This is a genomic window from Streptomyces sp. NPDC058877 (genome assembly GCF_042742855.1).
In the GTDB taxonomy this organism is placed as follows: Bacteria; Actinomycetota; Actinomycetes; order Streptomycetales; family Streptomycetaceae; genus Streptomyces.
Window position 1 is genome coordinate 1 of sequence record NZ_JBHYMF010000046.1, and the last position, 45,931, is coordinate 45,931.

Here is a 45,931-nt window from a genome sequence, read left to right on the forward strand (position 1 = left end):
AGCGCCGCCCCGCATGGACCCGGCGGGCGGCTGCCCGCACGCGGACAACGCCCGACTGCTCGCCGGGGGCGCCGTGACCCCGGTGGTCCTTCCCGGAGAGATCGAGGGCATGGCGGTGCTCGGCCACGACGCCCTGCGCGACTTCCTCTCCCACCCCGCCGTCGCCAAGGGCCCCCAGCACTTCACGGCCCTCACCGAGCACCGCATCCCCGAAGGCTGGCCGCTGCTGACCTTCGCCACGGTGCCCGGCATGACCACCGCCGACGGGGCCGACCACCGTCGGCTGCGCACCCTGGTCAGCAGCGCCTTCACCGCCCGCCGGGTCGAGGAACTCCGCCCGCGGGTCGAAGCGGTCACCACGGGACTGCTTGACGGACTCGCAGAAGCCGCCCGTGCCGCCGACGGCGTCGCCGATCTGCGCCGCCACTACGCGCTGCCGCTGCCCCTCGGCGTCATCTGCGAACTCCTCGGCGTCGACCCGGTGCACCAGGGCAGACTGCACCACCTCTCCAGCCTGGTCGTCGCGACCGACACCGAACCCGAGCGGGTCGTCGCCGCCAACCGGGAGCTCGTCGAGCTGCTGGCCTCCATCGCCGCCGCCCGTGCAGCCGCCCCCGGCGAGGACCTCACCAGTGCCCTCATCGCGGCCCGGGACGAGGGCGGCGACCGGCTCAGCCAGTCCGAGCTCATCGGCACCCTGCTCCTGATGATCGTCGCGGGTCATGAAACCACCCTGAACCTGGTCACCAATGCGGTCCGGGCGCTCTGCGCCCACCGCGAGCAGCTCGCCCTGGTCATCGAGGGCCGTGCCGGCTGGGCCGACGTGGTGGAAGAGACGCTCCGCTGGGACAGCCCCGTCAGCTACTTCCCGTTCCGCTATCCCACCGAGGACCTCACCGTCGACGGCACCCTCATACCCCGGGGCACCCCGGTGCTCGCCGGATACTCCGCGGCGGGCCGCGACACGAAGGCCCACGGCCCGGACGCCGACCGCTTCGACATCAGCCGTCGCCCGTCGGTGAAGCACCTCTCGCTCGGTCACGGGCCCCACTACTGCCTGGGTGCCCCGCTCGCCCGGATGGAGGCCGCGATCGCCCTGGAGGCGCTCTTCACCCGCTTCCCCGATCTCGACCTGGCCGTCCCCGAGGCGGAGCTCACCCGCCACGCGGGCTTCGTCGGCAACAGCGTCCGGGCGCTCCCCGTGCGTCTCGGGGGCTGAACGCACCGACCGCGAAGCACTGACCGCGAAGCACCGGCCTTGACGACCGGACGGCGGGCCCGCAGCGCGCCGGGGCGATCCACGTCCGGCGGCCCCGCCGCCGCTTTCCGCCGGCCCCGTTCGGCGGAAACGGACCGACGCCCAGGCGAGGGCGACGGGACGCTCTGCCCGAAGGCCCGGACGAATGTGATGCTCCCCGTCGCAGTCATCCGGGTGCTCCCGCGTCGCCGACCTGGCGTGGAGAAGGCCGTCGTTACCGGGGTGCGGGTTCTTGCGGGTACACCGTGTCCAGGAGGTCGCGGACGAATCGGTCGAGGTCGTCCAACCCGGCTTGGGCCAGGGTGCGGGTACCTCCGGTGAGGAGGTGGGGGATGGCGGCGTGTAGCGCGAGGGTGACGGCGACGGCCCGCTGGGGGGTGACGGGCAGGCCCGCCGAGCGCTGGGCCCGTGCGAAACCGGTGAAGTCGGCGGCCGCGATCGGATCGAGGATGGTGGTCAGCCAGTCCCTGCGGGCCGCCTCGGCCTGTAGTTCCAGATAGGCCAACATGCGGGGGCGGCCGGGGCCGGCGACGTTCTGGAGCAGCCCGGCGAGCAGGTCCACCAGGGCCTCGCGGTCCGTGGGCTCGATGCCGGTGGGCATCAGCTCTGCGGCCGTCCGGCGGTACTGCTCCGCGCACCGCTCGGCTGCGGCGCGCAGCAGGGCGTCCCTGGTCGGGAAGTAGTTCTTCGTGGTGCCCAGGGGCACTGCGGCTGCGGTGTCGACGGCCCTGTGTGTCAGACCCCGTCCGCCTGCGGCGGCCAGGACCTGGATGGCGGCGTCGCCCAGCAGGTCTCGACGGTTCCCGTTCAGCGTTGCTTCTCCTCGTTCCTCGACGCATTGCCCACGATACCCCACCTGTGGTACCTCATTGGTGGTACCACAGATGAGGTGGTGTGGATCGATGCATGCGAGAGCGGGGGCGTGATGACGGGATCGGCCGTTGTGGTGGGGGCGGGAGTCGGCGGGCTGGCAGTGGCGATCGGGCTGCGCCGGGCGGGTTGGCGGGTGACGCTCCTGGAGCGTCGAACCGAACTGGAGCGCTACGGAACCGCGTTCGCCCTCCATCCGACCGCGCAGGACGCCCTCGACCGCCTCGGCGTCGGCGCGGCGGTACGTCGTCGTGCAGTGCCGTACCGCTGCGCGCAGGTCCGCACCCCCGACGGGCGGGTGCTGGCCCGACTTCCGTTGGAGCGCGTCGAACGCAAGGCGGGTCGGCCCGAACTGCTGATCTCCCGGCCCTACCTCATCGATGCGCTGGCGGACGAGTTGGATGCCCTGGGGGGCGTCACCGTCGCGTTCGGAGAGAACGTCGCCGACGTGGCCGCGCTCTCGGCCGAACACGACCTGCTCGTCGGCGCCGACGGCCTGCGGAGCGCCGTACGGGCAGCCCGGTTCGGAGCGGACAGCGGTCCCCGGAAGGTGGGCTCGACCGCCTGGATCGGCATCGCGGACTTCGCCAGCAGCGTCCACGGCGAGACCTGGGGCAAGGGCCGCTTCTTCGGCCTGACCCCGGTCGAGCCGGGTCGCACCAACTGGTACGCCGCCGTGCCCGAAGGCACCACCGCCGTGGAACTGCCCGACCTCTTCGAAGACTGGCACGACCCCATCCCCCGCATCCTCGCCGAGACCGACCCCACCTCCTGGCTCTGCTACGAGATGCGGCACCTGTCTCCGGCCCTGCCGACCTTCGTCCACGACGGACGGGGCGGCTCGGGCGGACACGGCGGAAGGGTCGCCCTGGTCGGTGATGCGGCCCACGCCATGACGCCCAACCTGGGGCAGGGTGCCTGTACGGCCGTCCTGGACGCAGAGGCTCTGGCCCGCGCCGTCGTCCAACACGGCCACACCGGCCTCCCGGACGCCCTGCGTGCGTACGATCGAGAACGGCGCCGCAGCGCCCAGCGGGTCGCCTTCGCCTCCCGCAGCCTCCACCGCTTCGTGTCCACCGAGCACACCCGGCTCCGCGACGCAGCGGCCCGCCTCCTGCCGGGCTGAGCGAAGCCGGCCCCGGGGCCGGTGGGCCCGCCCGCACGTTCAGGAGCTGCACATGCGCCGTAGCCGTCGGTCGATCGCCACCCCGTGTCAGTGCTCTGCGCCATGATGAGCAACGTGAACACCGAGATGTTGATAGACGTCTGGCAGCGGCTTCTCGTCGACCCCCACGCGTCATGGGTGCTGTTCGAGCACGGCACGTGCGTCGTGCTGACCGCTCCGGAAGAAGAGCTTGCCGAACAGGCCACCGACCTCATGAAGGAGTTCGGCCCGGCGCACGCGGGATCCTCGGCAGGAGACTTCGGGGTGATCGACCCCGAGCACGTCGAGGGGTGGGTCGTCACCGGGCACCACGACGACGTCCTCACCTATGTCGGTCCCGATGAGCCCGAGGCCCAGTCGCACATCGCCGTCGGGCTGTTCGGACGCTCCAAGCGACACCGGGACGGCACCGAACTCCACGTCGTCCACGTCGAGGACAGGCGAGGCTCAGCGGAGCCGGCGCAAGCGCCGTAGGCCCAAGCCGCGGCCGATACGGCCGGCGCGGACGACCGGGGCACCTCGATGGACTCCGCCACCGTCCGACCGACCGATGGTCGGTCGGACGGACTCCTATCCGGTGCGGTCCCGGGAGGTCGGAGGGGAGGCGCGCAGGGCGGAGACGAGCCGCAGCAGCCGTGCCTCGTTCCCGGCGAGTCCGGCGGCGCGCAGCGCACGGTCCGCCTCCGCCATGGGGCGGGTGAGCATCACCCCCGCGTACGGGGCGAGTCCGGGGTCGGTCAACACGGCCCGGGTGGATTCGAGCAGTCGCAGGTACGCCTGGGCCGCCGCGCGCTCATGGACGGTGATGGTGGTCATGCCGGCTCCCTCTCGACGGTATCGGCGCCCACCACCCTCTCGTGCGGGTCTGACAGTCGGGCTCAGGCCCGACCGCTGAGCCGCTCCGCCAGCCGCTCCAGGAAGACCCGCTGGCCGGACACGAGCAGCGGAGCGGCGGTTTCCGGGGTGAACCAGCCCACCCGGTCGATCTCGGGGAACTCCTCCAGCACCCCGGACCCGGGTGGCCACTCCATGGAGAAGGTGCCCGGCACGACGGCGCCGGGGTCGAGGTCCCCCTCGACGGCCCACACCGTGACCACCTTGCCGTTCCGCTGGCGCGCCTCCCCGAGGGAGAGCCACTCGCCCTCGGGCGCCGGCAAGCCCAGCTCCTCCCGGAACTCGCGCACGGCCGCGGCCTCGGGAGTCTCGCCGGCCGCGTACTCGCCTTTGGGGACGGACCAGGCCGCTTCCTGGCGGTTCGCCCAGAACGGTCCGCCCATGTGCCCGATGAGCACCTCGACGCCACCCGCTGCACGACGGAACAGGAGGAGACCCGCACTGCGCTTGTCCGACATGCGCCCAGTCTCGTCGATGCCTCCTGCCGCCGCAGCTTCCCGGGCGCGCTCCACCCGCTATTCCTCGGTGCCGACCGTCACCGGGCCGCCTGCCGGGTCCATCCGGCTCGTCCACCGGGGGCCGAGCCGCACCGAACGCCAGGGGGTCAGGGTGCCGCTCAGGCGCTCCCGCCGCAGCAGCACCCCGTCCTGCGCGACCGTCAGCACCGGATGCACGAGCCGTTGTTCGGACCGGACGAGCAGGGGCGCGGCTTCGGGGCCGAGCAGACCGGGAGAGACCCAGTGCAGCGGTCCCAGCGCCGTCACCGGTACGCCACCGGAGGGCCAGGGGCGGCCGTCGAGCAGCTCGTGCACCGCCCCCGCGACCGACCGCCCCTCGGCAGCGGCGACGAGTGCCGGTTCCACACCGCGCAGGAGGTTGCCGACGGCGAAGACGCCGCGGGCCGCGGTGCGGAACCCGCCGTCCGTCAGCGGGCCCCGGCTTCCCTCCGCGAGGGGAAGCCCACGGGACCGGACCAGCTCGTGGTCCGGGATCCAGTCGTCGGTGAAGACCACGGTGTCACAGCCCAGCACGCCCGTCCGCCCGCCGCCGCCCCGGATCGCGACCCCGGTCAGCCGGTCGCGTCCGAGCAGCTCCGTCACGGCCGTTCCGGCGAGGACCGGGACCGTCCGGAGCCCGGGTGCGGGGACGGGGAGTTCGGTGACGACCGCCGCCACCTCCAGCCCTGCCCGGCGCAGGGTCCGGACCGCACCACGGGCTCCCGGGCCGCCACCGACGACCACCGCCCGCCGGCCGACGGAGCCGTCTCGCCGGCCGAACCGCAGGACCGTTCGCTGCAGCTCGCCCGAGGTCAGCACGCCGGCCGGCCGCGTGCCCGGGACGAGTCGGGCGCTGCGGGGCCGCTCGCGGGCCCCGGTGGCCAGGACCACGGCGCGTGCCCGGATCCGTTCGAGACCGTCGGGGGAGGTGACGTCAAGGGTGAGGGGTCCGGCCCAGCCGGTGACCGAGGTACCGGTGCGCAGGACCGCTCCGGCCCGCAGTGCCGCCCGCACGGCACGCCGGGCGTACGCCGGGCCGTCCAGCGCGCGCCCCGATGCGTCGGCGCCGAACCCCGTGCGGAGGCAGTGACGGGGTGTCCCACCCGCCGCTGCCTCCCGTTCCAGGACCTCCACGTGACCCGCACCGGTGTCCGCGAGCCGGGCGGCAGCGGCAAGCCCGGCGGGCCCCGCGCCCACCACGAGGACGTCCACGGTCCGGTTCAACGCCGCTCCTCCCCGCACCGCCCCCGACGACGCCCGTCGATCGGCGACCCCTCGAACAGCGCCCGCACTTCCGCGCCGCAGTAGTGGCCCTGACAGCGTCCGCCGCGGGCCCGTGTCCTGCGCCGCAAGCCGTCGAGGTCCCCCGGAGGGATCGTCGAGGCGAGGGCGGCCCGGATCTCTCCCCGGGTGACCCGCTCGCAGTGACAGACGATGCTTCCGAACTCGCTTTCCTGAGCGATGCGTTCGGCATCGCGATAGGGGCGGGGGAAGGCCTCGCCGAGGTTCGGCATCCGGACCTCGGCGAGCGGACGCACCGGCCCCGGATCGAGACCGCAGTCCGCGAGGAGGCCGACGACGTGTTCGGCGATGGCGAGGGAGGCGGTGAGTCCGGTGGAGCGGATCCCGCCCACCGTCACGTACCGCAGCGCGGGATGGGCCGCGATCCGGTAGTCCTCCCGTCCGGTTGCGGCCCGCAGCCCCGCGTACACGGCCGTGACCTCCTCGTCGAGCAACGCGGGGAGCACCCGGCCGCCCTGCTCGCGCAGGCCGGCGAGTCCCTCCGCCGTCGTGCCGGTGGCGGTCTTGTCGTCGAGGTCCTCGGCGGTGGGGCCGAGCAGCACGTTCCCGTAGACCGTCGGAGCGATCAGCACGCCCTTGCCGCGCGGGCCGGGAACGGGCAGCAGGATGTGACGGACCAGCGTGCGGGCGAACTTGTCGAACACGATCAGCTGGCCTCGGCGGGGCGTGACGGCGAAGTCCTCCCGGCCGACGAGCGCGTCGAAGGCGTCGGCATGGAGGCCGCAGGCGTTGACGAGGTGACGCGCCCGCAGTACTCCGCGCCGGGTGACGAGCCGGTGGTACGGGGCATCGGTGCGCACCTTCTCCACACGGCAGTCGAGGTGCAGGTCCACCCCGGAACGGACGGCCTGGGTGGCGTAGGCGAGGGTCGTCGTCCACGGGCAGACCACCGATTCGCCCGGTACGTCGAGCGCGCCGAGGGCGCCCGGTCCGAGGTGCGGTTCGCGCGAAGCCAGCGCGGAGGGCGGGAGGAGGTGGGTGGTGCGGTGGCCGTTGCGCTCCGCCTTCTCCGCAAGGCGGGGGAGCGCCGCCCGCTGCTCCTCGTCCCAGGCGATGAGCAGGGCGCCCAGGGGTTCCACGGGGATCCCGGTCTCCCGCGCGTATCCGGTGAGGAGACGGTGCCCCTCGCGCACCAGCCGCGCCTCCAAGGTGCCGGGCCGGGCGTCGAAACCGGTGTGCAGGATGGCCGTGTTGGCCTTGGAGGTCCCGTCCCCGACGTCGTTCGCGGCTTCCACGAGCGCGATCCGCAGCGGGTGGCGGGCCAGGGCCCGGGCGATGGCCGAGCCCACCACGCCGGCGCCGACGACCACGACGTCGTACTCCGATGCCCCGCCGGAGGGCAGTGGACCGGTCCGGGTGACGGTCATGCAGAACCCTCCCGGCCGGCGGACGCGGTGCGGCCGGATCGGGTCGGCGTGCCGCTCGCACGGCCCCGCCCGGACGATCCCCCGCTCATGCCGCCCCACCGGTCGTGGTCCCGGCTCCGCCGCCCGGGCCCGTTTCGTCCCGGCCGCGGCCCGAGCGTTCCACTAGGGCCGCCACCTCGGCCCGGAAGCGGGTCAACCGCTCCTCCGCCTCGTCGCCCGAGATGCGGGGCTCGTACACGGCCGAGGGCTTCCACTCCGGCACGGCCTCGCGGAGGGCGAGCCCAGGCTGCCGGCCGAGCCGGGCGACCGCTCCCACCCCGAGCGCCGTGGCGTCGGGCAGCGAGGAGACCTCGACGGGACGCTGCAGCAGATCGGCCTGGGTCTGCATGAGGAGCGCCGACCGGGTCAGACCGCCGTCGGCGCGCAGCGCGGTCAGCGGTGCCTCCCGGTCCGATGCGGCGGCCGAGGAGAGTTCCACGACCTGGGCGGCGATGCCTTCGCACAGGGCGCGCACCAGATGGCCCGGTCCGGTGTCCAGGCCCAGACCGGTGACCGAGGCGCGGACGTCCCCCCGCCACCAGGGGGCGGCGAGCCCGGCGAACGCGGGGACGAAGGTGACGCCCCCGCTGTCGGCCACGCCGTTGCCGACCGCGTCGAGCTGCTCGGCCCCGGTGATCACTCCCAGGTCGGTGAGCCAGCGGACGGCCGACGCGACCGTGTACACCTGGCCGTCCAGGCAATGGGTGACGTGACCTCCGAGCTGCCAGGCCACACAGCTCACCAGGCCGGATGCGGTGCGCCGTGGAGCGGGGCCGGTCTGCGCGAGCAGGAAGGCGCCGGTGCCGTAGGTGCACTTGGCGGCGGCCGGGTCGTCCGCGCTCTGGGTGAGCAGGGCCGCCTGCTGGTCGACCAGGAGCCCGGTGAGCGGCAGGGCGGGGCCGAAGGCGGTCGTGGTGCCGACCTGCGCGTCACAGTCGACGATGCGGGGCAGCGCCTCGGTGCCGAGTCCGTACAGGTCCAGTGCGGTGTCCGACCAGGCGACGGCGTCGAGGTCGAGGAGACCGGTCCGGCCGGCGGTTGCCGCGTCCGTGACGAACGCGCCCGTGAGCCGGTGGACCAGCCAGGCGTCGCTGGTGGTGACCACGCCGGCGCCGGTGGCGTGGCGGCGGATCCAGGCCATCTTCGGGGCGGCGAAGTACGGGTCGACCGGAAGGCCGGTGAGCCGGCGCAACTCTTCGGCGTGGGCGTCCAGGCCGGCGCAGACGGAGGCCGCCCTGCGGTCCTGCCATACGAGTGCTTCGGTGAGCGGTTCACCGCTGACGGGGTCCCAGGCGAGGACGGTCTCGCCCTGGTTGGCGAGGCCCACCGCCACGACGGGTGCGCCGGCCTCGGCCAGTGCTGCCCGACCGGCCGTGACGACGGAGTCGTACAGCTCACGCGGGTCGACCTCGACGAGTCCACCGGGGAGGTGACGGGGCCTCACCGGGGCCGTTCCCGTGCCGATGACACCGCGTTCGGGGCAGAGCACGAGGGCCTTCGTGCCCGACGTGCCCTGGTCGACGGCGAGTACCGCTCCGCCCGCCACAGTCCTGCTCCCGTCCCTTGACCCCTTTCGGTGACCGTCCGATCACCGAAAGGGGTCAGGCTGCCCCCGTCCCGTGGTCCCCGTCAAGCCCCGGAGGTCAACCACGTCAGGTTCGCAGCCTTGGCTGATGAAGCGTCAAATTTAGCCGATGGCTTGATAGTTGTTGTCGAAAAAGAAAGTGGACCGGTCGCATCCAGAGGCCTCTATAGTGATCGCCGATCAACGGCCGGGACGCCAGCCGGGGGACTGACCACCCCCTTTCATCCACCGAGGACCCATGTCATCCACACCACGCCCCATCCCCTGATGGCCGGGCAAGGCTTCCGGCCCGTCTACCACCCCGCGGGCCATGACCACGCCCTGCGGAACGCCGTGCAGGACTTGCGCACCGGCCGCTGGGTCTCCATGGCCCGACTGCTCGACGAGACCTCCGACTGGGACGCATGGACCCGGCGCACCCAGGTGCTCGCCGCCGTCGCCGCGGGCACGGACGTCATTCCCGTCTGGCAGGCGGAACAGCCGGAGAGCCTCGCCGCCGCCGTGATGCACAGCCGGGTCGCCGTCGAGCGGGCCGTCCGCGCCCACCGTGCCGGTCACACCAGGACCCTCGAACTCTGGCAGGAGGCATGGGCCGCCTGCCGGGAGGCTTGTGACCGGTCGCCCGCCGATCCCGTGCCCTGGGTCGGCCTCATCGCCCTCGCCGCCCTCGATGCACGCCAACGCATGGCCGAACACCGGCTCGCCCCGCCGGCCCCCATGCTGCCGCCCGGCCCCTGGGGACTGCTCGCCGAGGCGGAGAAGCGCGACCCGCACAACCGCGAGGCCCACCACCGGATGCTGCAGTTCGTGTACGCCCGCAGGCCCGGTCCCCTCTCTGAGGCCGTCAACTATGCCCAATGGGCGGCGAATTCCGCCCCGGTGGGCTCCGCCCTGCACGCCCTGCCCCTCTATGTGCGGGTCGAACGCTATCGGCGTCAGCGCGGCCATGAGCGGGCGCTCGACCTGCACTGGGTCGCGGAGGACGCGGTGCGCGACGCCCGACGCGCCCTCGACACCTGGTTCCTCTTCTGCGCCACCGACGAGGCGTCCCTGCTCGACCTCAACCACCTGGCCCACGCCCTCTTCGGCGCCCTGCGCTTCACCGATGCGGCCCGCGTCTTCGAGGCCCTCGGCCCGTACTACACGACCCTTCCCTGGGCCTACCGCACCGCCCGGCCGGATGACCGGACACTCGCCGAAGAGGTCTTCCTGCGCGCCCGCGCCCGTTGCCTCGGCGGCTGACGCCCGGTCGCTCCCCGAGCCCCGCCCCTTCCTTCCTCGTTCCGCTCTCCCCGTCCCCGGAGGACCGCATGTCCCGAACCGATGCCCCGACCGACGCGATGCGCACCCCACCGCCACCCCGGGACGAGGAGGCCAGGCTCAGGGAACTCGGCTACCAGCCCGTCCTGGCCCGCAGGATGAACGGTTTCGGCAACTTCGCGATCAGCTTCTCGGTCATCTCCATCCTCTCGGGCTGCATGACCCTCTACGGCTTCGGCCTGGGGACCGGCGGCCCCGCCGTGATGATGTGGGGTTGGGCCGGAGTGGGGCTCTTCGTCCTCTGCGTCGGCCTCGCCCTCGCCGAGGTCACCAGTGCTTACCCGACCTCCGGCGCCCTCTACTACATGGCCGACCGGCTCGGCGGGCGCCGCTGGGGCTGGTACACCGGCTGGCTGAACCTGCTCGGCCTGCTCGGGGCCATCGCCGGCATCGACTACGGTGCGGCCCTCTTCACCGGGGCCTTCCTCAACCTCCAGTGGGGCTTCGTCCCCACCCCGGGCTCCACCTTCGTGATCTTCCTCGTCATCCTGCTCCTGCACGCCGTCCTCAACCTCTTCGGCGTCCACCTGGTCAGCCTCCTCAACTCCCTGAGCGTCTGGTGGCACCTGATCGGCGTCGCGGTCATCGTGGGCGCGCTGGCCTTCGTTCCCGACCGGCACCAGTCGGTCGAGTTCGTTTTCACCGAGTTCGTCAACGACACCGGCTGGGCCAACCCGTTCTACGTCGCGGCGATCGGCCTGCTCCTCGCCCAGTACACCTTCTCCGGCTACGACGCCTCGGCCCATCTGTCCGAAGAGACCTCCAACGCCTCCGTCACCGCGGCCAAGGGCATCGTCCGGGCCATCTGGGTCTCCTGGATCGCAGGCTTCGCCCTGCTCGCCGGACTCACCTTCGCGATCCAGGACTACGCCGCCACCCAGAACAGCGCCACCGGGGTCCCGCCCGCCCAGATCCTCCTGGACGCGCTCGGCTCCGGCGGCGCCAGCGTCCTGCTGCTCGTCGTGATCGTCGCCCAACTCTTCTGCGGCAACGCGGAGGTGGCCGCCGCGAGCCGCATGGTGTTCGCCTTCAGCCGGGACAACGCCCTGCCCGGTTCCGCGCTCTGGCGCAAGGTCAGCGCCCGCACCCAGACCCCCGTTCCGGCCGTCTGGCTCGCGGTTGCCGTGGCCGCGCTGCTCGCCGTGCCCTCCCTCTACTCGGCCACCGCCTACGGTGCCGTCACCGCGATCAACGTCATCGGCATCACGCCCGCCTACGCCATCCCCATCTACCTGCGCCTGCGCGCCGGCCGGCGCTTCGTCCCCGGTCCGTGGAACCTGGGCCGTTGGAGCAAGCCGATCGGCTGGACCGCCGTCGGTTGGGTCGCGCTCGTGACCGTCCTGTTCTGCCTCCCGCAGAAGTCCCCGGTGAACGTCGACACCATGAACTACGCGGTCATCGCACTGGCCGTCGTGCTCGTCCTCTCCAGCATCTGGTGGTACGTCGCACGCCGCTCGTACGGCACGCCGACCGCGTACGGGAACGCCCGCGAGGAGGCGGAGATCTCCGAGGGGATCGTCTGAGGGAGCTGCTGCGACCCCGCCCCGTGGAATTCGCCGGGACCGGGCGGGGCCGCAGCACCGTCAAGCGCTGAACTCGTAGGTCCAGGAGGCCGACTGGGCCGAGAAGTCGATGTCGGTGATCTCCAGGGCGTGCCCGTGCTGGTCGGTGACGACCCGGTGGATGCTCAGTCGGGCCGTGCCGCCGGCCGCCGTCGTGGCCGGGGCGGCCGGGACGCGGACCGATTCGCGATGGGTGATCCGCAGCCCGGCCTGGTGCATCCAGTGGTACAGCAGTCGGAGGTCGGGTTGCTGGCGACAGTCCCTGCCGCGCCGGTACCGGGAGAGCTGGGGGATCTCGGCGAGGGCCGGTCGGGAGAACCACGACACCGCGCGCTGGAGCGCCGCCCCCTGGGGCCCGAGCACCGTGTGCCGGTGGACGAGGGTGGGTTCCCCCGGGGTGAGCAGGAGCCGTGGTGCGAGTGGGATGGGCGGCGCCTCCCAGAGGAGGGAGGCCCGCACCAGGGCCTCGGCGGCCCGCGGTCCGCCGGGGAACGTCGGTCGGCGGGCCGTGAGGGCCGGAACGGTCGGCTCGGGCTCGACTTCCGGGACGGCCGCAAAGGTGCCGCGCCGGTCGGTGACCACGAGTCTCTCCTCCCGGAGGAGTTGGAGCGCGCTGCGGACGGTCTGCCGGTTGACGTGGTAGCGCTGGGACAGCGATCGCTCCGACGGGAGCCGACTGCCGGGGGAGATGTGTCGTTGGGTGAGGTCCTCGCGCAGGGCGGCGGCGACCCGGAGGTAGAGCGGAACGTCCGCCGCCTCGGAATCGGGCTGGGCCATGATCAACCCTCTCTTTGCTCAGCGTGACAGCGTGGTTCGGTTGGGTGATTAATTCCTATCATTGGTCTAAACCATTTAGCTAGCTCGGCCCTCCAGAGTGGCCGAAACGAGCGTCACGCCTTGTAATGAGGTTCCAGGTGACGGGCCGATGGCGAGCTAGCGGGAAGAGGTGGGTGAGGCCGGATGACAACGCCGTCAGAACGGGTCGCTCGGGGCAAGGCCGCCCGCAAGCGCGTCCCCCGCACCTCCCACGGCCGCTGGATACCCAGTTCGCAGCGCCCCGATCCGCTGGACGTCCTGGAGCGCCAGTCCGTGGACCGGCTCCCCGACCTCGTCCCCCTCCGCTACGGCAGGATGGCGGCCTCCCCCTTCGCCTTCCTGCGCGGCGCCGCCGCGGTCATGGCCGCCGATCTGGCCGCCCAGCGCCACACCGGACTCGCCGTCCAACTCTGCGGCGACGCCCACCTGCTCAACTTCGGGGTCTACGCCTCACCCGAACGGACGCTCCTCTTCGACGTGAACGACTTCGACGAGACCCTCCCCGGGCCCTTCGAATGGGATGTCAAGAGGCTCGCCGCCAGCATCACCGTCGCCGCCCTCCAGAACGGCAGCGCCAAGCCCAAGGCCCACCGCGCCGCCCTGGTCGCCGTCGAGGCGTACCGGACGGCCATGCAGCGCCTCGCCGGCCTCGGTGAACTCGCCGTCTGGTACGAGCGGATCGCAGCCGATGACCTGGTGTCCTTCGTGCGCCGCAACGACCGCGCCCGCGTGACCCGGCGACTCGACCGGGCCCGCCGCCGCACGAGCCTCCAGGCCCTCGGCAAACTGACCGAGAAGGACGAGGCCGGGAACCGGCACATCGTCGACGACCCACCGCTCCTCGAACGCGCCACGGACCTCGACCGGGTGACCCTCGGCAAGGTCTTCAGCGACTACCGCAGCTCCTTGGCCGAAGAACGCCGCGTGCTCCTCGACCGCTACCGCTTCGTCGACGCGGCCCGCAAGGTCGTCGGAGTGGGCAGCGTCGGCACCCGTTGCTTCGTCCTCCTGCTCGAAGGCCGGGACGAAGGAGACCCGCTCTTCCTCCAGATCAAGGAGGCCGGCCACTCCGTCCTGGAGCAGTACCTGCCGCCCACCGCCTACCCCCACCAGGGGCGTCGGGTGGTCTGCGGGCAGCGGCTCATGCAAGCCGCCAGCGACATCTTCCTCGGCTGGATGACCGGACCCGAGCAGCGCCACTTCTACTGGCGCCAACTGCGCGACATGAAGGGGTCCGCCGAGGTCGAGACGATGTCCCCGGTCGTCCTCCGGGAATACGCGCGGTTGTGCGGCCGGACCCTGGCGCGTGCGCACGCCCGCTCCGGCGACCGGATCGCCATCGCCGCGTACCTCGGCACCTCGGACGTCTTCGACCGTGCCGTCGCCGATTTCGCCCTCGCCTACGCGGGCCAGAACGCCGATGACTACGCGGCGCTGGGAGCCGCCATAGCCGCCGGCATGGTGACGGCGGCCCCGGGCGCCTGAGGCGGGCGACCGGGGCCGGAGCGGACGCCTCGGGTGCGCGCCCGCTCCGGCGACCGCGGGAGCGCGGCCCGCGCGGGAGCGCGCCACCGTTCGTGGGTCCGGGGCGCCCCGTTCGCGGCGTGCCGAGCGCCAGCGCGGCCGGGGCGCCCCGCCCGGCCCCCTATGCCCCGAAGCGGCGCAGCGGGGGTTCCGCGGGCGTCTCGTGGACCGGGCCGAACAGCACCGCCTTCGCCACGGCCGGTGCGAACAGCGAGGTCAGCGGTGCGGTCAGGGTCAGAGCGGCGCGGAACGGCGCTCCCACGACCGGGTCGCCGGCGGCCCGCGCCTGCACCCGCCTCACGTACCAGCCGACCGCCTTGTCCGCGGGCCCGGGGCGTCCCGTGTCGCCGCTGGCCCCGGGCATCTTCCGGTCTGCGCCCGCCGAGATGTCCCACGCCTGCTTCGACGCGTCGAGCAGGGCCTTCTGTACGGTCCTCGTGGTGGGCGTGCGCTTCGGGTCGGCGAGCGCACGGCGCAGCGCGACCGCGCTGAGCGCGGCGACGGCCATGCCCTGTCCGTAGATCGGGTTGAAGGCGCAGAGCGCATCGCCGGTGGCGAGGAAGCCGGCCGGGCGACGCCCCGGACGGTCGTACCGGCGCCGGATGTTGGCCGTCCTTCGGAAGCCGTGGACCGGAGAGATCGGCTCGGCCCGCGAGAGCCAATCGCTGATCACCGGATGGGGCAGCCGCTTCGCGTACTCCTCGAAGGAACCCCCCTCCGTGGGCGGCTCGTTGCCGCGCAGTCCGGAAAGCGTCACCAAGTGCGTGCCGTCCCCCAGGGGCAGCACGACGGCGCCGTACTGCTGCGTCGGGTTGGGGACGACGTAGTAGCCGAGCGCGTCGGTGTCCGGCCCCTCCGGCGAGGCGCGGTAGAGCCGGGTGCCGTACGCGAGGCCCGTGTCGAGGGTTTCCTCGTACGGAGCCTCCGCGCCGATCCCGGCCAGCCAGTCCGCCGCCTTCGTGGACCGCCCGGAGGCGTCCACGACCAGGTCGGCCTCCAGGACGCGCGACCCCTCGCGGGCCTCCGTGCCGCGCTCACGGAGCCGAACGCCCCGGACGCGCGAGGAGTCGCCGACGAGGCCGGTGGTTTCGGTGCCCCCGATCAGCTCGATGCGCGGATCGGCGAGTACCCGTTCGCGGACCAGCCACTCCAGTTGGGCGCGCGGACCGGTGTAGAAGTGCGCCGTGGCGGGGGAGCGGCGGAACCACTGGCCGTTCTGCCACTGGACCATGTCCTCGGGAACGCCCACCCGGGGCGCGCCGAGCTCGCCGAGCTCCCGCATGAAGCCGGGGAGCAGTTCGTCGAGTGCCCGTTGTCCGCCCGGGATGAGGACGTGGAGGTGGCGGCCCTGCGGGACCCCCGGCCGGGAGTCCGGTCCCTCGGGGAGACGGTCGCGCTCGACGACCGTCACCCTCTCGGCGTGCTCGGCGAGCACCCGAGCGGCAAGCAGCCCAGCGAGACTTCCCCCGATGACCACTGCATGACGTGTTCCGCAGTGCCCCAAGTCGTTGGCCATGCCGGCCCTTTCGTGTCGTGGAACTACAACCGACCAGTATCCACGAACCGGTTCGGGGTCGGCGTCACCCGGCTCCGGGGCAGAGGAACCACGTGCGCACAAGGTCGTTTCCCGTCAGGGGGACCGGAGCCCGGCTCCGGGCCCGGACCCCTCCTCCGGCCCGAGCTCGGCCAGCGCGTTCGTCAGCCACTCCACCCAGAACCGCTCCAGATCCACTCCGCCCCGGAGCACCAGGTGGCGCAGCCGGTCCGGCTCGGTGCGCCGGCGCTCCGCGGGGAAGTCCCGGGCCTCGATCGCGAGGTACTCGTCCAGCTGTTCCCGGTGCAGGGCGAGGTGCCGTTCCAGCTCGGCCCGGAGGCCCGCCGAACCGACCATCGCCGCAGCCCGCATCCGCAGCAGCAGGGCGGACCGCAGCGGTTTCGGGTCCTCGACCTTCCCCACCCAGCCGGCCAGTTCCACCCTGCCCGCGGACAGTACCTCGTACTCCTTCTTCTGTCCCCGCGCGGGCACCGGAGCGGGCAGGACGCGGATGTGCCCCGCCTGCTCCAGTTTGCCGAGCTCGCGGTAGATCTGCTGGTGGGTGGCCGACCAGAAGTAGCCGATCGACTTGTCGAAGCGGCGCGTCAGTTCGAGGCCGGAGGACGGCTTTTCGAGCAGCGCGGTGAGGATCGCGTGCGGGAGGGACATGCTCGCATCCTAGGTTCGGCCGGCCACGGTGATCACGGAGCGGCGGTCACAGGGTGGCGGCGAGCCGGGTGCCCTGGTCGATGGCCCGCTTCGCGTCCAGTTCGGCGGCGACGTCCGCACCGCCGATGAGGTGTGCCGAACGGCCTGCCGCCAGCAGCTCCTCGTACAGGCCTCGGCGGGGTTCCTGGCCGGCGCACAGCACGATCGTGTCGACCGGCAGGAGCTGTGCCTCCCCGTCGATCGTGAGGTGCAGGCCCGCGTCGTCGATCCGGTCGTACGAGACGCCCGCCACCATGGTGACGCCGCGGTGCTTGAGTTCGGTGCGGTGGATCCAGCCGGTCGTCTTGCCGAGGCCTGCGCCGACCTTGGACGTCTTGCGCTGGAGCAGGTGCACCTGGCGCGGCGGCGCGTTGCGCTCGGGCGCGCGCAGCCCGCCCCGGTTCTCGTACGAGGTGTCGACGCCCCACTGGCGGAAGTACGTCTCGGGGTCCTGGCTCGCGCCCTCGCCGCCGTCCGTGAGGAACTCGGCGACGTCGAAGCCGATGCCGCCCGCGCCGATGATCGCGACCCGCTCGCCGACCGGCGCGCCGTCCCGCAGCACGTCGAGGTAGCTGAGGACGCTCGGGTGGTCCTCGCCCGGGATGCCGGGCGTGCGGGGGGTGACGCCCGTGGCCACGACGACCTCGTCGTAGCCCTCCAGGTCCGCGGTGGAGACGTGCGTGTTCAGGCGGACTTCGATGCCGTGCTCGGCGAGCTGGACGCGGAAGTAGCGCAGCGTCTCGTCGAACTCCTCCTTGCCCGGAACCTGCTTCGCGACGTTCAGCTGACCGCCGATCTCGGCGGCGGCGTCGAAGATCGTGACGGCGTGCCCGCGCTCGGCGGCCGACACCGCGCAGGAGAGCCCGGCCGGGCCGGCGCCGACGACCGCGACGCGCTTGGCGAGGCGGGTGGGGGAGAGGACGAGTTCGGTTTCGTGGCAGGCGCGCGGGTTGACCAGACAGGAGGTGATCTTCAGGCTGAAGGTGTGGTCGAGGCAGGCCTGGTTGCAGCCGATGCAGGTGTTGATCGTGTCGGCGCGGTCCGCGGTGGCCTTCGCGACGAAGGCGGGGTCCGCGAGGAACGGGCGGGCCAGGGAGACCAGGTCGGCGCGGCCGTCGGCGAGGATCTCCTCGGCCACCTCGGGGGTGTTGATGCGGTTGGAGGTGACGAGCGGCACGGAGACGGCGCCCATCAGCTTCTTCGTCACCCAGGTGTAGGCGCCGCGCGGCACGGAGGTGGCGATGGTGGGGATGCGGGCCTCGTGCCAGCCGATGCCGGTGTTGATGATGGTCGCGCCCGCGGCCTCGATCTCCTTGGCGAGCTGGACGACCTCCTCCAGGGTGGAGCCGCCGGGGACGAGGTCCAGCATGGAGAGGCGGTAGACGAGGATGAAGTCCTCGCCCACGCGCTCGCGGATCCGGCGGACGATCTCCAGCGGGAAGCGGACGCGGTTCTCGTACGAGCCGCCCCAACGGTCGGTCCGCCGGTTGGTCGCGGAGGCGATGAATTCGTTGATGAGGTAGCCCTCGGAACCCATCACCTCGACGCCGTCGTACCCGGCCTCCTTGGCGAGCTCGGCGCAGCGGACGTAGTCCTCGACGGTCTGCTCCACCTCGGCGTCGGTCAGCTCGTTCGGCACGAAGGGGCTGATGGGGGCCTGGATCGGGCTGGGGCCGACGAGGCCGGGGTGGTAGGCGTACCGGCCGAAGTGCAGGATCTGCATGGCGATGCGCCCGCCCTCGGCGTGTACCGCATCGGTGATCAGGCGGTGCTCGGCGACTTCCTCCGACGTGGTCAGCTTGGCCCCGCCGTCCCAGGGGCGGCCGGCCTCGTTGGGGGCGATGCCGCCCGTGACGATGAGGCCCACGCCGCCGCGGGCGCGCTCGGCGTAGAAGGCGGCCATGCGCTCGAAGCCGTGCTCGGTCTCCTCCAGGCCGACGTGCATCGAGCCCATGATCACCCGGTTGGGCAGGGTGGTGAACCCGAGGTCGAGCGGGCTCAGCAGGTGCGGGTACGGGGTCATGGGGCGTCTCCTCGCGCAGGGGTCGTCGACCTCAGTTCTAGGTGACCCGACACGCCTTCTGCAACTAGTTGCAGAAGGATGGAGGAGTGATTTCTACTACTCAGTAGCTCATGGGGCCCACACCGACCGGCACCGGCGGTCCACCCTCAGGAGATGTGCCGCGCCACCCGGACGGTCCGTACGGGGCGGGTGCACGGCCCGGGACGGCCCGCGCGGGGCGGGCGGCTCAGGACCGTCGCGGCACCGGCACCTCCGGCCCGACCCACGCCTCCAGGTCCTCCGGGGTCCTGGGCGCCTCCGCGTCCACGCCCAGCAGGCTGTGGGACCGCAGCAGGCGCGTCACGGCCGTCGCCCACGGCCGGCGCAGCCGGGCCGCGTCCAGCAGGGCGTCGTCCGAGAGGAGCTCGGCGACCGGACCGGTGCGCAGGCCGGCCGGGGAGAGCACCGCCGCCTCGTCCGCCCACCGCAGCGCGAGGTCCACGTCGTGCGTCGCCATCACCACGGTCGTCCCCGCCTCCCGCAGCCGGTGGAGGGTCTCCAGGAGCCTCTCCTGGCCGTGCGGGTCGAGCCCGGCCGTGGGCTCGTCCATGATCAGGACCCGGGGCCGCATCGCCACGGCACCCGCGATCGCGGCGCGCTTCCGCTGCCCGTACGACAACAGGTGCGTCGGCCGGTCCTCCAGGGCCACGATGTCCAGCGCCTCCAGCGCCTCCCGCACCCGCAGCCGCACCTCCTCCTCGGGAAGCCCCAGGTTCATCGGACCGAACGACACGTCCTGGGCGACCGAGGCCGCGAACAACTGGTCGTCCGGATCCTGCACGACCAACTGCACCGTGCTCCGCAGCCGGGTCAGCCCCTTCCGGTCGTACGTCACCCGGGTGCCGTCCAGGAGCAGCGCACCGCCACCGCAGCGCAGCCCCCCGCTCAGCAGCCTCAGCAGTGTCGTCTTGCCGCTGCCGTTCCGCCCGAGGAGCGCGATCGCGCGCCCCTCGGCCACCGCGAAGTCCACCCCGGACAGGACCGCGGGCCCGTCCTCGTAGGCGAATCCCGCCTCCACCAGCTCCACGACGGGGATCGAAGACGTCACGGGAGGAACCTTTCCAGTACGAGGGTGAGGGCGACGAGCCCCGCGAGGAGCGCTCCCGTCGCCGCGAGGAACCGCGGAGCGACGGCCCGGCCCGGCACCAGCACCCGCAGCGTGCCGTCGTAACCGCGGCCGGCGAGCCCCGACTGCAGCCGCTGTGCCCGGTCGAAGGCCCGCACGAACGCGGTCGCGCCGAGCCCTGCGAGGGAGCGCCAGGTCGCGGCCCGGGTGGTGTGCCCGAGCCGTGCCGCCTGGGCCTGTCTGATCTTGGACAGCGAGTCGAGCAGCAGGAAGACGATCCGGTACATCACGAGCGCCACGTCCACCACGGGCGCCGGCACCCCCGCCCTGACCAGCCGGGGCAGCACGTCGGACATCGGCGTGGTGAACGCGAACAGCAGCACTCCGAGCGAGGCTGCGGCGGTCCGCAACAGCAGCTCGCCCGCGTGCACCGGACCGTCGGGGGCGAGGGCCACGAACCCCCGCGCCCCACCGACCTCGAAGAGCAGGGGAACGGCCCCGGTGATACAGAAGCCCAACGGAACGCGGAACGCCCGCCACAACTGGCGACCCGGCACCCCGGCCGGACCGAGCAGGACCGTGAGCGTGGCCGCCGCCACGAGCAGCGCGCCCGGCCACGGTGGCAGACACACCGCACACAGCGTCAGACCGAAACCGAGCAGCGCCTTCTCGGCCGGGTGGCGGTGGCGCCAGCGACTGCTGTGCGCCGCCGCGTCGATCGGCAGCATCGGCGGTTACGCACCCGGTCCGTCGGAGGACGGCGCACCGGTGCCGGACGGGGCGGGTGCCCGGCCGTCCCGGTCTGCGGCCCCGCCGTCCGCCGCCGCGTCGTCCGCCCGTGCGCTCCGCAGGGCGGTGTCCTCGGTCGGGGCGGAGACGCCGGCCCGAGCCTGGGCCTCACCTTGGCGGCGGCCCCGCCGCAGACCGAAGTAGTACGCTAGGACTCCGGCGCCGATCGCCGCCTGGAGCGCGAAGAGCGCCGACTCGATCTCACCGGACGGGGGCTCGTACAGCGGGCTGAACCACGGCTCGTAGTCCGGCTGGAGCTCGGTGATCGCGCTCTCGGCCTCACCGTCGGAACCGGAGAACGGCTCCTCCTTGTGGTCGCCGAGGCCCAGCGCCAGGGGCAGCACCGCGAGCGCGGCGACGACGAGCAGCAGCAGACCGTTGATCTTCGTGTTGCGACTCATCACGAGACCGCCTCCTCCTGCCGCTGCACACGCGTCCTTCCGAGGACGCCGAGCCGGATCAAGTCGCCCTTGCTGGACTGCGTGAGCAGCCGCATCACGAGCACCGTCAACAGGCCCTCGCTGACGGCGAGGGGGATCTGGGTCACGGCGAAGATCCCGCCGAACTTGGCGAGTGCCCCCAGCACACCGCTCCCGGGGTCCGGGAAGGCCAGGGCCAACTGCACGCTGGTGACGCAGTACGTGGAGAGGTCGGCGACGAAGGCGCCGAAGAACACGGCCACCATCAGCGGAGCACCGAACCGCCGCACCAACCGGTACGTCCCGTACCCCGCCCAAGGGCCGACGATCGCCATGGAGAAGGCATTCGCCCCGAGCGTGGTCAGGCCCCCGTGCGCGAGCAACAGGGCCTGGAAGAGCAGGGTGATCGTTCCCAGCACCGCCATGATCGGCGGCCGAAACAGGATCGCACCCAACCCCGTACCGGTCGGATGGGAACAACTCCCGGTCACCGAAGGAAGCTTGAGCGCCGACAGGACGAAGGTGAAGGCGCCCGACGCGCCGAGCAACAGGGTGGAATCAGGATTCGACCGGACTTCGCGGGTCAGCGCGCGAACCCCGTGGACGACGAACGGAGCAGCTGCGACGCCCCAGGCGGCAGCGTGCACGGGGGGTAGGTACCCCTCGGCTATATGCATGGTGGGAAGACCCTCTCCAGCACCTCGTGGATGGACAACGCACCCTGGCCGGTCTCCTGGCTGACGGTCATGCGGCCCGACTCCGCCTTCCCACACCGCAGCGGTCTCCCGCAACGGTCCAGTGGCTTCCCCCGGGACTTCCCCCGGAGGATGGAGCCGGACCTCCCGATCACAGTGGCGAGGGCCGCACCGGTACTGCACCGGTTTCCCGTACACCAAGGCCCTGTGACAGTAGTGTGTTGACCTGCTGGATCACAACACGACCACCACCCGGTGCGGCCCTCCGCTCACTCCGCGCACACGCCTCCGGAGCCCCCCTCGCCCTCACCCCTTGCGGTAGGAGTACGCCTCCGAGGCCGCCGCCGCCACCTCGTCGAGATCCCCGCCGGCGCTCGCCGTGACCAGTGCGGCGACCGCCCCCTCGACGAACGGAGCGTCCACCAGCCTGGACCGCTCCGGCAGTTCGTCACCCTCGGCGAGCAAGGCCTTGACGGTCAGGACCGCGCTGCCCAGATCGACCAGGAGCGCGACTCCGGCCCCCCGGTCCGCGTCCTTCGCCGCCCTGCAGATCAGCTCGGCACTCGTCCCCAGGCCACCGTCCGGAGCCCCGCCGGCCGCCAGCACCGGCGCCGCACTCCCGCCCGCGAGCCCCCGGGCCAACTCGGCCACCGCCGCAGCGACCGCGGCGCTGTGCGACACCAGCACGATGCCGACCGGCGCCGGGGGCGAGGGGAAAGGAGCGGAAGCGGCCGGGGCCTCGGCGCCTCCGGTCACCCGACTCACGTCCCCGCCCCCGTCCCCGCGTACGCGACGTCGGCAAGGGCGGCGAACAGCAGCGCCGAGGAGGTGGCCCCCGGATCCTGGTGCCCGATCGACCGTTCCCCGAGATAACTGGCCCGCCCCTTGCGCGCCCGGAGGGGCACGGTGGCGAGGGCACCCCCCTCCGCCGCGGCCCGTGCCGCCTCGAACGAGCTCCGCAGTCCCACCACGGCCGGTACGAGCGCGTCCAGCATCGTCTTGTCACCTACCCGCGCACCCCCCAGCTGCGCCACCGCGGCCACGCCGGCGTCGAGCGCCTCCGCCAACCGTGCCCGGGTGACCTCCCCGTCCCCTCCCAAGGCCTTTCCGGCGCGCCGCAGCAGCGTCCCGTACAGTGGCCCCGAGGCGCCGCCGACCGTGGAGATGAGCTGCCGTCCGGCGGCGATCAACACGGCACCCGGAGTCGACGGAGGCTCCTTCGCCAGCGCCTCCGTCACGGCGGTGAACCCCCGCTTGAGGTTGACACCGTGGTCGGCGTCCCCGATCGCCGAGTCCAGTTCGGTGAGCCGATCCGCCTCGCGGTCGACGTCATCGGACACCGCTGCCAGCCAACGCACCAGGAAACCGGCGTCCATGGTCCTTGTGGTCTCCGTCATGCTGCTCCCCACTCCCGTCTCACCGGCCCCAGCGCAGCGCCGGCGTCTGCACCGGAGCGTCCCACAGGCGCAGCAGCTCCTCGTCGACCTCGCACAGGGTGACCGAGCAGCCGGCCATGTCGAGCGACGTCACGTAGTTTCCGACGAGCGTCCGGACCACCGGCACGCCCCGCTCGCCCAGCACCCGGTGCACCTCCGAGTTGAAGCCGTACAGCTCCAGCAGCGGAGTCGCGCCCATGCCGTTGACCAGGGCGATCACGGGTCCGGTCGGGCGGAGGTCGTCCAGGACCGCGTCGACCGCGAAGTCCGCGATCTCCCGCGAGGTCATCATCGCCCGCCGCTCGCGGCCCGGCTCGCCGTGGATGCCGATCCCCAACTCGATCTCCCCCGCGGGGAGGTCGAAGGTCGGACTGCCCTTCGCGGGGGTGGAGCAGGCGCTCAGGGCCACCCCGAAGGAACGGGACCGTGTGTTGACCCGACGGGCGAGTGACTCCACCCGTTCCAGCGGCGCGCCCTCTTCGGCAGCCGCACCGGCGATCTTCTCCACGAACAGCGTTCCCCCGGTGCCCCGCCGGCCCGCCGTGTACAGGCTGTCCGTCACCGCCACGTCGTCGTCGACGAGCACCTTGGTGACCTGGATCCCCTCGTCCTCGGCCAGCTCGGCGGCCATCTCGAAGTTCAGCACGTCGCCGGTGTAGTTCTTGACGACGAACAGCACTCCGGCGCCGCTGTCGACGGCAGCCGCGGCCCGCACCATCTGGTCGGGCACGGGGGAGGTGAAGACCTCCCCCGGACAAGCTGCGGCCAGCATGCCGGGTCCCACGAACCCGCCGTGCAGGGGCTCGTGCCCGGATCCGCCGCCGGACACCAGGGCGACCTTTCCCGCCATCGGCGCGTCGCGGCGCATCACCACCCGTCGCTCCACGTCCACCGTCAACTCGGGGTGTGCCGCGGCCATCCCCCGCAAACCATCGGCGACCACGGTCTCGGGCACGTTGATCAGCATCCTCACAGGTGTCTCCTCGGGATCTCAGTGGAGGGGCGCACCTCCTGGGTTTTCGCAGTTCAGATTGCGCCCCCGGAATAGATGATTTTGGTGGTGTGTGGTGACTTGAAGCGTCTTTCGGCGGTACTGATGCCGACTTCCGTGATGGTGCGTCAGCCGGGTGGAGTGAGTGCGCAGGTGACGGTGAGGGTTACCGCCTTCGGCAGTATCGACGTTGCCGCTGCAAAGGTCACGTGAGCAAGGCTGATTCCGAGCCAGTGCTTTTTGTCGAGCCCGGCCGTGAGCAGTCGGCCTCAGCCGTCAAGGTGAGACGTCACCGGACTGTCGCGAGTAGTTTCTGACGTCAGTTCGTCGGTGCGAATGCCCATCGCCCCTGCCGTCCGTCGTCGGGGTGCGGGGCCGGTCGTCGCGGACCCACTTGCGCAGGGCCTCCAGATGGATGCCCAGGCTGTGGGTGATGTCGGTGGGGGAACGGTCCGGCGAGGAACCCATCAGGTCTACCGGGTCCCGCGTGAAGTCTTCGGGATGCTTCTTCCGCTTTGTCGCCTCGGATCGCTTCCCCTGGACGACGAGACATCCAGCGTCCAGGTGTCGGAACCTGGGGGTCACTCCACAGCGGATCGCCACCGAGAACACCACCCTCAAGCAGCACGTCCACCAGTTCACAGCCGGTGGTCGCACCCTCGACGAGCGACTGAAGACAGCCCGCCCCAACCTCCGTTTCCAGGACCGGCGCGGCGCAGGCCTCGAAGCCCGCATCGCAGGCCCGGGATCCACGAGGTGATCCTGTCCCGCTGCCCCCTCCGCAGCCCGCCTGCTGACGCAGCGCGAGTAACGACCCCACCCGCATGGCGTCTTGAAGGGTCTTCCTGTCACCCAGGGGCGGGCTTGGCGAATGCTTGCCGGCTGTGCACGAGCAACTCACGCACCGCAGGGTTGTGCGTGCTCTTCCAGATCAGGGCGAGCAGGGCGGGTGTTTCGACGTCGTCGATGGTGCGGGCGGTGAGCCTGTCGCGATGGCTCGCGGCCATCGAGTCGCTGAGGACGGCGACGGCGAGACCGCGGGCGGCGAGGTCGGCAATGGTATCGGCGGCGCTGGCTTGCAGTGCAATCGTGGGTCGGAGGCTCTGTGCGGCGCAGGCACGGTCGAATGCGGTGCGCAGGCCGGTGCCGGGTGGCATGCACACGATTGGGTGGGCGACAACGTCGCGCAGGGTGACCCGCTGCTGTTCCGCCACTGGGTGCCCAGCGGGAACTCCTACGACGAGCCGCTCGCTGATGAGCGTCAGCGCGTCCAGCCCGTCGGGGGTGGCGGTTGCGGTCCCGATGAGAGCCAGGTCGATGGTGCCGGCGCGCACCCCCTCGACCAGCCGGTCGGAGTTGTCCTCCAGCAGTGAGATCTCCACACCAGGGTGCGCCCGGTGAAATGCGGCGAGGGCGTCGAACAGCGGCGTGAGGGTGCAGCCGATGACCATCCCGACCGTGAGTCGACCACGGATCAGGTCGGTCACCTCGTCCACCGCTTGACCTACCGCCCCCGCCGCGGCGAGCGTGGCGCGGGCGTGTTCGAGTGCGGCCCTTCCCGCAACGGTAAGGGTGACGGCGCGCGCCGACCGGTCCAACAGCTCGGCGCCGAGTTCACGTTCCAGCTGGCGGAGCTGGGCGCTGACGCCGGACTGGCTGATGTGCACCCGCTCGGCCGCGCGAGTGAAGCTCTGCTCCTCGGCGACCGCGACGAAGTATTCCAGCTGCCTCAGTTCCATGACTGAAAATTCTAGCTCCCAGCAGATCCATCTGTTGGATTTCTGGCTATCGGGCGACCACGCTGGGAAGCGCCGAAGCCCGACGCCAGGAGGAACCAATGCCGGAACACGAGAAGGCCATGCGGCCCGAAGACATCACCCGTTTGTTCGTCGAACGGTCCAACGCCGGTGACGCGGCCGGGGTCGCCGCACTCTACGAAGAGGATGCAGTGATGGCCTACCCGCCAGGCGACCGGACGGTGGGCCGGGAAGCGATCCGTGCGCTGTGGGAGAAGGTGCTGGGCAACCGTCCCCACTTCGAGCCGGAACAACCACTGCCGACGCTGATCAGCGGCGACATCGCCCTCACCTCGACCCCGCCGAAGGACGGGACCGGCGCCCGGGCGCAGGTCGTTCGGCGCCAGCCTGACGGAAGTTGGTTGCGCCTACTCGACCAGCCCGAGTTCGTCCCGCCCACCTGCTGAACCCCGTCCACCGTTCTGGTGGACGAGCCGCCCGATGGGCCCGAACGAGCCGCATCGATGGCCTCCAACGCGCCGTCGCGGACGTGTGGTCGATGAATCGTCGCAGTGAGGAGCCGGTGTCCGAGCTCCTGCGGTCGGCGAAGTCGAGGAACTCCACAGTCTCGACATCGGTACGCGGGTGGGCGCCGAGGCATCCGACCGGAACAAGTACCCGTCCGCACGCATCCCGGCTGCCTTCGCCCTGGCCGACGTCGACGTCGAGGGCACCCGATTGTTCGCCGGACGCCGCGGCGGACAGGCTGAGGCCGGGCGCCTCCCCGCACGACCGCACCGGCCTGCACCGACGCTTGCGATCGCCCGACCAGCTGGTTCGCCGGCGAGAGCAGCGTTGAGCCGCTTCGGCAGAGAGGGAACCGCCGCCTCCACGCGCTGGGCGATGACCCGTTCGGTGATCCCCACCCCCCCGGAGCCCGGATCGAGCGGGTCCTCCCCCGAAGTCGTCGTTCCCAGCGTCCTGTTGGCCTCGCCCCCTGGCGAGACCATCCCCAACTGCCGACCGAAGTGGCACGGCGACTCAACATCACGCCCGATCGGCTTTCGCCGCATGAGAGGGGCGTCGCCACGATCGGGAAGGGGTGGTGATCTCACTCCCTGCCTGTCAGTGGTGATCGTCATCATGAGAGACATGACCAACCCGAACCTGACCACCGGTAGCATCTGGCGGCTCCACCACGGCGACCAGGAGATTGCCCGGCTGGCGGTGACCGGCGCCGATTGGCCCTGGACGCACGCCGACGTCGAGACGCTGCCCGGCTTTGAAGAGTTCCGTCCCCTCTTCAGCGAGCAGGAGCGGGCCGTCGACGAGGAGGACTGGGAGCAGGCCGACGCGTGTTACTTCCGGATCCGCAGTGCGCTCACCATGACGTTTCCCGACGGAAAACCGGTCGCTGAGTTCATGCTGCACATCCACGACGACGGCACCGCCGGCTGGCGCTGGCACAGCGAGCCCTTCGACGCGGTGCACCTGTGACGACCTGGGTTCGCTGCTTCCAAAACCACCGTCGGCTCCCGCAGGTCATCCCGAGCGGCACTCCGCGACCCACCACCGCAACCACACCATCCAGGCTCCGGGCCCTGCAGGCCCATCTGCGCTGGCACGACCAGAACGCCCGCCATCCCGACGGCCTGGCCGCACGACGCCGCGAGCGCGCCCGCGTCCGCAGCGAGAAGGGGATCCGCCAGGGCGGACAGAAGCGCATCCCCGCGGTCCTGACCATCGGTGAGGGCAAGCCCGCAGGCGAGCGATAGGGTCACCCGCGTGCGGTTCTGACACAGGCCCGCCGCGTGCGGCACGGGAGGCCGGATGGCCAGTTGGCGGCGGTTCGAGCGGCAAGAGGCCACGCTCGGATACTGGGAGATCCGTCAGGAGGGCATCCGCTGCTTCCTCCGCTGGGGTTCCGATCGAACCTCGGTCAAGGCGAGCACGACAATCCTCGACGACGAGGAACGGGCGCGGCGCCACGCTGTACGCAAGATCAACGATCGTCTTCGCAAGGGCTTCACCGAGGTGGAACCGCCCCGCGATCCGGCAGAAGCCGAGGTCGGGACACCGGTGCTGGACGTCATCACCGGGGCTACCGGCACCTATGCGCCGGTGTTGGAGTTCCTGCCGGTCGACGGTTTCGACCAGGTCTTTCGCTGCGCTCACACGCCCGATCACCCGATGGGGTTCTTCGAGTACTACGTGCTGCGTGAGCAGGGTCGCAGCGCGGTCCGCTTCACGGTGCGAGCCGGCAGCCACCAGGATGCGGTGGTTGCCGGGTTCCTGGACTTCCTCTGCTCCAGGCGTGACCTCGCCTTCGATGGTCGGTCCCATCACAAGGTGGCCTTGCCGAGTCCGGTCGGTTCCTTCGAGCACGCGCTGTTCTGCTCGCCGGCACTGGGCCGGGCCTGCGCTGCGCATCCGGCGGCGGCAGCGCGGGTCGCGACGGCCTTCCCCGTGTTCAACTGCGAGATCGGGGACGAGGACCCGGAGGTGCTGGTCGACGCCCGCATCCACGGTCACGCCTCGCTGCCCTACAGTGACTGGGGACGATCGCCGCGTCCCGCCGTTGACCTGCGTTTCGACATCCAGCCGTCGTTCTATCGACCGTCACCGAAGTTCAAGGTCCATCGGCCAGCCGATCTCCAGAGGCTCATGGACGGACTGCCGGCGGCATCGCCGCAGAGCTGGCTGGAGGTGCGGTCCTTCCGAGGCGAAACCACGCGCCTCCAACCCGACACGACCATGTCCTTCGCTGATGTGTCGTCCCTTCTGACGAACTGAAGAGACTGCCCGGCTGCCGTCTGCCGCAGTCCCCGGGCTCCCAGACGTCAACACTCGCAGTCGGTGAACCTCCTCGGTCACGGCACCGGAGACGGGGCAGGGGAACCCGTGGTTGTCGGCGGGGGGCATCGGCGGCTCTTCTCCGTGTCTGCGATCGCTACCGGTGCCGCACCGTACGCGGCGGACACCCGCCCATCAGCCGTGTCGACGATGCTGCGGATCAGTGCACCGGTCCGGGGCCGGGAGGGAACGCCCGCCCGTGGAGGAAGAAAGGACGAAGCCGGTGTAACCGTCACGGGCCACGGCGTCGCACTCCTCCCGGTACCGGTCCAGCCCGCCCGCGTAGGCGAGGAACGCGCGGGGTTTGCCCGGGACGTTCGCTCCGGTGTACCAGGAGTCCACCGCAGGGTAGAGCGTACGGGCGGCGAGCTCCGCCACGCGCGCGCCCCAGGCAGTCTCGGCGGAGGGGATCGCGTCGATCTCGGTGAGGCCGTTCCCGAGGAGGTGGTCGATGCAGGTGGTGATCCACTCGACCTGTTGTTCCAGGGACACCGTGATGTTGGTGAGTACGGAGGGGCTGAGAGGTCCGAGGACGGTGAAGAGGTTGGGGAAGCCGGCCGAGACGAGCCCGAGATGGTTGCGAGGGCCGTCGGCCCACCGCTCCCGGAGCGTCACGCCTTCCCTTCCCACGATGTCGATGGCGAGTTGGGAGCCGGTGAGGGCGTCGAAGCCGGTGGCGAAGACGATCACGTCGAGGTCGTGTTCCCCGCCCGAGGTCCGGATGCCCCGGGGAGTGATCCGCTCGATCGGGGTTGTGCGCAGGTCTACGAGCGCTACGTGCGGCAGGTTATAGGTCTCGTAGTAGTTGGTCCCCAGACAGGGGCGTTTGGTCGCGAACGGGAACGTGTGCGGGGAGAGCAGTTCGGCCGTTGCGGGGTCGTTCACGGTCGACCGGATCTTGGACCGGACGAACTCCGCCACGGTCTCGTTGGCCTTCTCGTCGGTGAGGATGTCGGTGTAGGTGCGCAGCAGCCCGTTGAGGAAGCCCTCGTCCCAGGCTGCCTCGTAGGCGGCGGTGCGCTCCGCCTCGTCCACCTCCAGCGCCGAGCGGGTCGGAGGCGTGAAGACGGTTCCGCCCCGCGAGCACCGTTGGGCCTGCCGGAACTCGGGGTAGCGGGCCTTGAGTGCCGCGCGTTCCGTGGCCTGTAGCGGACGGTTGCGGGCCGGCAGGACGTAGGCCGGGGTGCGCTGGAAGACGGTCAGGGAGGCCGCCTCGCCGGCGATGACGGGAATGGCCTGGACGCCTGAGCATCCGGTGCCGATCACGGCGACCCGCTTCCCGGCGAAGGGCACGTCCTTGCGCGGCCACCGCGCAGTGTGGTGGATGGCGCCGGTGAAGCTGTCGGCGCCGGGTACCGCGGGGTCCTTGGGGGTCGACATGCAGCCTGTCGCCAGGATCACGAAGCGGGCGGTGACGGCCCGTCCGGTGTCCGTGGACAGTTGCCAGCGATGATCGTCCCCGTCGTACACGGCGCGGGTGACGCGCGTTCGCAGGACGATGTCCTTGCGCAGGTCGAACCGGTCGGCGACGTGGTGGACGTACCGCAGGATCTCCGGCTGGGTGGCGTACCGTTCCCCCCATTCCCACTCCTGGTCGAGTTCGGGGGAGAAGGAGTAGGAGTACGACATGCTCTCGATGTCGCAGCGGGCCCCGGGGTAGCGGTTCCAGTACCACGTTCCGCCGATGTCGTCGCCGGCCTCGAAGACCACCGCTGCCAGGCCGAGCTCCCGCAGTCGGTGGAGTTGGTAGAGGCCGGAGAGCCCGGCCCCGATGACCACGGCGTCGACCCGGTCTTCGTCGGCGAGCGGGCGGACCTCGGGCACCGTCGGAGAACTCGTCGGACTACTCATCTGGCGGCTCCTGTTCTGCCGGATCATCGATGACGGATGACGGATGACGGATGACGGATGACGGATGACGGGGCGGGGGCGGGGAGCGAGCTGGCCGTCGTGACGGGTGCCGGGGCGTCCTCCCGCACACGTCCCGCCCGGCCGCCTCTCAGGTGGAGCCGCTGCTCGTCGCCACCGCCGGGATGACCGCGAGGGCGAGGGCCCCGGCGGCCACCGCCAGGACCGGGTATCCGCCGCTGCTCGTCACCAGCCCCGAGACCATGCCGCCGGTCGCGCCGGCCACGGACATCCCCACGTCCGCGAGGCCCTGTAGCGCGGCCCGGTTCTCGGCGGGCGCTGCGTCCGTGAGCACGGCCGTACCGCCGAGCAGGGCCAGGTTCCAGCCGACTCCGAGCAGGACCAGCGCGCAGGCCAGGAGAGGGGCGGAGGTCGGCGGAGCGAGGCCCGCGAGCAGACCCGCGCCCAGCAGGACGGCTCCGGCCGCGACGGCGACCCGCCGCCCGCCGATCCGGTCCGCGAGCAGGCCGCTCAGCGGTGACGGCAGGAACATCGCGCCCACGTGCAGGGCGATGACCAGCCCCACCGCCTGCGTCGTGTGGCCGTGGCCGGCCATGTGGACGGGAGTCATGGTCATCACGGCGATCATCACGAGCTGCGCGGTGATCATCACGGTGGCACCGGTGATGACACCAGGAGCGGGGCGCCCCGTACGGAGGGCACCGGTACGGGAGGTCCCGGGCTCCCGGGGCGGGGCCGGGGGCAGCGGGGCCGGACGCAGCCACACCACCAGGACGAGCGCGGCGGCCCCGTACGCCACCGTCGCCAGGAGGAAGGGCCCGGTCAGCCGCGGCAGGCTCCAGGCGTCGGCGAGGTCGCCGGTGGGGCCGGTCAGGTTCGGGCCCACGACCGCTCCCAGGGTCATGGCGAACAGGACGGTTCCGGCGGCCCGGCCGCGTCGCCTGGGCGGGGCGAGGTCGGTGCCCGCGTAGCGCGCCAGGAGCCCGGTGACCGTACCCGCCCCGTACACGCAGAGGGCGGACAGGAGCAGGACGGGCCAGCGCGCTGCGGCTCCCGCGACCACGCCCGCGCTGCCCAGGGCGGCGATGCCATTGCCGAGCGCCAGCCCCGGGCGGCGCCCGAAGCGCTGACTGACGCGCCCGAGAACCGCCGCTCCGAAGGCCGCGCCGATGGTGTACAGCGCGGCCGGGAGCCCGGCCAGGCCGGTCGAGCCGAGCAGGTCCTGGGCGAGCAGCGCACCGACCGTGATGCCGGCCACCATGCCCGCGCCGCCGAGCGTCTGCGAGATGCCGAGTACCGTCAGGGCGCGGCGCTGTTCCCGGGAGAAGACCGCCGCCGTGGCCGAGGGGGCCGTCTGGGTCACGCCTGATCCCCCGCGGGGACCGCCGGTCCCTCGGGCGTCTCTGCCTCGCCGGCCAGGCCGGCTATCTCCGCCAGGGACATGCGCAGTTCATCGTGCAGGAACCGCACGACCGTCCAGTGCGGCAGGGCGTCGGCGTCGAAGGGCCCGAACGCGGCCGTGTAGAGGGGGATCCAGCGCAGAGCCTCCTCGGCGGCGGCCTCTCGGCCGGGTGCTTCCTGGTAGGCGTCGTAGGAGACGCTCCGGTGGTGGATGAAGTGACCGCCGGGCAACCGTCGTTCGCACAGATCGAGGTACTCGCGCGTCTGCAGGATGAGGTAGTGCCATATCTCGTCGATGTTCTGCTCGACGGGGAGGAAGAGGCCGCCGAGCCGGTCGGGATGGCGGGAGACGAGGTAGAGGTAGCGCAGGCACTCGCGGATCCGGTGGCGCACGATGGTCGCGGACGGGGCGTCCGGCTCGGCCGTGAAGTGACGCACCACCTCTTCGTGCAGAGCCGGGCCGAGCAGCTCCTCGGCGGTGGGCGCCTGATCGGCGGCCCGGTCCGAGGGGGCATGGGCGGCGGACGTGGGCATGAGACTCCTTCGAGGGTCGTCATCGGGCGCGTCGGACCGCCGTGTGCGCGGGGGCGGCCCGCACGGGAGGGGCCCCGCGCGGACGGAGTGCGACGGACAGCGGACGTGGTCAGGACGGGGCGGGCACGGTCAACCAGGCGTACTTGCCGGAGCGTCCGATGGGGATGGCGGCGTGGTGTTCCACCTGACAGGTCCGCCCGGTCAAGGTGCTTACGGAGGCGGCCAGTTCGGTCGTCTCGTCGGCCGTGAGCGGCGCGTCGTCGAAGGTCGTGTACGTCAGGCGGCACTGGTCTTCGTCGGGCAGGTGCAGCTGGTGCAGGAAGACACGGGGGCAGACCCCGGCGATGCGGGCGTCCAGGTCGGCTTGGGAGACGGGGCCCCCGGGGGTGCGCAGCAGTTCCTTCTCGCGCCCGCAGAAGGAAACGATCCTCTCCGGATCGGTGCTGCCGTCGCGCGTGCGGACGCAGTCACCGGATCGGTAGCGGACCAGCGGCATGTAGGGGTTGCGGACGCTGGTGACGATGAGGCTGTGGATGCCACTGCCCGGTTCCACCGGGATCAGCTCTATGCTCATGTCCTGCAGATAGGGCTGGTAGCGGCCTTCGGCGTCGCTGTAGAAGAGATAACCGAGCTCGGTGCTGCCGAAGAGGTCGACCACCGGGCAGTCGAAGTGGGCGCGCAGGTGGGCGCGGACGTTCAACGGCGTGTACTCGTAGGCGTGGACGATGCCGGTCGGGCGGGGAAAGTCGTCCCACAGGCCCCATGCGGAGACTTTGCGGACCAGGTGCGCCAGGTGGTAACCCGAACAGTCCAGCAGATAGCCGTCGTCGGGGTGGGCGGTGGCCGCCTCGCGGATCTCGGCGAGCATCTGCTCGACCTCGCTGCGGCCCCAGTCGGCCGGGTCGAGGCGACGGTTGAGATACAGCGTGCGGTCGTCGAGCCAGCGTTCACCGGGGGTGGTGCCGGGCTTGCGGGCGTTCACCCGAGCCACGTGCTCGGTGGCGAGGACGGTGGTCAGCGAGACCCGCGGGGCGCCGTTGTGCCACGAGGCGCCGAGATCGGGATGCTCGCTCCACAGACGGTAGTACGAGTGGAGCAGGAAGTAGGGCGGTCGGATGAGCTGCATGCGGGCGTGGTTGGTACCGGTGGAGAGCACGAATTCGGCTTCCCCCGCCTCCAGCGCGCGGGCTAGCCCGGGAGTCATCCAATTGTCGGGGAAACCCCTGGCTATCTCCGGCTTCTCCAGGATCGGGAAATGACCGCGCTCGACGGAGGCGCGGTAGATCGGGATGTCGCGCACCTTGTCCAGGACATCGGCACTCGGCAGGCGCTTCACGGGAGCTCTCCGGGGCGGGTCGACGGCAGGCGGAGTGGGCGAGGGCCGTCGACGCGGCGACAGCCGCGCCGACGGCGTGGGCATCAGCGGGTCAGGAGATGCAGCCGCTCTTGGGGGCGGCGCTGATGCAGCCGCTCTTGGCGGTGGCGCTGATGCAGCCGTCCTTCGCGGCCTGGGCGGAGTTGGCGGCGACCCACTTGCGCCACACGGACTCCTCCGTCATGCGCTTGATGAGCTGATCCATGGTGGAACCTCCTGCAATCGAAGAGAGCGGATGCATATTCGTCAAGAGATGGTTTTGCGATGGTCATTCATCGGCATAGAAGGTAAAGAGATGGTCAATCGACCGTCAAGGGTCGGCTTGTCGATTGACCTGAAATGCATGCCTCATGCACACGGGCTCCGACTTCTTCGTGAATGCCGAAGCGGCGGATCCTCGGGGCGTTGCATGGATTTCGCCACGAGGGCTTGCAGGGAATTGACCCGCGGTCCCTGAGTGCTGACTTGGCAGGTCGGCGCGTCACCCGCCCGCATGCTGTTCTCTGCAAGCCCCGGTGTCCGTCAGTTCAGGCTGCGGTGGTGAGCTTCACCGGTTCGATGCCGGTCGCGCTGTGTCGCTCGGCCCAGCTCTCCAGCGCCGTACGGCAGGCGTGGTCGAGGTGGTGCAGTCCTGACAGGTCGAGTTCGACCGGGCGGTCCTGCGGAAGGGCCTCCAGGGCGTCGAGGATCTTCGGCAGGCGAAGGAACGTGGCGTTGCCCGTCAGATGCGCCTCGATGGGGCCGGCGCCCTTGTCGATGACCTCCAGCTTGACGTGTGAGGCCTCCCAGGCGGTCTTGACGACCGCCAGGGCGAGGCCGATCAGGACGCCCTCGAACATGTTCACCACGACGATGGCGACGGCCGTGACCACCAGGATCACCGCCTCGCCCTTGTGGGCCCGCCACAGCGCGGCGACCTGGCGGAACGGGATCAGCTTCCAACCCGCGTGCACGAGGATGCCGGCGAGCGCGGGCAGGGGGATCAACGCCAGGGCGAACGGGAGCGCGGCGGCGAACAGCAGCAGCCACACGCCGTGCAGGACCCGCGACGCCTTTGTCTTCGCGCCGGCGTTGACATTGGCGGAGCTGCGGACGATGACCGCAGTCATGGGCAGGGCGCCGAGCAAGCCGCAGATCGTGTTGCCCGCCCCCTGGGCGACCATCTCCTTGTCGTACTGGGTGCGCGGACCGTCGTGCAGTCGGTCCACGGCCGCCGCGCTGAACAGGCTCTCCGCCGAGGCGATCAGCGCGAACGCGACGATCGTGCCCCAGAGGGCAGGGCTGGCCAGCTCACCGAAGGCCTCGGCGCCGGGCAGTTGGATGACGCCGAGCAGGCCTTCCACCTCGACCGTGGCGACCGGCAGTCCGAGACCGAGAGCGGCTGCCGTCGCCAGCACCACCGCGGCGAGGGCCCCGGGCACGGACTGCACCCGCTTCGGCAGTTTCTTCCACAGCACGATGACGGCGATCGTGCCCGCGCCGATCGCGAGGGAGGCCAGGGCCTCGGTGCTCCCGAGCGCGTCGGCGAACGCGCGGGGCAGGCCCGTGATCTTCCCGATGCCGGTCTCCGGAGCCTTCAGGCCCGCCGCGGCGTAGACCTGACCGGCGATGATCACCAGGCCAATGCCACAGAGCATGCCCTCGACGACGGAGACGGATATCGCCCTGAACCAGCGGCCGATCCCGAAGAACCCCATGGCGAGCTGGAGCAGGCCGGCGACCAGCACGATCACGCCGAGCGTGCTCACCCCGAACTGGCTGACCGCCTCGAAGACGATCACGGTCAGACCGGCGGCCGGCCCTGACACCTGGAGGCTGCTGCCGGGCATGAGGCCGGTGACGAGACCGCCGACGATGCCGGTGACGAGTCCGAGCTCGGCCGGGACGCCGGAGGCGACCGCCACCCCCACGCACAGGGGCACTGCGACGAGGAAGACGACGATGGAGGCGAGGAAGTCCTGGCGTAAGTGAGGGAACTTGGACAGCATGATGGTCACCTGCTCCCTCAGAGCGTCTCGAACGTGTCGGTTTCCACACGGTGTTCGCGCACGAGTCCGGTATGGACCTCGTAATACCAGCCGTGCAGCCGGATTTCACCGGCTTGCAGGCGTTGCTCGACGCAGGGGTAGGAGCGCAACCGCAGGAGCTGCGTCAGGACGTGGTTCTGCACGGCTTCGGCGATCGTCGGGTCGGTGAGGTCGGAGCACCGGGGCTCGTCCGCAGCGTGCGCGAGCCAGTCCCGTACGGCGGGGACGGAGTTCAGATCGTCGCCGCGCACCACGGCGCCGACCGCGCCGCAGTGGGAGTGGCCGCACACCACGATGTCCTTGGTGCCGAGGACCTCCACGGCGTACTCGATCGTGGCCGCCTCGCCGGTGGGGTTGGCGGAGCTGTAGGGGGGGACGATGTTGCCGGCGGTGCGTAGCTCGAACAGCTCACCGGGCCGGGCTCCTGTGATCAGGGCCGGAACGACCCGGGAGTCGGAGCAGGTGATGAACAGGACCTCGGGGGACTGGCCTGCGGCGAGGCCCGCGAATTCCTCGGGGCGCTGTCCGAAGGTGCGCGCGTTGTCGATGAGGGGCTGCATGGTGTGGTGATTCCTCCTGGCGCGCCGCAATGGCGCGTCGGGCGTGCGTGACAGAGATGTGGGGGCGTTCTGTTCGGTCAGCAGCGGAACATCTGGAGTGCACCCCGGGAAGGGGCTGTGGATCTGGTCGACGCGCGGCCGTGCGCGGCGCTGGGCACGGGTTCGTCGAGTCCGGCCACCGGTCCTCGGTCCGAGGTCGTCGGCGACCGGTCAGCCGGCCCGGGGGTGTGCGCGTCCACACGCTGACGGTCATGGGCCCGGGGCGGCCCGATCGGGGCACCCCAGGCCGGACGGGCCGGAACCGTCAAAGTCTCGCCGCGCGGCTCCGGGTCGGGCGGAGTTGCCCCGGCCCGGTCACCAACGGCGGGGTGGCGAAGCGTGTGCACGTGCGTGAAGGAGGCGGAAGTGACGAGGAGCGGGGGCACGGGCAGCAGGACGACGCAGGGCGGCGACGCGCTCTGGGGCGTCGTGGCTTGCAGCACACCCATCCCTTTCGGCAGATTCACGCCTATGGCTAAAATCAATAGATGGTCAATGGCTGGTCAAGAACACCATAGACAAGCAAAGTTTTTATGGGGTTAACTTCACGCGCCGGTCAGGAAAGAGCCCTGAAAGCGAGGGCTGTTTGGCCGGATCCGCATCCGTTGGCCATGGGCCGCCTCGCTCGTTGCTTCGTTTTGTCGACCACTTGTGCGGCGCGGGCGAGAAGGAGCGGCCTTTTCGCTTTCGGTTGCGTGATGCCCGTTTCGCGGACCGTGTGGACGTCGTGGTGCGGCGGGCCCCTTCCGCCGGTACCGATGCTGACCCGGTGGTGACTTCCCCGGCGGTGCGTCAGCCAGTCGTGGTGGCAGGGCAGGGCAGGGCGGACGTGGTCGGGGGCCGGTCTCGTACGCCGTCGAGCGTGCCGCCAGGAGGGTCGGGTCGGCGGGGGGCTCCTCCGCCAGGGGGCTGCGCGAGCACGGACGGTGCTGCTTCGGGCCGAGTCGTACCGGTGCTCCGGGCGTCCGCGGTCTGCCGCGCCGTGCCGGTCTGCCGTTCCTCCTACGATGGGTGCCCCGACGAAGGAGCGCAGTGGGTTTCAAAGCACCGGTACCGTCTCGGAGGCTTGGGCCGTTCGAGTTGACCGCGGAGGGGATCGCGGCGCTGCTGGCACGGTACGAGTTCCACGATGCGGGCATCCGCCGGGTGATCGTCGATCAGGACTTCGGGCGGGAACCGCGGGGGCGGGTCGTGAGGCTGGTGATCGACGCCCGGGTGGTGGGCGAGGCCCTGCGGTGGGAGCCCGTGTGTCTGGACCTGGTCGACGTGAAGCGGTTCCGGATCGACGAGAGTTCCGGGGCTCCCGCAGGGGTGCTCTACGACCCTCCGCAGTTCACCCGGTTCGACGGCCTGATGCAGGTCGACCTGTGTGCCGAGCGCTTCGGAGGCCTTCCTCCGCGCAGCCGGCAGGAGGTCTTCGAGGACTCGGAGTGGGTCTTCGAGGCGGCCGGGGGCACCTGGAGCGTCCTGGAGCCGTGGCACGCGTGACGCGGCGCCCCGTGGCCCACCGGGCCCTGCTCGGGCTGCTTCCCGTGGAGAGCAACGGGGAGGGCAGGGGGCCGCGACGGTGGGCGGGGCGGCCGGCAGGCCCCGGCGAGGGTGCGACTGCGGCCCGCGGACGACCCGGTGGGGTCCCCGGCCGGCGCCGAGCCGCGCCACGGCGGCTGCCCCGGGGTCAGCGCACCCGGAGGTTGGCCATCATGCCCATGGCCGAGTGGTCGAGCATGTGGCAGTGGTACACGTAGTCGCCCCGGTAGCCGTCGAACGTGATGTGCAGCCGCACGGTCTCGCCCGGCATGACCCGCACCGTGTCCTTCAGACCCGTTTCGGCGGGGGCCGGGGGGCGTCCGCCGCGTTCGAGCACGCGGAACTGGACGAGGTGCAGGTGGAAGTTGTGCGGAGCGCGCGCGTTGGTGTTGGTGACGTTCCAGATCTCGGAGGTCCCGAACCCCACGGTGGTGTCGATGCGGCCGGGCTCGTAGGTCCGTCCGTTGATGAATCCACGGGGCTCCGGCCGACCGTCCTCGTCCATGGCGAGCGCGATGTCGCGGGTGACGCTCGCGGCGGGCAGGGCGGTGACCGGCGGCAGGGCGCGCAGCACCCGGGGAACGCTGCTGGGGTCGGCGGCGGTGTGGGTGACGTCGAAGCGGAGCACCTGACCGGTCTGCTCGGGGAGCCCCGGCCCGGTGTTCCTGAGGACCAGTCGAGTGCCGATCGGGTGGCGGGAGAAGTCGATGACCACGTCGGCGCGTTCGCCCGGTGAGAGGGTGAGGACGGGCAGGGGCACGGGACGCTCCAGCAGGCCGCCGTCCGAGGCCACCTGGATGAGCGGGGTGCCGTCGGAGAGGCTCAGGGAGAAGGTGCGCAGGTTGGCGCCGTTGAGGAGGCGGAAGCGGTACTTGCGCGCCGCGACCTCGAAGTAGGGGGTCACCCTGCCGTTGGCCAGGACGGTGGTGCGGTTCCGGTCGCCCAGGGCGTACGCCAGCTGTCCGTGCTCGTCGAAGCGGGCGTCGCGGATCGTGACGGGGACGTCGTACCGGCCCCGGGGCAGGGGGAGGCGCTCCTCGATCTCGTCCGTCAGCAGATAGGTGCCGGACAAACCGCGGTAGACGTGTTCGGCCTCCAGGTGGTGGGCGTGGTCGTGGAACCAGAGCGAGGCGTGCGGCTGTCGATTGGGGTAGATGTAGGTCCGCGAGGTGCCGGGGGCGAAGGCGTCCATCGGGTTGCCGTCGCACTCGGGCGGAGCGCTCGCGCCGTGGAGGTGGACGGCGACGGGCCGGTCGAGGTCGTTGTGGTGCCGGACCAGGAGCCGGCGTCCGGAACGGGCACGGATCACCGGGCCGGGGAAGTGGCCGTCGTAGGTCAGGACGTGAGTGGCGGTGCCCGGGAGGATTTCGGCGGTCGCCCTGCGGACGGTCACCTCGTAGTAGTCCACTCCGCCCGCCGAGGACGTGGGGCGAAGCACGGGCGGGACCGGCATGGCCATGGTGAAGGCGCCGGGTGCGGCGGCCCGTGCGCGGTGGGGGGCGTCGCGGTGGGGCGGTTCCGCCGCGCGGGCCAGGGACCCCCCGGGGGCGAGGAACGGCACGGCTGCCGCGGTGAGGGTTCCGCTGAGCACACGGCGACGGCTGATCATCGACTTCCTCCCGGTGGGTGGGCGGCGCGTGGCGCCGGGGACCGCCCTCCGGCCGGCCGGAGGGCACCCCGTGCTCACGGTTCTAGCCGAGAACGAGGAGGACGGCACACGCGCGGCGGGGCGCACGAGGGGGGCGGGGGAGCCCCCTCCCCGGTCCGCCCGTCCGCCCCGGAGCCCGGTGGGCGGGCCGACCGCGGCCCTGCCACCGGCGGGCCGAGCCCGCGAGAATCCCGTGACGGGGTCCCGCCGAAGCGGTGAACCGGCCGGTCCCGGACCGGGGTCCCGCCGTGTGAACCCGTCCGGGGCGGGTGCCCGCCGTCCGAGGCGCGCCGTCCTGCCCCACCTCGGCTGCGATCGGCGCCCCGGTGGCAGCGTGCGCCCGGTCAGAGGGTTCCCGTCGTCCCCGTGGCCCGACCGTCCTCGTCCCAGACGACCTCCAGGACCCGGTCGACCGCGTCGCGCTCGATCGGACCGAACACGTGCGGGAAGAGTGTCCCCTCCGGTACGCCCGGCGGAGGGGACGGCACGGCCGCCTCCCACTCCGTCCTGGCGGCGATCCGGTCCTCGTCGAGGACGAGCACCAGGAGCGGTCGGGAGACGGTGCGGTAGAAGGCGTTGACGACGGCGAGCGTCGTCGGCGCGTCGGGCGAGCAGTGGACGAAGCCCTCCTCCGCCAAGGACGCCGGGGCGTACGGCTCCTCCGGCCGGGCGGACCAGTCGGCGGGCGTGACAACGTGGTAGATCATGGTGGGGTTTATAGCAGGAGCGGTTCGGCGGGAGCGCGACCACCGTCCGCGGTCGGCTCGCATCCGCCGCTCATGCCCGCCGCTCGTACCCGCCCGCCCGTGGCAGGCCCCGGTCGGCAGGGCCCGCGGCGCACCGTGGAGGCCGGGCTCGACCGACGGGCGCGGGCTGCCCGGTTGTGGACCGCCGTCCTCATCCGGGCCCCGGTTTCCGCCGCGAGCGGGACCAAGGAAGCTACTCGCTGGTACGGTCCCTGCCCTGGCCGGTGCTCCGCCCGGGAGCGGTCGGCGTCAGGAGGGGCGGGCCATGGCGTGGCGGACGGGCGGGATGCTTCCCGCGGGACTTGCCGAGGCGATACGGGAGACGGCCGAGGACATCGCAACGGTGTTGCGCACGGTGCCGGAGCCCGGAGCCGCCGGTCGGCTGCCGGTGCCCCGGTCCTTCTGGACCGTTGGGGAGTCCGCCGCCCATCTCGCGCTCGCGAACGCCCTCATGGCCGATCTGGCCGCAGGCCACGAGCGCCCCTACGGCGACGGCACCCCCGGTAGCCTGGCCGAGGCCAACGAACGTGCCCTCGCCGGGTTCGCGGAGCGCGCTCCCGGCCCCCTCGCCGAGATGATCACGGCGCAGGCCGCGGAGTTCCTTCGCCGGGTCGAGGGCCGCGACCCGGGTGGGTTCCTCGACACCCCGCTGGGTCCCATGACCCCGGCCGTCCTCGGTTCCTACCTGTTGACCCACATGCTCGGCCACGGCTATGACCTGGCGCTCGCGCTGGGGCGCCCCCACATGCTCGATGCCGATCGGGCCGTGCTCACCCTGCCGTTCATGAGGGAGGTGATGCCCCGCGTGACCGTTCCGGTCGCCGTTGCGGGGTTGACCGCGACCTTCGCCGTACGGCTCCGTGGCGGACCGGGATTCGGAGTCACCGTCTCCGACGGCCTGCTCCGGGTCGACGACGAGCTGCCGGACCGGCCCGACTGCACGATCCTCATCGAGCCCGTGGCCTTCCTCCTGCTCGGCCTCGGGCGGGTCGACCCGTGGCCGGTGATCCTCCGCGGCAGGGCGCTCGGCTGGGGCCGCAGGCCCTGGCTCGCCCCCCGCTTCCCCCGTCTCTTCCGCGCGCCGTAGACCCCGTTCCCCCGCGCGCTTCCACCCCCGACGGTGGATCCTGGAGGTGTGGAAGGGGCCGCGCCCCTGTTCTGCGCGGCCCGTCGACGGGAGGAGGCGGACCATGACCCGCACGCAGGAGTGGACGGTCGGCCTGGAACTGGTCGAGGAGGACGGCAGGACGAAGGCCGAGGCCAGGCTGACCACGGGCACCTCGACCCTCACGGGCCACGGCTCCGCCCGCTGCAACCCGGCGGACGTGGACGTGCCGGTGATCGGCGACGAACTTGCCGCGAGCCGGGCGATGAAGGACCTGGCGGGCAAGCTCATGCGGGAGGCCAACCGCGAGATGGAGGCCGTGGGAGCCGGGACCCTGCCCCAGCGCACCGGCCCGGGGTACGGCTGGCCGGAGGCGGTCTCCTGACCGGACCGCCCCCCGAGTCGGGAGTCCGACGGGGAGAGCCGTGAGGCGGTGACCCTCCGCCGCACCCTCCCTGCGGCTCCCGACGGGTCCTCCGGGCATGCTTCGGGGGAAGGGAGCCCGTGGGATTCGCGGCCGGGCCTTCACCGGCCCGTCGTCGTCCGCCCGGTGCCGCGAGAGCCCGTCGTCCGCGCGGTGCCGCAAGCCCTTCCGCAGCGAGACGCCCTTCCCCTCCTGCCTACCGTTCCGGGGTTTCGTCCTCCTGCCCGTATGCCAACCGGTCCACGACCTCCACCACTCCCTCGACCGTCTCGCACAGGCGGACCAGGGTCGGGCCGAGGTCGGGGCGCTCCAGCCTGCCGCTCAGGGTCACCCGGCCCTCGTCGACGTCGATGTGCACGGCCGAGGGCGAGAGGTGCAGGATGCGGACGAACACGTCCTCGCGGATCTCCTCCTGGATCGAACGGTCCCTCCGCAGGAACATCCTGAGCAGGTCGCTCCGGCTCAGCACCCCGATCAGCCGGCCCTCCGCGTCCACGACCGGCAACCGCTTCACGCGGTGCCGTTCCATCAGGCGGGCCGCCTCGATCGCCGTCCAGGAGGGACGGGCCGTCACGACGGGGCTCGACATCATGCCCTCGGCGGTGCTCGCCCCCCCCTTCGTGGTGTGCCGCCGCAACAGGTCGGCCTCGGAGACGACGCCCACGGGCCGGTCCTCCTCGTCGACCACCGGGACGGCGGTGACACCGTATTCGTCGAGGAGCCGCGCGATCTCCTTGAACGACGTCCCGCGCTGTACCGCGACTGCGGTGGGCGTCATCAGATCGGCGACACTGCGGTGCCTCATCGTCCGCTCCGTCCCTTCTGCGTTCCGGGTTCCATGGTCCCGCACCGGGGGACCTCCTGGCGCGAGGGGGTGTCGGTCATGCCCGGAGGCCGGGCCGGACATGGCCGGAAGCGGGGCGCGACAAGGGCTTGTGGGCGCGACACACCCGTGGTTACCTCCGGTAAGTCTTCGTTGCGCCACGGAAGAAGGACCCCCATGCCCTCTCCTCGCACGTCCGGGACCCGCCGCTGCCTCGGGGCCTTCGCGGCAGCACTGGCCCTCGTCGCCGCGTCCGCCGGGGCGGGTGCGGCCGTCGTGCCGGACGCCGTCCCCTCCCCGGCCGACCTCCAGCAGGTCATGTTCGTCGGCAACAACTGGGACGGCACGGCCGACGTCATCGCCGACCGGGGCGACCTCCACCGCATCGGCCGGGTCAACGTGATCCCCGACAAGGCGGAGCGCCTGCGCGAGATCCATCTGAACCCGGTCAAACTCGCCTTCTTCCTGGGCATCCGCAGTGGGCCAGGGGAGGGGCACGACCAGTTCGTCGACGACATGTACGCGACTCCCGATGGCTCCGCCATGGTCGTCTCCCGCCCCAGCTTCGCCGACGTCGTCTCCGTCGACCTCCGGACCGGACGGATCAACTGGCGCTTCCCCGTGTCCGGTTACCGCGCCGACCACATGGCGGTCTCGCCCGACGGAACCCGGGTCGCGGTCTCCGCCTCCACCGCGAACACCGTCCACGTCCTGGACGTCGCCACGGGGCGCCAGCTCGGCTCCTTCAAGACCGGCGACAAGCCCCACGAGAACGTCTTCACCTCCGACGGCCTGTTGTGGAACATGTCGATCGGAGAGGTCACCACGGCCCTCGACGCCCCTTGGCTCGACTGGACCAAGGGCGACCGGAAGATCACCGTCGTCGACGCGCGCACCTTCGAGACCGTCCGCGTCATCGACATGCGCCCCCGCCTCGACGCCTTCGGGCGCGGGGACCTCTCCGACGCCGTCCGGCCCCTCGTCTTCACCCCCGACGAGAAGAAGATCTACTTCCAGGTCTCCTTCCTCAACGGATTCCTCGAGTACGACGTGGACGCCGACCGCATCACCCGGCTCAAGAACCTCCCGGGCAGCCCGACGACCGACCCCGACCGCACCACCTGGGTCAACGACTCCCGTCACCACGGCCTCTCCGTCAGCCCGGCCGGAGACAAGCTCTGCGTCGCCGGGACGATGGACGACTACGCCACCGTGGTCGACCGTGCCAGCCTCCAGGAGGGGCCGCTCGTCCCGGCCGCCAAGCCGTACTGGGCAACGGTCAGCGGCGACGGCCGGTCCTGCGTCATCTCCGAGAGCGGTGCCGACCGGGTCACGGCCATCGACTTCGCCACCGGCCAGCGGGTGGCGAGCGTCGAGGTCGGCGACCACCCCCAGCGGGTCCGGCTCGCTCATGTCCCCGCCGACTGGACCGGTCCCTCCGCAGGCTGACGGACCCCACCCACCCGAACCCATCCGAAGGACACCGTGAAGAGGACACTCCTGGGGGCCGCGCTCGCCGCGGCCCTCCTGGCCGCCGGAACCACGGCGGCACCCGCAGCCCCCGCCTCCGGGGAAGCGCCGGTCATCCCGGCCCTCGCCGACACCTGGCAGCCCCCGCTCCGCACCCAGGGGCGCTACGTCATCGACGCGAACGGCGACCGGTTCAAGCTCAAGTCGGCCAACTGGCACGGTGCACAGGGCTCCTGGGACGGTTCGGGCGACCGCACCGACCCCGCCCGCCACCACGACGGCGAGAAGTCCGACCAGCTCCCCCTCGGCCTCGACCGCGCTCCCCTCTCCGACATCCTCGCCGACTTCCACGCCCTCGGCATCAACAGCATCCGCCTGCCGTTCTCCAACGAGATGCTGCACGACCAGCGCCCCGTCCCCGACGCGGCAGTCGCGGCCAACCCGCAGCTGCGCGGCAAGACCCCGCTCCAGGCCTTCGACGCGGTCATCGCGGCGACCACCGCCGAGGGCTTCGCCGTCGTCCTCAACGACCACACCAACACGTCCCGTTGGTGCTGCGCCCTGGACGGCAACGAGCGCTGGAACACCAGCCAGTCCACCGCCCAGTGGGAGAACGACTGGCTGTTCCTCGCCAAACGCTACAAGGACAACAAGCGGGTCGTCGGCGCCGACCTCTACAACGAGGTCCGACGCACCATCACCGATGACGCCAACTGGGGTTGGGGCGACGGTCACGACTGGTGGACGGCCACCCAGCGCCTCGGCGACCGCCTCCTCACCGAGGTCAACCCCGACCTCCTGGTCATCGTCGAGGGCATCAACTGGCAGGGCATTCCCGCCGACGGGCTCTTCCACTGGCGGCCGACCCTCGAACCCGCCCGCACGCTCTCGCACACCCTCGTCGCCTCGAACAAGCTCGTCTACTCGGCGCACTTCTACGGCTACACGGGTCCGCAGCACACCGGCGCCACCGGCACCGGCGAGACCCATGACTGGCGCTATCAGGAGTTCTCCCGCGACGAGCTCTTCGAGACCCTGCGCCGTCAGGCGTTCTTCGTCGCCGCCGACACCGGCCGGCACTACACCGCCCCGGTGTGGATCAGCGAGTTCGGCATCGGGGCGGACGAGACGAATCCCCAGGCGCGGGCCTGGTTCGGCCGCTTCGTCGACTACCTGATCGAGAACGACACCGACTTCGCCTACTGGCCCCTCGTCGGCCACACCGGCCACGGGCGCTGGAAGCTCCTCGACTACGACTCCGAAGGCCGGCGCTCCGGCATCCTCGACGGCGACGACTGGCGCGCCCCGGACTGGCGCCGACTCGTCACCGCGCCCGGGCTCACCGGCCCCGTGCCGGCGGCCGACGTCTGGGACATGCTGAACCTCGACCACGCTGACGCGGTGCAGTCGCTCCGCACCCGCTCTCTGGGCGACTGGGACCGCGGTGCCCGCAAGGGAGTCTGCCCCGACGGAGAGCGGCTCATCGGCCTCGCCCACCGCGACGGCCGCGGCCTGTGCACGGATGCCGGAGCCGCCCGGCTCGTCGACGGGGCCGGCGGCTTCACGGTGGTGACCGACGAGCGCCACGTCAGGGAAGGCGACTGGGCCGGGGGCTACACCAAGCTCCAGTGCCCGCGCGACCAGCTCATGACCGGCTACAGCGTGCGCGGGCAGGCCGTCTCCGCCGTCCTCTGCGCCCCTGCCGCCCGCCCCCTGCCGGTGACCGGCCGCACCGTCTGGTTCGACCGCGGCGACGACCGTCCGGCCGGCGAGCCCGGCGGGGAGTTCGCTCCGGGCAACTACAAGGGCCAGTGCGCGGTCGGGGAGTACGCGGCCGGAATCGCCTTCACCGGCGCCTGGGCCAAGGGCAAGACCCCGGACGCGTTGCTCTGCCG

Annotated in this window: 42 protein-coding genes, 1 pseudogene and 1 riboswitch; of the genes and pseudogenes, 15 read left to right on the forward strand and 28 right to left on the reverse strand. The window is 71.7% G+C overall.

The genetic code is table 11. The features are described 5' to 3' along the window. Positions 1–1,219 (forward strand): cytochrome P450 (locus tag ACFW2Y_RS13795; RefSeq protein WP_384877494.1); only part of this gene is annotated, 1,219 nt, incomplete at its 5' end. A gap of 253 nt (positions 1,220–1,472) precedes the next feature. On the opposite strand, the gene ACFW2Y_RS13800 is transcribed toward ACFW2Y_RS13795, so the two are convergent. Next, on the reverse strand, positions 1,473–2,069 hold the full coding sequence (locus tag ACFW2Y_RS13800; RefSeq protein ID WP_384877589.1) for a TetR/AcrR family transcriptional regulator: 597 nt from the start codon (positions 2,067–2,069) through the stop codon (positions 1,473–1,475). A gap of 114 nt (positions 2,070–2,183) precedes the next feature. Between ACFW2Y_RS13800 and ACFW2Y_RS13805 the strand changes: the two genes are divergently transcribed. After that, positions 2,184–3,254, forward strand: a complete 1,071-nt coding sequence (locus ACFW2Y_RS13805) for an FAD-dependent oxidoreductase (protein WP_384877592.1) — start codon at positions 2,184–2,186, stop codon at positions 3,252–3,254. A gap of 102 nt (positions 3,255–3,356) precedes the next feature. Beyond that, the gene (locus tag ACFW2Y_RS13810; protein WP_384877496.1) at positions 3,357–3,767 is read left to right on the forward strand and encodes a hypothetical protein; all 411 of its coding nucleotides are present in this window, start codon (positions 3,357–3,359) and stop codon (positions 3,765–3,767) included. Between the two features lie 96 nt (positions 3,768–3,863). Here ACFW2Y_RS13810 and ACFW2Y_RS13815 read toward each other — a convergent pair whose 3' ends face one another. The 5 genes from ACFW2Y_RS13815 to ACFW2Y_RS13835 form a co-directional block, all read right to left on the reverse strand. Further along, positions 3,864–4,109 carry a hypothetical protein gene (locus ACFW2Y_RS13815; RefSeq protein WP_384877498.1) on the reverse strand — a complete coding sequence of 82 codons (246 nt, stop codon included), beginning with the start codon at positions 4,107–4,109 and terminating at the stop codon, positions 3,864–3,866. Positions 4,110–4,171: 62 nt separating this feature from the next. Beyond that, positions 4,172–4,645, reverse strand: a complete 474-nt coding sequence (locus tag ACFW2Y_RS13820; RefSeq protein ID WP_384877500.1) for an NUDIX domain-containing protein — start codon at positions 4,643–4,645, stop codon at positions 4,172–4,174. 57 nt (positions 4,646–4,702) lie between these two features. Beyond that, the gene (locus ACFW2Y_RS13825) at positions 4,703–5,908 is read right to left on the reverse strand and encodes an FAD-dependent oxidoreductase (RefSeq protein ID WP_384877501.1); all 1,206 of its coding nucleotides are present in this window, start codon (positions 5,906–5,908) and stop codon (positions 4,703–4,705) included. Next, on the reverse strand, positions 5,905–7,353 hold the full coding sequence (locus tag ACFW2Y_RS13830; protein WP_384877503.1) for an FAD-dependent oxidoreductase: 1,449 nt from the start codon (positions 7,351–7,353) through the stop codon (positions 5,905–5,907). Before ACFW2Y_RS13830 ends, ACFW2Y_RS13825 begins: the two co-directional genes overlap by 4 nt. An 85-nt stretch (positions 7,354–7,438) precedes the next feature. Then, on the reverse strand, positions 7,439–8,938 hold the full coding sequence (locus tag ACFW2Y_RS13835) for an FGGY family carbohydrate kinase (RefSeq protein WP_384877504.1): 1,500 nt from the start codon (positions 8,936–8,938) through the stop codon (positions 7,439–7,441). A 306-nt stretch (positions 8,939–9,244) separates the two neighbouring features. Between ACFW2Y_RS13835 and ACFW2Y_RS13840 the strand changes: the two genes are divergently transcribed. Then, complete coding sequence (locus ACFW2Y_RS13840; protein WP_384877506.1) at positions 9,245–10,219, forward strand: hypothetical protein; 975 nt, start codon at positions 9,245–9,247, stop codon at positions 10,217–10,219. Positions 10,220–10,287: 68 nt separating this feature from the next. After that, positions 10,288–11,820 carry an amino acid permease gene (locus ACFW2Y_RS13845; RefSeq protein WP_384877507.1) on the forward strand — a complete coding sequence of 511 codons (1,533 nt, stop codon included), beginning with the start codon at positions 10,288–10,290 and terminating at the stop codon, positions 11,818–11,820. Positions 11,821–11,880: 60 nt separating this feature from the next. On the opposite strand, the gene ACFW2Y_RS13850 is transcribed toward ACFW2Y_RS13845, so the two are convergent. Continuing rightward, positions 11,881–12,636 (reverse strand): GntR family transcriptional regulator, encoded by a 756-nt coding sequence (locus ACFW2Y_RS13850; RefSeq protein ID WP_384877510.1) that lies wholly within the window; start codon positions 12,634–12,636, stop codon positions 11,881–11,883. Positions 12,637–12,819: 183 nt separating this feature from the next. Between ACFW2Y_RS13850 and ACFW2Y_RS13855 the strand changes: the two genes are divergently transcribed. Then, positions 12,820–14,160 (forward strand): DUF2252 domain-containing protein, encoded by a 1,341-nt coding sequence (locus tag ACFW2Y_RS13855; RefSeq protein ID WP_384877512.1) that lies wholly within the window; start codon positions 12,820–12,822, stop codon positions 14,158–14,160. A 160-nt stretch (positions 14,161–14,320) separates the two neighbouring features. Here ACFW2Y_RS13855 and ACFW2Y_RS13860 read toward each other — a convergent pair whose 3' ends face one another. The 11 genes from ACFW2Y_RS13860 to ACFW2Y_RS13910 all read right to left on the reverse strand — a co-directional run bounded on the left by ACFW2Y_RS13860 (position 14,321) and on the right by ACFW2Y_RS13910 (position 25,638). Beyond that, positions 14,321–15,715, reverse strand: coding sequence for an FAD-dependent oxidoreductase (locus ACFW2Y_RS13860; protein WP_384877514.1), 1,395 nt, complete (start codon positions 15,713–15,715; stop codon positions 14,321–14,323). Between the two features lie 114 nt (positions 15,716–15,829). Next, positions 15,830–16,402 (reverse strand): PadR family transcriptional regulator, encoded by a 573-nt coding sequence (locus tag ACFW2Y_RS13865; protein ID WP_384877516.1) that lies wholly within the window; start codon positions 16,400–16,402, stop codon positions 15,830–15,832. A 46-nt stretch (positions 16,403–16,448) separates the two neighbouring features. Continuing rightward, complete coding sequence (locus ACFW2Y_RS13870; protein WP_384877518.1) at positions 16,449–18,464, reverse strand: FAD-dependent oxidoreductase; 2,016 nt, start codon at positions 18,462–18,464, stop codon at positions 16,449–16,451. A 226-nt stretch (positions 18,465–18,690) separates the two neighbouring features. Further along, a complete protein-coding gene (locus tag ACFW2Y_RS13875; protein ID WP_384877520.1) occupies positions 18,691–19,551 on the reverse strand; it encodes an ATP-binding cassette domain-containing protein in 861 nt (286 codons plus the stop codon). Then, the gene (gene cbiQ, locus ACFW2Y_RS13880) at positions 19,548–20,297 is read right to left on the reverse strand and encodes a cobalt ECF transporter T component CbiQ (RefSeq protein ID WP_384877522.1); all 750 of its coding nucleotides are present in this window, start codon (positions 20,295–20,297) and stop codon (positions 19,548–19,550) included. The genes ACFW2Y_RS13875 and cbiQ overlap by 4 nt, the downstream gene beginning before the upstream one ends. 6 nt (positions 20,298–20,303) lie before the next feature. Further along, positions 20,304–20,759 (reverse strand): energy-coupling factor ABC transporter substrate-binding protein, encoded by a 456-nt coding sequence (locus tag ACFW2Y_RS13885; protein WP_384877524.1) that lies wholly within the window; start codon positions 20,757–20,759, stop codon positions 20,304–20,306. Further along, positions 20,759–21,454 carry an energy-coupling factor ABC transporter permease gene (locus ACFW2Y_RS13890; RefSeq protein ID WP_384877526.1) on the reverse strand — a complete coding sequence of 232 codons (696 nt, stop codon included), beginning with the start codon at positions 21,452–21,454 and terminating at the stop codon, positions 20,759–20,761. Before ACFW2Y_RS13890 ends, ACFW2Y_RS13885 begins: the two co-directional genes overlap by 1 nt. A 28-nt stretch (positions 21,455–21,482) precedes the next feature. Beyond that, a riboswitch (cobalamin riboswitch) is annotated at positions 21,483–21,717 on the reverse strand. 61 nt (positions 21,718–21,778) lie between these two features. Next, on the reverse strand, positions 21,779–22,228 hold the full coding sequence (locus tag ACFW2Y_RS13895) for a PTS-dependent dihydroxyacetone kinase phosphotransferase subunit DhaM (protein WP_384877595.1): 450 nt from the start codon (positions 22,226–22,228) through the stop codon (positions 21,779–21,781). 5 nt (positions 22,229–22,233) lie between these two features. Continuing rightward, the gene (gene dhaL, locus ACFW2Y_RS13900; protein WP_384877528.1) at positions 22,234–22,869 is read right to left on the reverse strand and encodes a dihydroxyacetone kinase subunit DhaL; all 636 of its coding nucleotides are present in this window, start codon (positions 22,867–22,869) and stop codon (positions 22,234–22,236) included. A 19-nt stretch (positions 22,870–22,888) separates the two neighbouring features. Then, positions 22,889–23,881, reverse strand: a complete 993-nt coding sequence (gene dhaK, locus ACFW2Y_RS13905; RefSeq protein WP_384877530.1) for a dihydroxyacetone kinase subunit DhaK — start codon at positions 23,879–23,881, stop codon at positions 22,889–22,891. A gap of 866 nt (positions 23,882–24,747) precedes the next feature. Next, complete coding sequence (locus tag ACFW2Y_RS13910) at positions 24,748–25,638, reverse strand: LysR family transcriptional regulator (protein WP_384877532.1); 891 nt, start codon at positions 25,636–25,638, stop codon at positions 24,748–24,750. 98 nt (positions 25,639–25,736) lie between these two features. On the opposite strand from ACFW2Y_RS13910, the gene ACFW2Y_RS13915 reads away from it, so the two are divergent. From ACFW2Y_RS13915 to ACFW2Y_RS13930, 4 genes and pseudogenes are all read left to right on the forward strand, one after another. After that, on the forward strand, positions 25,737–26,102 hold the full coding sequence (locus ACFW2Y_RS13915) for a YybH family protein (RefSeq protein WP_384877535.1): 366 nt from the start codon (positions 25,737–25,739) through the stop codon (positions 26,100–26,102). A 685-nt stretch (positions 26,103–26,787) separates the two neighbouring features. Further along, on the forward strand, positions 26,788–27,132 hold the full coding sequence (locus tag ACFW2Y_RS13920; protein ID WP_384877537.1) for a hypothetical protein: 345 nt from the start codon (positions 26,788–26,790) through the stop codon (positions 27,130–27,132). Between the two features lie 67 nt (positions 27,133–27,199). Continuing rightward, positions 27,200–27,410 (forward strand): annotated as a pseudogene (locus tag ACFW2Y_RS13925) (hypothetical protein); the annotation flags it as partial. A gap of 55 nt (positions 27,411–27,465) precedes the next feature. Then, on the forward strand, positions 27,466–28,428 hold the full coding sequence (locus ACFW2Y_RS13930) for a WGR domain-containing protein (RefSeq protein ID WP_384877540.1): 963 nt from the start codon (positions 27,466–27,468) through the stop codon (positions 28,426–28,428). Positions 28,429–28,623: 195 nt separating this feature from the next. Here the strand turns inward: ACFW2Y_RS13930 and ACFW2Y_RS13935 are convergent, their stop codons facing one another. The 7 genes from ACFW2Y_RS13935 to ACFW2Y_RS13965 all read right to left on the reverse strand — a co-directional run bounded on the left by ACFW2Y_RS13935 (position 28,624) and on the right by ACFW2Y_RS13965 (position 36,254). Further along, positions 28,624–30,339: a flavin-containing monooxygenase gene (locus tag ACFW2Y_RS13935; protein WP_384877543.1), complete on the reverse strand. Its 1,716-nt coding sequence runs from the start codon at positions 30,337–30,339 to the stop codon at positions 28,624–28,626. A gap of 148 nt (positions 30,340–30,487) precedes the next feature. Then, complete coding sequence (locus tag ACFW2Y_RS13940; protein ID WP_384877547.1) at positions 30,488–31,720, reverse strand: MFS transporter; 1,233 nt, start codon at positions 31,718–31,720, stop codon at positions 30,488–30,490. Further along, complete coding sequence (locus ACFW2Y_RS13945; RefSeq protein WP_384877550.1) at positions 31,717–32,292, reverse strand: hypothetical protein; 576 nt, start codon at positions 32,290–32,292, stop codon at positions 31,717–31,719. The genes ACFW2Y_RS13940 and ACFW2Y_RS13945 overlap by 4 nt, the downstream gene beginning before the upstream one ends. A 109-nt stretch (positions 32,293–32,401) precedes the next feature. After that, complete coding sequence (locus ACFW2Y_RS13950) at positions 32,402–33,628, reverse strand: hypothetical protein (protein ID WP_384877553.1); 1,227 nt, start codon at positions 33,626–33,628, stop codon at positions 32,402–32,404. A 91-nt stretch (positions 33,629–33,719) separates the two neighbouring features. Beyond that, the gene (locus tag ACFW2Y_RS13955; RefSeq protein WP_384877556.1) at positions 33,720–33,872 is read right to left on the reverse strand and encodes a hypothetical protein; all 153 of its coding nucleotides are present in this window, start codon (positions 33,870–33,872) and stop codon (positions 33,720–33,722) included. A gap of 322 nt (positions 33,873–34,194) precedes the next feature. Beyond that, positions 34,195–35,655, reverse strand: coding sequence for a SulP family inorganic anion transporter (locus ACFW2Y_RS13960; RefSeq protein WP_384877559.1), 1,461 nt, complete (start codon positions 35,653–35,655; stop codon positions 34,195–34,197). Between the two features lie 17 nt (positions 35,656–35,672). Next, the gene (locus tag ACFW2Y_RS13965; protein ID WP_384877562.1) at positions 35,673–36,254 is read right to left on the reverse strand and encodes a carbonic anhydrase; all 582 of its coding nucleotides are present in this window, start codon (positions 36,252–36,254) and stop codon (positions 35,673–35,675) included. Positions 36,255–37,373: 1,119 nt separating this feature from the next. On the opposite strand from ACFW2Y_RS13965, the gene ACFW2Y_RS13970 reads away from it, so the two are divergent. Next, positions 37,374–37,781: a hypothetical protein gene (locus tag ACFW2Y_RS13970; protein ID WP_384877565.1), complete on the forward strand. Its 408-nt coding sequence runs from the start codon at positions 37,374–37,376 to the stop codon at positions 37,779–37,781. Between the two features lie 187 nt (positions 37,782–37,968). Here the strand turns inward: ACFW2Y_RS13970 and ACFW2Y_RS13975 are convergent, their stop codons facing one another. Both ACFW2Y_RS13975 and ACFW2Y_RS13980 read right to left on the reverse strand, forming a co-directional pair. Beyond that, complete coding sequence (locus ACFW2Y_RS13975) at positions 37,969–39,429, reverse strand: multicopper oxidase family protein (protein ID WP_384877568.1); 1,461 nt, start codon at positions 39,427–39,429, stop codon at positions 37,969–37,971. A gap of 383 nt (positions 39,430–39,812) precedes the next feature. Further along, the gene (locus ACFW2Y_RS13980) at positions 39,813–40,175 is read right to left on the reverse strand and encodes a DUF952 domain-containing protein (protein WP_384877571.1); all 363 of its coding nucleotides are present in this window, start codon (positions 40,173–40,175) and stop codon (positions 39,813–39,815) included. Between the two features lie 304 nt (positions 40,176–40,479). On the opposite strand from ACFW2Y_RS13980, the gene ACFW2Y_RS13985 reads away from it, so the two are divergent. Then, a complete protein-coding gene (locus ACFW2Y_RS13985) occupies positions 40,480–41,301 on the forward strand; it encodes a maleylpyruvate isomerase family mycothiol-dependent enzyme (RefSeq protein ID WP_384877574.1) in 822 nt (273 codons plus the stop codon). A gap of 103 nt (positions 41,302–41,404) precedes the next feature. Beyond that, positions 41,405–41,704, forward strand: coding sequence for a DUF1876 domain-containing protein (locus tag ACFW2Y_RS13990; RefSeq protein ID WP_384877577.1), 300 nt, complete (start codon positions 41,405–41,407; stop codon positions 41,702–41,704). A gap of 235 nt (positions 41,705–41,939) precedes the next feature. On the opposite strand, the gene ACFW2Y_RS13995 is transcribed toward ACFW2Y_RS13990, so the two are convergent. Then, positions 41,940–42,548: a CBS domain-containing protein gene (locus tag ACFW2Y_RS13995; protein WP_384877580.1), complete on the reverse strand. Its 609-nt coding sequence runs from the start codon at positions 42,546–42,548 to the stop codon at positions 41,940–41,942. A gap of 195 nt (positions 42,549–42,743) precedes the next feature. Between ACFW2Y_RS13995 and ACFW2Y_RS14000 the strand changes: the two genes are divergently transcribed. Next, entirely contained in the window at positions 42,744–44,015 is a 1,272-nt protein-coding gene (locus ACFW2Y_RS14000) for a YncE family protein (RefSeq protein ID WP_384877583.1), read from the forward strand. A gap of 36 nt (positions 44,016–44,051) precedes the next feature. Continuing rightward, on the forward strand, positions 44,052–45,931 hold a 1,880-nt coding region (locus ACFW2Y_RS14005), incomplete at its 3' end, for a glycoside hydrolase family 5 protein (RefSeq protein ID WP_384877586.1).

Coding starts and splice junctions, on each gene's coding strand:
- ACFW2Y_RS13955 (WP_384877556.1), bottom strand. CDS start 33,872: ATGGATCAGCTCATCAAGCGCATGACGGAGGAGTCCGTGTGGCGCAAG.
- ACFW2Y_RS13870 (WP_384877518.1), bottom strand. CDS start 18,464: ATGACCCCGTACCCGCACCTGCTGAGCCCGCTCGACCTCGGGTTCACC.
- ACFW2Y_RS14000 (WP_384877583.1), top strand. CDS start 42,744: ATGCCCTCTCCTCGCACGTCCGGGACCCGCCGCTGCCTCGGGGCCTTC.
- ACFW2Y_RS13810 (WP_384877496.1), top strand. CDS start 3,357: ATGATGAGCAACGTGAACACCGAGATGTTGATAGACGTCTGGCAGCGG.
- ACFW2Y_RS13840 (WP_384877506.1), top strand. CDS start 9,245: ATGGCCGGGCAAGGCTTCCGGCCCGTCTACCACCCCGCGGGCCATGAC.
- ACFW2Y_RS13865 (WP_384877516.1), bottom strand. CDS start 16,402: ATGTCCCTCCCGCACGCGATCCTCACCGCGCTGCTCGAAAAGCCGTCC.
- ACFW2Y_RS13820 (WP_384877500.1), bottom strand. CDS start 4,645: ATGTCGGACAAGCGCAGTGCGGGTCTCCTCCTGTTCCGTCGTGCAGCG.
- ACFW2Y_RS13845 (WP_384877507.1), top strand. CDS start 10,288: ATGTCCCGAACCGATGCCCCGACCGACGCGATGCGCACCCCACCGCCA.
- ACFW2Y_RS13815 (WP_384877498.1), bottom strand. CDS start 4,109: ATGACCACCATCACCGTCCATGAGCGCGCGGCGGCCCAGGCGTACCTG.
- ACFW2Y_RS13965 (WP_384877562.1), bottom strand. CDS start 36,254: ATGCAGCCCCTCATCGACAACGCGCGCACCTTCGGACAGCGCCCCGAG.
- ACFW2Y_RS13850 (WP_384877510.1), bottom strand. CDS start 12,636: ATGGCCCAGCCCGATTCCGAGGCGGCGGACGTTCCGCTCTACCTCCGG.
- ACFW2Y_RS13990 (WP_384877577.1), top strand. CDS start 41,405: ATGACCCGCACGCAGGAGTGGACGGTCGGCCTGGAACTGGTCGAGGAG.
- ACFW2Y_RS13915 (WP_384877535.1), top strand. CDS start 25,737: ATGCCGGAACACGAGAAGGCCATGCGGCCCGAAGACATCACCCGTTTG.
- ACFW2Y_RS13930 (WP_384877540.1), top strand. CDS start 27,466: ATGGCCAGTTGGCGGCGGTTCGAGCGGCAAGAGGCCACGCTCGGATAC.
- ACFW2Y_RS13830 (WP_384877503.1), bottom strand. CDS start 7,353: ATGACCGTCACCCGGACCGGTCCACTGCCCTCCGGCGGGGCATCGGAG.
- ACFW2Y_RS13960 (WP_384877559.1), bottom strand. CDS start 35,655: ATGCTGTCCAAGTTCCCTCACTTACGCCAGGACTTCCTCGCCTCCATC.
- ACFW2Y_RS13805 (WP_384877592.1), top strand. CDS start 2,184: ATGACGGGATCGGCCGTTGTGGTGGGGGCGGGAGTCGGCGGGCTGGCA.
- ACFW2Y_RS13885 (WP_384877524.1), bottom strand. CDS start 20,759: ATGAGTCGCAACACGAAGATCAACGGTCTGCTGCTGCTCGTCGTCGCC.
- ACFW2Y_RS13860 (WP_384877514.1), bottom strand. CDS start 15,715: ATGGCCAACGACTTGGGGCACTGCGGAACACGTCATGCAGTGGTCATC.
- ACFW2Y_RS13920 (WP_384877537.1), top strand. CDS start 26,788: ATGACCAACCCGAACCTGACCACCGGTAGCATCTGGCGGCTCCACCAC.
- ACFW2Y_RS13910 (WP_384877532.1), bottom strand. CDS start 25,638: ATGGAACTGAGGCAGCTGGAATACTTCGTCGCGGTCGCCGAGGAGCAG.
- ACFW2Y_RS13890 (WP_384877526.1), bottom strand. CDS start 21,454: ATGCATATAGCCGAGGGGTACCTACCCCCCGTGCACGCTGCCGCCTGG.
- ACFW2Y_RS13985 (WP_384877574.1), top strand. CDS start 40,480: ATGGCGTGGCGGACGGGCGGGATGCTTCCCGCGGGACTTGCCGAGGCG.
- cbiQ (WP_384877522.1), bottom strand. CDS start 20,297: ATGCTGCCGATCGACGCGGCGGCGCACAGCAGTCGCTGGCGCCACCGC.
- dhaL (WP_384877528.1), bottom strand. CDS start 22,869: ATGACGGAGACCACAAGGACCATGGACGCCGGTTTCCTGGTGCGTTGG.
- ACFW2Y_RS13855 (WP_384877512.1), top strand. CDS start 12,820: ATGACAACGCCGTCAGAACGGGTCGCTCGGGGCAAGGCCGCCCGCAAG.
- ACFW2Y_RS13980 (WP_384877571.1), bottom strand. CDS start 40,175: ATGATCTACCACGTTGTCACGCCCGCCGACTGGTCCGCCCGGCCGGAG.
- ACFW2Y_RS13975 (WP_384877568.1), bottom strand. CDS start 39,429: ATGATCAGCCGTCGCCGTGTGCTCAGCGGAACCCTCACCGCGGCAGCC.
- ACFW2Y_RS13995 (WP_384877580.1), bottom strand. CDS start 42,548: ATGAGGCACCGCAGTGTCGCCGATCTGATGACGCCCACCGCAGTCGCG.
- ACFW2Y_RS13945 (WP_384877550.1), bottom strand. CDS start 32,292: ATGCCCACGTCCGCCGCCCATGCCCCCTCGGACCGGGCCGCCGATCAG.
- ACFW2Y_RS13935 (WP_384877543.1), bottom strand. CDS start 30,339: ATGAGTAGTCCGACGAGTTCTCCGACGGTGCCCGAGGTCCGCCCGCTC.